Origin of the sequence: Pseudoalteromonas agarivorans, from assembly GCF_024518735.1 — a bacterium.
In the GTDB taxonomy this organism is placed as follows: domain Bacteria; phylum Pseudomonadota; class Gammaproteobacteria; order Enterobacterales; family Alteromonadaceae; genus Pseudoalteromonas; species Pseudoalteromonas atlantica.
In genome coordinates this window covers 461,372-506,805 of record NZ_JANIGJ010000002.1, presented here as the reverse complement: position 1 = coordinate 506,805, position 45,434 = coordinate 461,372, and the positions used below count along the sequence as shown (strand labels likewise).

Genomic DNA, 45,434 nt, shown 5'->3' with positions numbered 1-45,434 from the left:
ATTTGCTTGGTAACCATAGCGTTTTGGACCCACCTGACCCCATGCCGAACTCAGTAGTGAAACGAAACAGCGCCGATGATAGTGTAGCATTTGCTATGTGAAAGTAGGACATTGCCAGGCTCCAAATTTAGTCGAAGGACTTAAAGCTTAATAAATAAAATAAGAAAATTGAAAAGAATTTTCTTGGTAACCATAGCGTTTTGGACCCACCTGACCCCATGCCGAACTCAGTAGTGAAACGAAACAGCGCCGATGATAGTGTAGCATTTGCTATGTGAAAGTAGGACATTGCCAGGATTCAAATACGAGAAAGCCCGACTCGAAAGAGCCGGGCTTTTTTACGTCTGAAGAAAAGTTAAATACGTACAATTAATACACACTAATCTACTTCTAGAATGTAGGTCGGGCGAGAGTAGCGACTCCCGACGCAATGATAATATTCCATTTGCTATGTGACTCTCCACCGCTGTGGGCACTACGACATTACCAGGATTTAAATTAAAGAAACCCGTTACAGCGATGTAACGAGTTTTTTGCTGTGTGGGGTTTAATAAAAAGCCAAGATCTCATGCTAACTCAGTCTCTGTAATGCCCGCCCTTGTAAATCCTTTGAGCCACAACATTCATACCCCTATATAACGCTAAGTTCCTGAGGCAAAGTCACGGCTCACATCGTGCTCAGTGTAATCAGTTTTTTATAGCCCCGCAAAATGATAAGACTTATTGCGGATTGGTATTACTTTGATATAGTAAATATCACTTTGAAAATAAACATTAAGTTCATGCTTATCTGCTATTTTATTCATGTAACATAGCTAGGCGTGCAGAAGTTGTGCGTGTTAAAATCAAATTTTTATAAATGCCAAAATAGAGGTGTCAATTGCCCACTGCTGACTACCAAACTGTACTAGATGAAATAGCACACGAAGTGCGCCCTTTGTTATCACAAGGTAAAGTTGCGGATTATATACCTGCACTTGCTGAGGTTTCTAGCGAGCAGTTTTCTATTGCTATTTATACCACTGATGGCGAAACCATTTGTGCGGGGGATTGCTCAAAACGTTTTACTATTCAGTCAGTTTCTAAAGTAATGACACTCACAATGGCGCTACAGCGCTATGGCGATGAACTATGGCATCGGGTAGGCAAAGAGCCCTCAGGAACCGCGTTTAATTCTCTTACGCAGTTAGAGTTCGAAAAAGGCGTACCACGTAACCCTTTCATTAATGCTGGCGCGATTGTGACGTGCGATGCTTTGTACAGTCGATTATCAGCACCTCGCCACTCAATGCTTGAAACGTTTAGGCTACTTGCAGGTAATAGTGCAATAGTGATTGATAAAAAAGTGGCCAATTCTGAGTACGAGTTTAGGCATAGAAATGCGGCAATGGCGCATTTAATGAAGTCGTTTGGTAATTTTGAGAATGACGTCGATGATGTACTTTGGTCTTACTTCAATTTTTGTGCGATTGAGCTTAACTGTATTGAGTTAGCTAGAGCGTATAACTTTTTAGCGAATAAAGGGGTTGATTACAGCTCGGGTAAGCGCGTTTTGAGTAGTCGCCAGAATAAACAATTAAATTCGATTTTATTCACCAGCGGCTTATATGATGCGGCAGGAGACTTTGGCTACAGAGTGGGAATGCCGGGTAAATCGGGTGTGTCTGGCACTATATTAGCGGTATTACCGGGTAAGTTTACAGTGGCAGTATATTCACCAGGGCTTAATGAATTTGGTAACTCGGTGGCGGGGATAGCAGCATTAGAGCTGCTATCTAAAAAGCTCGATATTTCGATTTTCTAAAATACCGCAATAGGGAGCACGCACAGCTCCCTATTTATTGATCCCAGTACACTTGCTCTAGGCAGTCTTCACGCTCTGGTAACCCACGTGATAAACGTGGAGAGTGCTGTACTAATACCTCGTAACTTGCGCGGTTAGCGTACTTACTAATTTGTGCAAGAGAAGAGTAGGTAATGGCCTTTTGTTCGTGTTTTGCTGAGTTAGCGACATTTAACTTATGATAAACGTTTGCTGATAAATCGTGTAACACGGCAGCCAACGCACAATCGCCAGCACCATTGGTATTTTTGATTGAATCAGGCCCACCCATGAATGGCGCCGTATGGCTATACGCTTTTATCGGGTTTTCGCAATCGGATTTTTTCATTGCACGAGAAAACTCATAGCGATTAAAATCGGCAATGGCACCTGGTAATAGTGGGTACTCGGTTGCACGTTTAAAGCTCTCATCAACGTAACCGGCCATAAATAAGCCTTTTTCGCCAGCGGTACAAATAACTAAGTCTACCCAGTCAAGTGCTTTGTCTGCGGCTAATAGCGGGTCTTCAAAGCCTGTAATTGCTAGCCCTTCTTCTTCGTTCATGGCAAGTATATCGACATGCTCGTTTACAAAGTTAGCCCACCAGGTTGGATCTTGCTCAATTAAAAACTTAGTGCCGAGTGTTAAAACTACCGGTACACCTGCATCGTTAGCGTATTTAACTGCTTGCATGGTTGCTTCAGTCATTGTCTCATCACCCTGTGTACGCATTAGGTAGGCGCTGATCACAAGTGCTGATGACTGCTCAATTAAGTCTTTATCGATAGACTCAGGCTTTAAGTGATTCATTAAACCGGCGCTAATTGCGAATGTACGCTCGCCTGTTTCATCAATTAAGGTAAAACAACGGCCAATAGGGCCATCTACTGGTTGTAAATAGTCTAAATCAACGCGGCTTGATGTGTTACATAAAAAGCGATAAGCATAGCTGCCAATTTTTATGTTTTCACTCATAACACCGAGCAATACTGAACGGTCATCTGCTAGTACAGAGTAGTTATGCATTGTGTTACCAATGGTGCCACCGGCAAATTCGTAATCAACCATGTCGTTTAGTTTTAAACGGTCGTAAAGTGCGTTAGTAATATCGCTATCAATAACTTGCGACATTCCTCGGCGAAGTTGAAACTCGTCTAAAAAAGCCTGATCGACTTTGGCTTCAATATCAACAACGATCTGATCGATACCCGTAATGTAACTACGTTGTAATCGCTCAGTTGCGTTTAGCTGATTAGTAAGTGGATCTTTAGCTTCCACTGGAAAATAATGTTTATGTCTGCGGCGTCCAGGAAATTTCATTTGCTACCTGTGTTGTGAGCTAAATAAAAAAAGCGTGAGATTATAGCGTAAATCACACTCTATGAGCCACGATAAACCACATTATTTTGTTTTATTTTTGCAATAATTTAATCAATTACGCATTTTAAACAGGCAAGTTGATATAATACCAAAAGAAAATTTATTTAAAGTAAGCACTATGAACGATCTAAAAAGCGATGAGTATTGGATGGAGCAGGCATTAGTTTTTGCCAATAAGGCGCAGCAATTGGGCGAAATTCCGGTAGGAGCTGTCCTTGTAAAAGGTAACACGCTTATTGCAGCGGGTTATAATCGTTCAATTACTGATAACGACCCCTCTGCGCACGCTGAAATGATTGCAGTGCGTGAAGGAGGGAGAGCTTTAAATAATTACCGTTTAATTGATTGCACTTTGTACGTTACGTTAGAGCCATGCTCTATGTGTGCCGGGCTGTTAGTGCATAGCAGAATAAAGCGCCTTGTTTACGGTGCGCCAGATGCTAAAACAGGCTCGGCTGGATCTATTATGAACTTATTGCAAGAGCCGAGGCTGAACCATCAGGTAGAGGTATTAGGTGGGGTGCTTGGGCAAACCTGTGGTAGTACTATTTCGGCGTTTTTTAAACAACGCCGAGAACAAATTAAAGCGGCTAAAAAAGCAGCTCGTCAAATTAGTGACTAGTTAGCCTTATCTGAATCTACTTCTATCATTTGCTGCATCGCAAACATGCGACGACGCCAAATAATTTTTTTATGTAAGTTACGTAGCATAATACGACGTCTGGTGGCTGTTGAATGAATAATATTGCGTTTTAGTTTTTGCGTGCGTCTACGTTTTAGCATGTGTTCTCCTAATGCGTGAGAGTGAGAAAGGCACAAGATATATATTAAAAATCAGGTAAATATACTATAAACACACATTAGTGATCATTTCATGACAAGTAAACAGATTTTTAATTTAGTTACTAGAGTGGTTAAGCCTGAAGGGGAAATTAGCGCCTGCTAAGATGAGAAAATAAGCGTTTAGTGCCCACATATTAATGTTTCACAGGCCTGAGCAGCCCATTTTATAACGTAAATATAAACGCTTTACTGAGACTGCTGCGTGTTATTTTCACCTTGCTTACTTTTTTCTTCAGGTGAGAGCGAAGGGGTAGGTTCGGTTTTATCGTTGTTTATAGGCTCTTTGCTTGGTTGAGCTGCTTTTTCAACTTTAGGTGCTTCAGGTTCTGATTCAGGTTTTGGCTCTGGCGCTAGGGCATTATTTTCATCAAGCCATACAAGTGCATCGTAATACCTGCGAATGTTATCAACATATTTTACCGCAACATCGCCACGCGCATAGCCGTAACGGGTTTTACGGTAATAACGTTTTTTGATTAAAAGTGGTAAGCGCTTTTTAACATCGGCCCATTTATCAGGGCTCGCCCCTTGTTGTTCGGTAATAATGCGCGCGTCGTTAACGTGCCCCCAACCTACATTATAGGCTGCCAGAGCAAGCCAAGTTCTATCGGGCTGCGGGATTCTATCTGGGATGCGTTTAACGAGCTTAGCTAAGTATTTAGCTCCGCCACGGATGTTTTGCTCTGGCTCTAACCTATTTGTTACGCCCACTTGTTTAGCGGTACTGCGTGTCAGCATCATAATGCCTCTCACACCTGTAGGCGATTTAGCGCGAGGGTTCCACATAGATTCTTGGTAGCTAAGCGCAGCAAGTAAGCGCCAGTCAAGGCTACCTGCATATTGCTCAAACCAAGGCCTGTAAGTGGGGAGTGTTTCTTTTATAGCTTCTATGTATGCAAGCGTATTAACGTAGTTAAACTGGCGTACGTGCCCAAAGTACTTTTCTTCGAGCACATACAGCTGGTTACTTTGTTTTACGTCACCAAAAAAGGGCACTAGCAGTGCATAAAGCGAATCATCTTTTGATTTATTAAGGATCCAAGCTATGGGGTCATTCCGGGTAACTGAAAAGCCAATACTTAAATTTGGGTGGTAACGTCTAAACAGTGAAAGCGTGTGTGAGTCGGCGAGGGTGTAATCTATTTCGCCATCGATAACGGCTTGTAAAAGCTCCTCTTCATCCAGTTCTTCGGTTTCTTGCCAAGTTAAATCTGGGTTACTCTTTTTTATTTTTTGTAAGGTTAAAGAGTGGCTACTTTTGGCTATAACGGTAAAGTTTCCATCAAGGTCGTCAAATTCACGTGGGCGAACTCGACCTTGCTTATAAACCAACTTTTGGCTAATTGTTCTGTAAGTGGGGCCATAGCGATATTGCTGTGCACGCACTTTGTTGTAGGTAAGTCCTGAGGCTATTAAGTCTAAATCGCCGCTTTCAAGGCGCTCAAACATATCGGATAAATTAAAAAACGGTACTATTTCTAGTTCAACACCTAGGTAGTCGGCAAAAGCTTGAGATAGCTCGTATTCAAAACCTTGCTCGCCTTGCACGGCTTGGTAGTAGTTGCTGGCACTGGCAAGGGTACCTACACGTATTTTATTTTGTGCTTTAATTTGGGCAAGTTGAGTTTGTTGCTCCTGCATATTACACGCACACAACAGCATAACTAAAGTGATGATAATTATTAGCTTTTCTTTCAACATTAACCGCCCCATAAAGCTCATACCCCGTTATACCAAAACTTCACTATGGCGTCACTTAGCGTTTAGCTTTTATTGGTAATTTTGCTGCTGTTTATATAAATAAAAAGTTAATTTTCTGAAAAGCGCAATTTGGAGTTAAAACTCGGTGCTACATAGACTATAATGCCCGCCTAAAATATCGTTCAATCCCTAACCCCGGATGAAATTATCTATGTTGATCCTTCGTGGTGCACCAGCACTTTCAGAGTTCAGAGTTAATAAAATTTTAGCGCGTTGCAAACTATCGCAACTTCCAGTCACCAATGTATATGCCGAGTATGCACATTTTGCCGATTTAACCTCGCCTTTGAGTGTTGATGAGCAAACTAAGCTTGAAAAACTACTTACTTACGGTCCAACTATTGCCGAGCATACCCCAGCTGGCACACTTATTTTAGTTACCCCTCGCCCTGGCACCATTTCACCATGGGCATCTAAAGCAACCGACATAGCGCATAACTGTGGCCTTAAACAGGTTCACCGTGTTGAGCGTGGTATTGCTTATTACGTAGAAGGTGAACTAAGTGCAGAGCAGCTTGCTCAAGTAACGGCGTTATTACACGACCGTATGACTGAGGCAACGCATAGCGAACTTGCTTCTGCAGCGCAGTTATTCCGCAATGATTCGCCTCGCGAAATGTCATCAGTTGACATTTTAGGTGGCGGGCGCGAAGCATTGGCTGCGGCAAACGTTGAACAAGGTTTTGCGCTTGCTGATGACGAGATAGACTACTTAGTAGAAAACTTTAAAAAGTTAGGCCGTAACCCTAACGACATAGAGTTATTTATGTTTGCGCAAGCAAACTCTGAGCATTGTCGTCATAAAATATTTAATGCTGATTGGACAATTGATGGTATTGAGCAGCCTAAATCGCTGTTTAAAATGATCAAAAATACATTTGAGCACAATCCTGAAAATGTGCTGTCGGCGTACAAAGATAACGCAGCAGTAATGAAGGGCTCAAAAGCGGGTCGTTTCTTCCCGAATGCGCAAGGTGAATATACGTATCATCAAGAAGACATAGAAATTTTAATGAAGGTAGAAACCCATAACCACCCAACAGCTATAGCACCATTTTCTGGTGCGGCTACAGGCTCAGGTGGTGAAATTCGCGATGAAGGCGCAACAGGCCGCGGCTCTAAGCCAAAAGCGGGTTTAGTTGGTTTTACTGTTTCTAACTTACGTATTCCGGGTTACGAGCAACCGTGGGAAAGCGACTTTGGTAAACCTAATCGTATCGTAAATGCGCTTGATATTATGATGGACGGCCCTTTAGGTGGCGCGGCATTTAATAATGAGTTTGGACGTCCTAACTTATTAGGTTACTTCCGTACCTACGAAGAAAAAGTAACAAGTCACAATGGTGAAGAGGTGCGTGGTTACCACAAGCCTATTATGCTTGCCGGTGGTTTAGGTAATATTCGTGCTGATCATGTTCAAAAAGGGGATATTCCAGTCGGTGCAAAACTTATTGCACTAGGTGGCCCTGCGATGAACATTGGTTTAGGCGGCGGTGCAGCATCAAGCATGGCATCGGGCCAGTCAAACGAAGATTTAGATTTTGCTTCTGTACAGCGTGAAAACCCAGAAATGGAACGCCGTTGCCAAGAAGTGATCGATAAGTGTTGGCAACTAGGGGATGAAAACCCAATTGCGTTTATACACGATGTAGGCGCCGGTGGTTTATCTAATGCGTTTCCTGAGCTTGTAGATGATGGTGGCCGTGGTGGTAAATTCCAACTACGTGATATTCCTAACGATGAGCCGGGCATGGCCCCACACGAAATTTGGTGTAACGAATCGCAAGAACGTTATGTACTGGCTGTTGCTGTTGAAGACTTTGATCGCTTTGAAGCCATTTGTAAGCGCGAACGTGCGCAGTACGCAGTAATAGGTGAAGCCACAGAAGAGCGCCACTTAACTGTTGCCGACAGCCACTTTGATAACAGCCCTGTTGATTTGCCGCTTGATGTATTATTAGGTAAAGCACCTAAAATGCATCGCGATGTAACTTCAAAGCAAGTTACCGGTAAGGCAATTGATGCAGAGTCGATTGATATAGTCGAGGCTGCTCAGCGTTTACTGCGCTTACCTACCATTGCAGAAAAAACATTCTTAATTACCATTGGCGATCGCTCGGTTACCGGTTTAGTAGCACGGGATCAAATGGTGGGTCCTTGGCAAGTACCTGTGGCTAACTGTGCAGTTACCGCAGCAACGTACGACACTTACCACGGTGAAGCTATGTCACTGGGTGAGCGCACGCCGGCAGCACTATTAAATTATGGTGCATCGGCGCGTTTAGCCGTGGCAGAGTCACTAACCAATATTGCCTGTGCCAACATTGGAAGCCTAGAGAACATTAAGCTCTCGGCTAACTGGATGGCTGCAGCCGGCCACCCTGGTGAAGATGCCGGCCTTTACGAAGCTGTAAAAGCGGTGGGCGAAGAGCTTTGTCCTGCGCTTGGTTTAACTATCCCTGTAGGTAAAGATTCTATGTCGATGAAAACGACATGGAAAAACGAGGATGATAGTGCTGAGCAATCAGTTACTTCTCCGTTATCACTTATTATTACTGCCTTTGGTCGTGTTGACGACGTGCGTAAAACAGTGACTCCGCAGTTACGTACTGATAAAGGCGATACATCACTTATTTTAGTTGACTTAGGCGCGGGTAAAAACCGACTGGGCGCATCAAGCCTTGCACAGGTTTACAAGCAGCTTGGTGATGTTACTCCAGATGTTGACAACCCTGAGCTACTTAAAGGCTTTTACAATGCCATGCAAGCACTTGTCGCTGATAGCAAGCTACTTGCCTATCATGACCGTTCAGACGGTGGTTTATTTACTACTGTAACTGAAATGGCATTTGCTGGGCACACCGGTGTGACTGTTGATTTAGCTGGGTTAACCGGAACAGACCTAGAAGCACTTTATAACGAAGAGCTAGGCGCGGTAATTCAAGTTGCTAACAGCGATTTAGATGCCGTAAATGCTGTATTTGAACAACACGGTGTTGCTGCAATTAGCCACGTGATTGGCTCGCTTAATAGCGACGATAGCATTGTATTTAAGCGCGGTGAGCAAACTGTACTTAATCATACTCGTACTGAATTACGTACTATTTGGGCCGAAACAACGTACCAAATGCAAGCACGTCGTGATAACCCTGATTGTGCTAAGCAAGAGTTTGATGCCAAGTTTGATGCAAAAGATCCAGGCTTAAACGTAAAACTTAACTTTGACTTAAACGAAGATATAGCCGCACCGTACATTGCAACGGGCGCTAAGCCGCAAATGGCTATTTTACGTGAGCAAGGCGTTAACTCGCATTTAGAAATGGCTGCTGCGTTTAACCGTGCTGGTTTTGCCGCTGTTGATGTACACATGAGCGATATCCTCGAAGGGCGTTTAACCCTTGAGCAATTTAAAGGCTTAGTGGCATGTGGTGGTTTCTCTTATGGTGACGTATTAGGCGCTGGTGAAGGCTGGGCTAAGTCTATATTGTTTAACGATATGGCACGCGATCAGTTCCAAAACTTCTTCCACCGTGAAGACACCTTTAGCTTAGGTGTGTGTAATGGTTGTCAAATGTTATCAACATTGAAAGAGTTAATTCCGGGTACTGAGCATTGGCCACGTTTTGTAACAAATAAGTCAGAGCGTTTTGAAGCACGCTTTAGCTTAGTTGAAATACAAGAAAACCCGTCTGTATTCTTTAATGGAATGGCGGGATCGCGTATGCCAATTGCTGTATCTCATGGTGAAGGCCATGCAGAATTTGCAAACGATGCTGCCACTAAAGCTGCGCTTGAAAGCGGCACTGTTGCGGTTAAATTTGTAGATAACTATGGTAACCCGACAACGCAATATCCGGCTAACCCGAATGGTTCACCAGAGGGTATTACCGGTATTACCTCTACTGATGGCCGTGCCACTGTAATGATGCCGCACCCTGAGCGTGTATTCCGCGCTGTTGCTAACTCGTGGCACCCAGATGAGTGGAAAGAGGATAGTCCGTGGATGCGTATGTTCCGCAACGCACGTAAAAATGTAGGTTAAAAACGACATATACAAGTTAGATTCATAATCTAGCTGTAAAATAAAAAAGGCTGCACTGTGCAGCCTTTTTTGATTGCGTAGATTTAAAATTACGATAGTTTGTAAAGTATAAATAAAAGCTTATAAGGACAGTATGTTAAAGCGCGTTGGTTTAATTATGGGTGCTGTATTGCTAAGTATAGTTTTGCTTGGCTATGTATTTCGTTTGCCACTATTACAATGGGCTGTAGCGCCTGAGCTTGAAAAAGCGGGTGTTACCTTAAGCTGCTTAGATTTTTCGCTTACGAGTAAGTTAAATGTGCACGTACAAAAAGCCTGTTTAAGTTACCAAAATCAAGAGCTTGCTCTTACAGGTATTACTGCTAATACCAAGCATGTTAAAGTTAAACACGCAGTACTTAATGTAAATCCATTCCCTCAAAGTAGTAAAACAAGCACTGCTGCCACAATTTTAGATTTAGCACTTCCTGAAAAAAGGCCAACAATTACAGTTGAGCATTTAACTATACACAGTGCGCTTTTAAAGCGCCCGCTAATGCTAAATATCACCGAGCCCACGCTTAACCAGTTTGTAGTCAATGGTGATTTAAACGCAAGCGCAACGCTTTACAATAATAAGGTACAAGGGCAGCTTAAAGTTAATGATGGATTATTGAAGCAACTACTTAAAACAGATAATGAGTTATTAAGTGGACTTAGCTTTAATGCAGCGCAGGCATTTAGCTTTAACGGGGTAGAGGCAAGCCTTACAGGTGATTTACAAGCCCAGTATGACTATAAAATACAAAGCTGCGATATAACAAACAGCTCCAAAGGTGTGCTAAGTGCTACCTATAATTTAAATAGTCAAAACCTTGAGCTTGACCCAAGCAAGCTTAAAAACAATGTAAAACTTAGTAATAACTGCCAATCTCTTATTCCTGAAAGTGCCTACAAGTCATTTGCTGTAAAGCAGCTACCACTTAATTGGCAATGGGCTTTAGCTAAACCAATTAGTTTTGCGCAAAACAACCTAACCTTACCGTTAATAACGCTCAAAAGTGCAGAGCAAGCCAAGCAAAATATAGATATAACGTTTACAGATACGTTTATAAATACTGCAGCACCGTTACAAAGCGCACGCACACAGCTAAAAGCACAGCTACATACAGATGAAATAGACGCTATAACGCTAAGTACGCAGCTTAAAAACGCTCAATTAAGCGGTAATTACGATATTGCGCTTACCGCTTTGCCTGAATTTTTACCGGCTGAGGCTAATAATATTAAAGCCAAGGGGGACTTTACAGTCACTCAACTTATTGACTTTAAACCCGTAGGGAACGCACGTATTGAGTTAAGCTTTGATAGCGCAGCTGCTTATGGCAGCGCTCTTAACGGCTACACAGGTAACCTTGAAGCAAGTATGAATGAAAAGCTCGATGCAAAAGTAACGCTTAAAAGTAAGCTTAAAAGCGTGCAATACAACGAGTATAAACTCACCGGTATTAATAACACCCTTAATGCAAGAGCAAACTTAGGTGTGGGTGAGTTATTTGCTCACTTAAATGCAAACACCCAAATAAATACACTCATTAGTCCAAATATCGATTTAAATACAATAAACGTAACGTCAACTGGGCTGCAAAGTCGCGCGCTTAAAGCGTCTCATCATGTATTTGTAAATGGTGTTGAGCTGGTGGCCAATCACCATGTTTCAAAGGTAGCGCATCCGTTTGAAGTGATTATACCGCAGCAAAGTGTGCTTTCGTTAAATTCAATCGTTAGCCAATTTGAACCGTTAGCTCAGCTAACCCAAGGAAAATTGGGTGGGCGTATAAATGGTGATGTGAATTTACAAAAAGCAAATTTTACTTTAACGATGACTGATACCAGTGCACTGTATAACGACTACTTAGCTAATCAATTTAGTATGCAGCTAGGTGGGCAGTACGATTCAGGGCAGCTTAATGTTGCCCCTACTACCTTTAATCTTAATGAATTACGTGCAGGCGCTGTAGTTAAAAGTATCACTGGTAATATTAAAGTGGTTAATAATAGCGCGCAGGCCTTTGATGTTGAAGGCGATATTTTTGGTGGTAAATTTTCTTTAGATAAATACACGCTTTTAAAGCAGCAGCAAACAGCTAATGTTACGTTTGAAAATGTTGATGCCAGTAAATTAATAACGCTTGACGATAAGTCGGGTATTACCCTAACAGGTAGGCTAAAAGGGTCGTTGCCGTTTTATTTTGATGACACAGGGGTTGAGGTAAAAAATGGCAGCCTAACCAATCAAGGCCAAGGGAAGCTTATTATTAGTAATAACGAAGCGTTTGACGCTGTTATGCGCCAGCAACAAGAGTTACAACCTGTGCTTGGGTTGCTCAAAAACCTTGATATACAAAAACTTAATAGTACAGTAGCGCTTAAAAGTGATGGCTGGTTAAACTTAGGTGTTAACTTACAAGGCTTTAATGAGCCAGAGCAGCAACAAGTTAACTTTAATTATAATCACGAAGAAAACGTGTTTACGTTGCTAAGAGCGCTTAGACTGAGCGACGAAATAACGCAAAAAGTTGAGCAGCAATACTCTAAAAAAGGAAACTAATGATGAAAAATTTGTTGAGCATTAAGGCCGTTATTGCACTTGCTGCTATTAGCGCTTTAAGCGCATGTACCCACAGAGTAGAGGTGGCAGCGAAAGAGCCGATAACGATCAATCTAAATGTAAAAGTAGATCACGAAATTCGAGTAAAAGTAGATAAAGAACTCGATAACTTATTCAGTGACGACAGTGAATTATTTTAGGAGCTAAATGATGACTATAAAAAATAAATTAAGTATTGCTACTTTAGTAAGTGCGGTATGTTTGTCGTTTTCGGCGTGGGCTATTAGTTTAGATGATGCTAAAAACCAAGGCTTAGTGGGTGAAGATAGCTCTGGTTACTTAGGGCTTGTGGTACAAAACAGCGAGGCAAAAGCCGTGGTTGAAGAAATTAACGCTAAACGTAAAGCACAGTATTTAAAGCTGGCTAAAAAGAACGATTTATCGCTGGCACAAGTAGAGGCACTCGCAGCAGCTAAAACAATCGAAAAGACCAAAAGTGGCCACTATATTGAAGTGAATGGTAACTGGGTTAAAAAGTAATACAAGCAGCTAAACATATTACTTAAAAACCGAGCGTTTAGGCGCTCGGTTTTTTTATACTTGCTAAAAGTTGCTGCCAAAAGTCGAATCCTTTGCGCCTTGCAAGCTTTATGTTGTGCTCTGGTATAGATTCAGGCTCGTTATAGTTATCAAGCGCTTCGCTCATACTCAGTTCGCGAATTAAATGCAGTGTAGGGTAGGGGGCTCGGTTAGTGTAATTTGCCGCATCATCTTCATCGCTGTCGGCAAACACGTAATCGGGATGAAAATTAGCAATTTGGTATTTACCTTCAAACCCTTGGGCTACCAGTAAGGCATTGGCTAAATCGACTAAATCTAAAAAGTCTTCAAAATCGCTAAAGCCGTTATCAAACAGTATTAATGTGGTTTCGCGCTCTGGGTTTTGATCAAGCTGCACACACTGCTCTAGCATGTCCATTACAGCGTCATCAATTTTTGTTGCAGGGCTAAGCACATAATGAATACAGTTATTTTCTACTTCTTTACGGGCAAATGGGCAAAAGTTATATTTTACAATAACAGATGACACCCACTCGCGGGTTTGGGCGATTGCTTGATGAGTCATGCTTTTGGCTCTAAATACTGATTTATAATGGTTAATGTTTTTTCAATGGCGCCTTGGTTTTTAACTACACATTGCTGCGCTTTAATACCCAAGCTTTGGCACGCTTTGGTGTTTTGGCTTAAATTAATTAATTGTTTAGCAAGCTCGTCGGTATTTTCAACAACGACAGCCCCTTTAAGTTTAATTAGCTCAGGGTAGATATGATCAAAATTATACGTGTGTGGGCCTGTAATAACACCAACCGAAAAAGCAGCAGCTTCTAGTGGGTTGTGCCCACCTCGGCGAATTAAACTGCCGCCTATGTAACTTACATTCGCTGCGCCATATAAACACTGTAGTTCGCCCAGTGTATCAGCTAATAGTACTTGCTCGTTTTGATAGTTATTGTTGCTGCGACGACTAAAGCTAAGTGGGCTTTGAGTTAGCGTATCGGCTACTTTATCAAATTGCTCAGGGTGACGCGGTGCTATAACTAAAAGTGCATTAGGGTATTTTTTTAATAGCTGCTGATGGGCGTTTAATATCATTTCGTGTTCAAGCGGGTGAGTAGAGCCTGCCACCCATACAAAACGTTCTTTGGTTTTATACTCGGCTTTAAGATTTGCAACTTTAGTTAGTTGCTCATTGCTTGGCGTAATGTCGAACTTTATTGAGCCTGTAACATGGCTTTTTGAAAGGGGTAAACCAAGTTCAATAAAGCGCTTAGCATCACTTTTATTATGACTTGCAAGCACTGAAATTGAGCGCATAATTATATGCGTTAACCCTGCCACCTTTTGATACCCCTGTTGCGATTTTTCGCTTAGGCGAGCATTAAGCACTAATACCGGAATAGTCTTTTTATGGCTTATTGCCATTAAATTAGGCCACAGCTCAGTTTCTAAAATACACAGTGCTTGTGGATTTACGCGCTTTAAAAATCGAGCGCTCGAACCTGCAAAGTCTATAGGTAAATAACAACACGCCACGGTATTTTTAAATTGTTCACTAATTTGCGCACGCCCGGTAGGAGTATTGCAGGTAATAAGTATATTAAGCTGCGGGTGTTGTTTTTGCAGTGCTTTAATCAGTGGCGCTGCAGCAAGGACCTCACCTACAGAAGCGCAGTGGAACACAACCGGTTTAGCGCTATTATTAAATAAGTGTTTGCTAATAAAACCAAAGCGCTCTTTAAAGTGCGCGCGGTAGCCTTTATTTTTTTTACCTCTTAGTACATACAAGTAATATACAATCAGTGGGCTAATTAAAATTAAAGCGAGTGAGTAAAAAATGCGTGCCATACTGAACTTTTATTAAGGTAAGTGGCGCTAGTTTAACGCGAAAGTGATAATTTCTGAACATGTGAAGCACTAAATTATAATTCAGTTCAGCTATATTCCCATAAAATACACACAACTAAATAAAACTATGGAATAATGGATTTAATTTTTTCCTGCCATTTCAGTTCCTAGAGGAATTTTTCATGTCAATTATCGATTCTGTGGCAACAAGCTACGTTGAAAGTTTAAACCGTCATCAAGCCTTATTTGAAACGATGGAGGCTTATCATCAAGAGTCTATGCAATTATTAGAAGCGTGCCACAGTGCATTGCAAGCTGGTGGTAAGGTTATTTGGTTTGGCAACGGCGGCAGTGCTGCCGATGCACAGCACTTAGCTGCCGAATTTGTTGTGCGTTATAAGTTAGAGCGTGGCCCACTTGCCTCAATGGCGCTGACCACAGATACCTCAATATTAACTGCGCACAGTAACGACTACCACTTTGATACGGTTTTTGAACGCCAAGTTCAGGCTTTATGTAAACCAGAAGATTTAGTGATTGGTTTAACAACCTCAGGTACCAGCGCCAATATTAATTTAGCACTGGAAGCGGCTAACAAAATTGGCGCGTTTACGGTTGCCTTAACTGGACGCGAGGGCGGTAAAGTAAAAGACATTGCTAAATTGCCCATTATTATAAAAAATGATGAAACGGCCCGTATACAAGAGGCACATATGTTTATTGGCCATTGGTTATGTGAAGCTATCGATATGGTTGTTGCGGAGCAGCAGTAATGGATTTATCGCTATTAAAAAACTTATCTAAAGCGCGTATTTTAGTTGTGGGCGATGTTATGCTAGACCGATACTGGTATGGCGATACAGGGCGTATTTCGCCAGAGGCTCCAGTACCCGTTGTTAAAGTAAGCAAGTTTGAAGATAAAGCGGGTGGCGCTGCAAATGTTGCAAAAAACATTGCGCGACTTGATGCCAAAGTGGGCTTACTTGGTTTAATTGGTGAAGATGAAAGCGGGCAAATCTTAGAAACTATTTTAAAAGGTGAAAAAATACATTCACAGCTTGTTAGTGTATGCGATTTGCCCACTATTTCTAAAATGCGTGTAATTAGCCGCCATCAACAACTTGTGCGCCTAGATTTAGAAGAAACCTTTAGCGAGCAGCATAGCCAGTTGTTATTAAACCGTTTAGAGCTGGTGCTTGATGATTACGACTTTGTGGTATTTTCTGATTACAGCAAAGGCTCGCTGAGCTTAATTAAAGAAATGGTTAGCGTTGCTAAAGCGGCGGGTAAAACCGTGCTTATAGATCCTAAATCGCCCGACTTACACTTATACGAAGGCGCAGACTACATTACCCCTAATTTACATGAATTTAATTTGGCTGGGGGTAAAACAGGCTCTGAAGAAATATTAGCACAAAGCGCGCGTGAGCTAATTAGTAAAAATGGTATTAAAGCCATGCTACTTACACGCTCAGAGCAAGGTATGTCATTAATTAACGCTGATGAAAAACACGACTTTGCAGCGCAGCAGCTAGAAGTAAGCGATGTAACTGGCGCAGGCGATACTGTTATAGCCACGCTTGCGGTGATGCTCGGGGCAGGTATGGAGCCTAAAGATGCGGTAGAAATTGCTAATTTAGCCGCAGGCATTGTAGTAAGTAAATTGGGTGCGGCAACGGTTTCACCAGAAGAGCTTAGCCAAAAGCTTGGCCAATACTTGCACATCAATGGTGAGCACTACCAAACTCCGTTTGACGATGTATTGCAACACATTGAGTTTGCTAAGCAAAATGGCGAAACGATAGTGTTTACCAATGGCTGTTTTGATATTTTACACGCAGGCCACGTACGCTATTTAGCCCAAGCCAAAGCACGTGGAGATAGGCTCGTTGTTGGTTTAAATAATGATGATTCAATTACGCGTTTAAAAGGCCCTGAGCGCCCTATAAATCCACTTGATGAGCGCGCAATGGTATTAAGTGCACTCGCCTCTGTAGATTGGGTAATTCCCTTTGGCAGCGCTGACGAAAACGACACACCGGCTAAATTAATCGAGCAAATAAGCCCCGATATTTTAGTTAAAGGTGGTGATTACACTGTAGAGCAAATAGCTGGCGCCGATCATGTGCTACGCCATGGTGGCAAAGTAGAAGTGCTGACATTTTTAGATGGTTGTTCAACCTCTAAAGTGATTAGCAAAATAAAGCAGTAACATTTACTGATTAAATAAAAAAGGGTTAAAACGCAGTTTTCAACCCTTTTTTGTTATAAATAGCTGGCTTTAAAATGCTATTTTTAAATATACGGTCTAAAAATTATATTCGTACTTAGCAAACGCTGATGTGTCGTTTTCTGCGCCATCGTTGTTTGATGCAAAAGCGCCGAGCGTTAAGCGCCCACCCATAGCCAGCTGCCTGTAGCGTAGCTCAACTTGTTTTGAGTTATAACCGGTTTTGGTAATTGTATTACCTAAATCGGGGTTACTAGGGTAACGGTCGCGATTATCGCTGTTGTAATCCACACTACGTAGTTTTACTTGCCAGTCATCACCATTTGAAAGCTGACCTAAAAGTGTTAATACCACTGACTGCGCATCGTTATCAAAAGTTGAGCCAATAGTGCGGCCGTGGTAACGATAGCCCGATTTATAATCGGAGTGTTCGTAGTAGCAGTTTTCACTGGTTGATTCGGCCGAGCACGATACACCTGTATCTATGTATTCAACGTTAACGAGCACATTTTGATTGTAAATGCGCTGCGTAGTTTGTACGCCAAATAAGTACGCTCTGTCGGCAGGTTTGAATTGCGAGCTGGCATCTTCGCCAATTGTACTTGCGTAGATTGCATAGGGGTGACTAAATAAAGTATCAGACCAACGCACATCTATGCCAGCAAGCTGATTACCAATTTTAGACTCTAGTGAGCTATCACAATTTTCATTGCCATCAATACAATTAGTTTGCCCAGTAATAACATCAATAAAATCACCTGCTGAGCTTGGTTGGCCTTCACCGGCCCACTGCGCAGACCAACTTAAAGCAATTTCAAGCTGTTGCATCGGGCGAAAGTTAACACGGCTGCTCCAAAGCAGCGCATCAGGAATAACACGGGTCGATTCTAACTTTGCCATTTGCGCGGTAAAGCTCCATTGCCCAAGCCAACTTAACCAAGGCGTTTCAAACGCTGTGCTTTGCTCACGGGTTACACTTAGTGCCGGCAGTGGCTTTGCATTACCCGACATAATTAAACTGTTATCAACACCTGGGCCCCAAAACTGCTCTACGGCACCGGCTCTAAAAATCCAATTGCCCAAGCGGTAGGCTAAGTAGCTATCGTCAAATGAGGTATCGTTACAATCTTCAAGTGCTTGTTCGTTAGTGGCTATATCATCGGTTGTTTTGCCATCAACTAAGCATTGCTTACCATCGTTACGGTAATTAATGGCTACCTTCGCCGCAAAGTTATCGCCAAGGTAGGCGTAGGCCGCAGAAAGCTCAGATTCTTGTGTGTTGGTTGCCCCAAAGCTGGTGGCTATAATTGGGTCTGATGCGGCAAACGCTGAGAGTTGCACACTGTGCGAGCTACTGTTTTCTGACTTATAACGATGTTTTACACGAAGCAGTGCATCTTGCAGGCTGGGAGATAAAAGTTCAAGCTTGCTCGATTCTAGCTCGCCAATAAAGCTTTTCCACATTAGCGGATAGGTGGTTACAGGCGCTAAAATAACACCGGCATCAGCCAGTTGTTGAATGTCAGCTCGTAGACCGTAATCGTCTGGCTTTACCCAGGGCTCTGCTGTTACTGATGCGCTCATAGCGCAAAAAAGAGAAGAAAGTAGAAAGATTCTGTTTCGCAAAGTTCAGATCCTTGTGATTAAGATTGCGGCTAAGTTTACCAATCTAACATGGCTATTGCAGTAAATAATCTATATTAGGGCGTTAAATTTGTGTATAAAAATGTAACCTAGCTATCGTAAAAACAATGGGATTGATATACTGCTGCGCAAATAGGAAATAGAGAATGCAATGAGCAACAAACGACTTTTATTTATACCCGTATCATCGCCACAAGGAATAGGTGAATACATGCGCTCGTTGTTGCTAGCCCAAAGCCTTGAAAGTGAATGTCTAGGTTCACTGACCATCCATTTTGTTTTAAATAAACACACGAACTACGCTAAAAGCTGTCCATATGATACCACCTTGCTTGAGCGCTCTGCGACTAAAGAGCGCGATAAAGTGTGTGAAGTTATAGCCGATTTTAAACCTGACATTGTAATATTCGATTGTGCAGGGCGCGCTGCTCACATGAAAGCTGCAAAAAAAGTGGGTGCCAAAGTGGTGTTTATTTCTCAGCATGCGAAAAAGCGAGCGAAAGGTTTAAAACTTAATCGTATCAACCTAATTGATAGCCATTGGGTGGTACAGCCCGATTACTGCATTGAACCTCTGAGCTGGGCTGAAAAAGCTAAAATAGATATGTTTTCTTTGGCTATGCCTAAAAATGTGGGCCCTTACATAGCATTTTCATCAGCGTGCGATACCAAACAGGTATTAAAAAAGTATCAGCTTGATGAACAAGGCTACTTTATTGTGAGTGCAGGCTCTGGCGGTCATGTGCTAGATAATCAAAACTGTGCAGATGTATTTTTTGCTGCCGCAGAGCAAATTTCATTGCAAACAGGGTTAAAGGCGGTGGTGGTATTTGGCCCTAATTATAATAAAGCGTTGCCAGTATCAAATACGGTTATAAATTTGGATACGTTAGAAAATAGTGAGTTTTTGTCGCTTATGGAGCAAGCTAAATTTGCGTTGTTAAGTGCTGGCGACACCCTATTGCAGGCGATTGCTGTTAAAACGCCTGCTGTGGCATGTGCTATTTCAAAAGATCAAACACAGCGCCTAGCAAGTTGCGCCACAACTGGCGTGGTAATTAAAGCAAACTTTGAGATTGAAGACATAATAAATAAAGCCAGCGCTTTACTAATAGAGCCGCATTTTAACCAGCTACTAGAAAAATACTCTTTGCTTGAAAGCGCGCATAGCTATGAAGAAATAACGCAAGGGGTTAAAAACATGCTGATGGTTGCCGATAGATGAATATAGTGATTGTAATAGACTCGTTAGCGGGTGGCGGCGCCGAAAAAGTGATGCTAACCCTTGCTCAGCAGCTAGTAAAAACGCATAGCGTTACTATTTTATCGTTGGCTAATAAATATGAGTACACGATCCCTGCGAACATAAAGGTTGAAAGTTTATTCAGTGATAAAGCCACTAAAGTGGATCGTTTTTGGAAAATAAACAAAAGTGTAGCAAAACTAGAGGCGTGGTTTAACAACAAACAAAAACAAACTGGCCCCATAGATTTAGTGCTTAGCAATTTAGATAGAAGCAATAACTTATTGGCTAAAAGCCAGATTAAAAATGTTCACTTTGTTATGCATAACTCTGTTAATGCAGAGCTAGCGAGGCAAAAAAAGCTAGGCCCGTTTTCTTATCGCTATCTTAAAAAGTCAAAGCAAAACTTAAATGGAAAATCCTTGGTGTGCGTGTCTAAAGGGGTAGAGCAAGAAATTACCCAAGGGCGTTTAATTAGCCCAAGCGCCATCACAACTATTTATAATCCCTTTAATTTAGTGGATATAAAGCGCCTCTCAAATGAGGTTAATACGCAAATTCCACAATCACCGTATGTTATTCATGTAGGGCGGTTAGCTAAACAAAAGCGCCACGATATTTTATTTGCGGCATTTGCAAAGCTTGATAAAAAATACAAATTAGTCCTTTTATGCAATAAGCCTAGCAAAGCATTTAAGCTTGCAAAAGCGTATGGTATTGAGGGACAACTTATAGTGCCAGGGTTTGAAAAAAATCCGTATAACTGGATTAAGCAGGCTGAGGCATTAGTATTAAGCTCTGATTTTGAAGGGCTCCCTACAGTGTTAATTGAAGCATTAGCTGTTGGCACGCCTGTAGTAAGTACTAACTGTACGTTTGGACCGAGCGAAATTTTAACAAACGACTTGGCTAAATATTTAGCGCCTGTAGGGCATAGCGATGAGCTAGCGGCTAAAATTGAGCTGGTTTTAAACACTAGGCCTAATGTAGATAATGCCGACATTTTACAAAAGGTAACGGCCGAACAAGTTGCTAAGCAATACTTAGCTTTGTGTGGTTAATTGCCCTTTATAAATAGCCAATAAAGTTTGCCAGTCATTACTTTGCCAATAAAAAGCGTTGTTACGTCCTTGCTCTTTTAAAAATGAGCGCTCTAAACGTGCCATATTACTTTGTTGCCATTGCTTGTTAGGTGGTTTTATTTCGCCGCGATCAAAGTCGATAATATAAACCTCGCCCGTTTCATTAAATAAAATATTATTTATATTCAAATCAGCGTGGTACACACCTTTTGAGTGAAATAGCGCAACAGTATTGGCAATGCGCTTGAGCTCATCTTCTGTTAGTGGACGTTCAATTAAAATATCAAGCAGGCTTTTAGCCCCTTTTACAGCCTCTGTAATTATATCGCCACGATAAATTAAGCCGGCGGTTGTTACCTTGGCGGCAATGGGTTTTGGCACATTTAAGCCAAGCTCAATAAGCCTTATCATTAAGCTGAACTCTTTATACACACGGGTGTTTTTAAGCCCAGGGTAGAGGTACTGATCGCTTAACAACTTGCCAACTAAACCGCCGCGCCAGTAGTGCCTAAGTACAGCGGTTAAATTATCGTGTTTAAAAAACCAGGCTGTGGCGCGGCCTTTTTTAGCACCGACTATTTTATTTTGCTGTTGCCAATAATCTGCATCAAACCAGTTTAAATCAACCTCGTTAAAATAATCTGGGTGGCTTAAAATAGTGTGCTTACCTTGCGTTAGTGTTTTAAACATAGCTCGTTAAAATAATTCAATAATGCGTGTATATTAACGTGTTTTATAGCGCAGCATAAGTGCTTGCATTAGTGCGAGTATAATTTAAGATCGCAGTCTATTATTTAAAGCCAAAGTGGACGCGTGACTCAAGTGCCTAATTACTCCTCAATTTGTATTTTAAGACTCTCTGCCATTGGTGATGTGTGTCATGCCGTTAGTGCTGTACAAGCCATTCAAAAAGCACACCCCAATGCAAAAATAACGTGGGTAATGGGTAAAATAGAAGCCATGTTACTTGCCGATTTACCTGGGGTTGAGCTGGTGGTTTTTGATAAAAAACAAGGTAAGGATGCACTTAAAAAGTTAGCACATTCTTTTAAAGGGCAGCAGTTTGATGTGCTACTTAATATGCAAGTCGCATTAAGAGCTGGCTTTGTTGCACGTTGTATTCCGGCTAAAGTAAAAATAGGCTTTGATTGGGCACGTTCAAAAGAATTACATAGCTTGTTTATAAATAAACGAATAGCCCCACAAAAAGAAGCGCATGTGCTAGAGGGATTTAAAGGCTTTGCGGGTGCCATTGGGGTTAAAGACTATTCACCTACCTGGGATATGCCTTATACCTTAGCGGATGAGAACAAAGCAGATGCATTATTAGGGCCTGCGTATTTGGCAAATAAGTTATTAGTAATATCGCCAGCGGCCAGTAAAGCACAGCGAAACTGGTTGCCTGAGCGCTACGCTGCCCTTGCTGATTACGCGCATGAGCAAGGCTTTAACGTGGTACTAACGGGCGGCCCAACTGAGCTTGAGATTAATTTAGCTAATCAAATTATAAAACACAGTCACTGCACTATTTTGAATTTAGTCGGTAAAACAAAACTTAAAGAGCTGTTATGTGTGCTTAAGCGCGCTAATTTAGTTTTAGCCCCCGATACCGGCCCTGCACATATGGCGGTAACGGTAGGTACGCCGGTTATTGGTTTATATGCGCATTCTAATCCTGCACGTACAGGCCCTTATTTATATCAAGACTACGTAGTTGAGGTGTATCATCAAAACCTGCTAAAGCAAACGGGTAAAACAGCTCAACAATTGCCTTGGGGTACGCGCGTTAAGGGAGATGACCTTATGAGCCAAATAACCGTAGACAGTGTTAAAACTATGTTTGATCATGTGGTACAAAAAGAGTCTATAAAATGAGTGTAACAGAAAAAAACAAAGCGCTTTTTTTAGACCGAGATGGCGTGGTAAATATTGATCATGGCTATGTGTATCAAAGTGAAAAATTTGAATTTATAGACGGTGTGTTTAGTACCTGTAAAGCATTTTATGATGCAGGTTATAAAATTATCATAGTGACTAATCAATCGGGAATAGGGCGAGGTTACTACACTGAAGATGACTTTTTAACTGTAACTCAGTGGATGAAAACACAATTTAGTAAGCACAATATTAAAATTACAGATGTGTATTTTTGCCCGCACCATCCCAAAAAAGCGATGGCGCAATATTTAAAACAGTGCCAGTGCAGAAAGCCAGCTCCAGGTATGCTGTTACAAGCTATGCAAGAGCATAATATTAACCCTTCGAGCAGTGTTATGGTGGGTGATAAACTTAGCGATATGCAAGCGGCACAAAAAGCGTCTATTAGCACGCGAGTGTTAGTTCGCTCTGGTCAACAATTTGACGAAACCGCTAAACAATACGCCGATTTAGTGATTGACTCTATTAACGATTTACCAGCACACTACTTGGTATAAAGTGCGTTTATATTTTCGCAACTAAAGTGTTAAGTATTGCTGCCATTACCTGTATTAGCGACGAGCTGCAAACAGTGCATTTTACTTGTTAAACTTTTACAATACACCCCAACATAAACAGTGGCTTTAATGTTGTTGTTTACCCGTTCATTTAATTGGAGACTACAGATGAGAGCATCTGCTTTTTTTAGCCAACTACAAGAGCAAATTGAAGACGTTAAAGCGCAAGGTTTGTATAAAAGTGAGCGTATTATTACCTCGCAGCAACAAGCTCAAATAGAAGTTGCATCTGGCGATAAAGTTATTAATTTTTGTGCTAACAATTACTTAGGCTTAGCAAATAGCCCTGAGCTAATTAAAGCAGCGCAAGGTGGTTTAGATGACCATGGCTTTGGTGTTGCTTCAGTACGTTTTATTTGTGGCACGCAGGATATTCATAAAACACTTGAGCAAAAAATTAGTGCGTTTTTAGAAACCGAAGATACAATTTTATACTCGTCTTGTTTTGATGCTAACACGGGCCTATTTGAAACTATTTTAGGCGCTGAAGATGCTATTATTTCTGACTCTCTAAATCATGCATCAATTATTGATGGCGTACGCTTATGTAAAGCTAAGCGTTTTCGTTATGCTAATAACGATATGGAGGATCTTGAAAAGCAACTTATTGCAGCTGATGAAGCGGGCGCTAAAACAAAGTTAATTGCCACCGATGGCGTGTTTTCGATGGATGGCGTAATTTGTAACCTTGAAGCTGTGTGTGACCTTGCTGATAAGTATGATGCATTAGTGATGGTTGATGACTCACATGCGGTAGGCTTTGTTGGTGAAAACGGTAAAGGCACGCCTGAGTACTGTAATGTGCTTGACCGTGTAGATATTATTACCGGCACGCTAGGTAAAGCGCTGGGCGGTGCATCAGGCGGTTATACCTCAGGTAAAAAAGAAATTGTTGAATGGCTGCGTCAGCGTTCACGCCCTTATTTATTCTCAAATTCATTAGCCCCTTCAATTGTAACTGCGTCAATTAAAGTACTCGAAATGCTTGAAAATGGTGGTGAGTTACGCGCTAAACTTTGGTCAAATGCTAAATATTTCCGTGAGCAAATGGAAGCCGCTGGCTTTACGTGTGCGGGTAAAGATCATGCCATTATTCCTGTAATGCTTGGCGATGCTAAAGTTGCTTCATTAATGGCAGACAAACTACTCGCTGAAGGCATTTATGTAACCGGCTTTTCGTTCCCTGTTGTGCCAAAAGGCCAAGCGCGTATTCGTACACAAATTTCTGCTGCGCACAGTATTGAACAACTAGACACCGCAATTGCTGCCTTTACCCGTATTGGTAAAGAAATGGGCGTTATTTAATTTTTTATAAACCGAAGTATTGCTTCGGTTTTTTAGTTGAGTGTTAACTATGAAAGCTTTATCAAAATTAAAAGCCGAAACCGGCATCTGGATGACCGACGTACCCAAGCCTGAAGTAGGGCATAACGATCTACTCATTAAAATTCGTAAAACTGCGATTTGTGGTACCGACGTTCATATTTATAAATGGGATGAGTGGTCACAAAAAACCATTCCGACCCCTATGGTTGTAGGCCATGAGTACGTGGGTGAAGTGGTTGATATGGGCCAAGAAGTACGTGGCTTTGCAGTAGGTGATCGCGTATCTGGCGAGGGGCATATTACGTGTGGGCATTGTCGTAACTGTCGTGCTGGTCGTGTGCATTTGTGCCGAAATACAACGGGTGTAGGCGTTAACCGCGAAGGCGCATTTGCTGAATATTTAGTTATTCCGGCCTTTAATGCGTTTAAAATTCCTGACAATATTTCTGACGAGCTTGCGTCTATTTTTGACCCGTTTGGTAATGCTGTGCACACCGCTTTATCGTTTGATTTAGTGGGCGAAGATGTGCTTATTACAGGGGCTGGGCCAATTGGTATTATGGCGGCGGCCGTTGCTAAGCATGTGGGTGCTCGCCATGTTGTGATTACCGATGTTAACGAATACCGTTTAGAGCTTGCGCGTAAAATGGGCGCTACACGTGCCGTAAACGTTGCGAATGATAAGCTTGAAGATGTAATGAATGAGCTAGGTATGACTGAAGGCTTTGATATTGGCCTCGAAATGTCAGGTGTGCCAAGCGCCTTTAATTCTATGTTAAATAACATGAACCATGGTGGCAAAATTGCCATGTTGGGTATTCCGCCATCAGATATGGCCGTAGATTGGAATAAAGTTATATTTAAAGGCTTAGTGATCAAAGGTATATATGGTCGCGAGATGTTCGAAACGTGGTACAAAATGGCAAGCTTGATTCAATCAGGCCTTAATTTAGACCCTATCATTACGCATCAATATTCGGTAGATGACTTCCAAGCTGGCTTTGATATGATGATTTCAGGTCAATCTGGTAAAGTAATTTTAAACTGGGAATAGTTTAAAGTTTGCATACAGAGGCGGCTTAAGCCGCCTTTTTATTATATTTTTAAAAGAGATTTCAATGGCATTTAAACATATATCTATAGCACAAACGCACGAACTGCTTGATAAAGAAGATGTAGTGATTGCAGATATACGCGATCCTAACTCGTACCAAGCAGGGCATATTCCTGGCTCCGAAGCGCTTTCAAATGCCAATATAGCTCAGTTTATGATGGAAAAAGAGTTCGATCAGCCCATTATTATTGTTTGCTACCACGGCATGAGCTCACAAGGTGCGGCTAGTTATTTAGTAGAGCAGGGCTTTGAAGATGTATATAGCATGGATGGTGGCTTTACGGCCTGGGAAGCGGCTTACAGCGAGAAAGTGGAACGATGATTGAGCTAGGTAGTTTAAATAATCCTCGTGCCGCACAGGGCTTTATAGATTATTTAAAAAGCCAAGGCTTAGAAGGGCAACTGCGCAGTGCTGATGGCAGTAATGTTATTATTTGTGTTGCGGGCGAGCACTTTCATCAAGTGCAACCTTTGTGGGCTGAATTTGTACAAAACCCCAATCATAAGCGTTATCAACAAGCCTCTTGGGATGTGGGCAGTACACAATCTGGCTTAACGTATCAAGGACAGTCGCTTAATTTAGTGGCGCGCTTTAAAGCACTAAGCTGGCTAAATAAAACCGTAAGTATTGTAAGCGTTGCTATTTACTTTGCATTTTTATTGGGTGGCTTTGAGCAAATATACACTGCTTTGCAGTTTAACCCGAGCCAACCACTGAACTGGTTAACGCCGGCACTTGTTCATTTTAGCGCAATGCACATTGTATTTAACCTAATTTGGTGGATGTCGTTAGGTGATAATATTGAAAAGCAATGCGGCAAGCTGAGTTTAGTTGGGTTATTTGTGGTTACTGCACTTATTAGTAACTGGGCTCAGTTTTTAATTGTGGGGCCTAACTTTGGTGGCTTAAGTGGCGTTGTGTATGGTTTATTGGGTTTTTGTTGGATTCACAGCTATTTAAATCCTAAGCAACCGGCGCTAGTCAGCACTGCCATTATTGGCTTTATGTTAATTTGGCTGGTACTCGGTTTTGCTGATGTGTTGTTTGTTGGTATGGCTAATTGGGCGCATTTAGGTGGGCTTTTAAGCGGCATGGCTTATGCCGTAACCGCTAATTTATTTAATGCTAAAAAAGCGTAAGCTTAGTGGTATAAATACTTAGTAAATAATACTTCACGAATAATCTCTTGGCCTGTTTCTTCTTTTAACAGGCTTTTTAATTTTTCGGCACACTTTGCTCTAATTTCTTCACGCCCAGTAAGCGACTTTATTTTTTCTTCAGGTTCTTTAGATAGTATTTCTACTAACGCATCGCGTAAAAGCGGGGTATGGTGCTCTACAATAGCAATATCTGCATTATTGCTAAGCATTAAATCTATAGTCACGCGTACATAGCCCATTTTTTTACTTGAGGCGCCTATGTAATTGGTAATAATGTCAGGCTCAAAACCAAAATAGCCCACTGTCGATTCCGCTTTTGCCGAAAAGCTAAAACAGTTTAGGATCAGTGCTAAAAAACCTGCGTATACTATTTTTTTCATCTTTAGTGTGTTTCCATTTTCTTAATACAAATAGTTTATACTTAATAGCGCCTAATAAACAGCTCCTGCAATTATTTATCGGCAGTAAAACATCACTTTTTCAAATGCTTTGGCAATGTTATCATCGTCTCGGTTTTTATTTTATTGAGCTATTGTGATTACATTTCCGCTTTCTATATCTGCCAATTGGCAATGTGCTTCTTTGGTAAATAACTTATCTGCGTTAGAGCAAGAGTGGCTATTTGAGCCACATTCATTAACCGCTAAATTAAAAAGTAATGCACAAAGTTTTAGTGTAAAAGTGCTTAATGAGCAAACTTTTACCCTAAGCGATGCACAGCAACAACTACTTGGCTCAAATACAAATAAAGCACTTAATCGCGAGGTGCTTTTATTGTGTGATAATACGCCCATGGTGTATGCCCAAAGTTGGCTGCCCAGTACACAAACGCAAACAACACTGCATAATATGGGCGCGCGCCCTTTAGGTGATGTTATTTTTCAGCACCCTGAACTTACCCGAAGTAATATTGAGGTAGGGCGCTTTGACTCAGAACATGCGCTGCAGTCACTTGTTAAAGAGTTGAATTTAACTACGCACCCTTTATTAGGTCGTCGTAGTGTGTTTTCTATTAATGATTATCACTTTTTAGTGTGCGAAGTATTTTTACCCGGAGCCTATTTGTATTCATGAAATTAGCCCCTTTGCAATTACAGCATAGCCCTTTTTATATTCAGCTCATGCGCATTGACAAACCTATCGGTACATTACTATTACTGTGGCCTACTTATTGGGCTCTATGGCTTGCAAACGCTGGTATGCCAAGCCTAGTTAACTTTATTGTATTTACCTTAGGCGTAATTGTTATGCGCAGTGCTGGCTGCGTTATTAATGATTTTGCAGATAGAAAAATAGACGGCTCAGTTAAGCGTACAGCAGGGCGGCCTTTGGCCACCGGACAAGTAAGTGCAGGTGAAGCACTGAGTTTATTTATATTACTGATAGCCATTGCTTTTGTATTGGTATTGCTACTTAGCATCAACACTATTTTATTGTCATTTGGGGCGTTGGCACTGGCATTTTGCTACCCGTTTATGAAACGCTATACACATCTTCCGCAGGTAGTCTTAGGCGCTGCATTTGGTTGGGCGATACCTATGGCATATATGGCATCAATTGACTCATTACCGCTGCAGGCATGGCTGTTATTTGTTGCAAATATTTGTTGGACGGTAGCGTACGACACTATGTATGCCATGGTCGACAGAGATGACGATTTAAAAATAGGGGTTAAATCTACTGCTATTTTATTTGGTAAATACGACCGCCATATTATATTTTTATTAAACGCTAATTTTATAGCGTTGTTGGCGCTTATTGGCTTAATTAACCAGCTAGGCTTAGCGTTTGTTGCAGGTTTATGTACTGCCGCTGGGTTACTTATTTATCAACAAGTGCTTATACATAAACGTGCGCGTGATGCATGTTTTAAAGCGTTTTTAAATAATCACTATGTTGGATTAGCTATTTTTGTTGGCTTGTTCTTGTCATTTGTATTTGCGCGTTAATTTCATCTCAACGTTATAAATTTAACCTCAACATAGCCACTAGTTGTTGTGGTTATGTTGGTTTTATCGTGGCGGGTCAATTACTCCACTTATTGAGGCGTTCTTTCTAAACCAGCCAGCAATAGAGTAGCGCTCATTAATGGCTGGTAATACCTCGTGTGCAAAACGCTCGCTTTCAAACATAACGAGTGTCCCCGCGGTGGGTTTAATTATTATCTCTACTTGCTTACTTTTTGGCTTGTAAATAACAAGCTCGCCGCCTTGCTCGGGCGTATTTAAATAAAGGATTGTTGTAAATACGCGGTTAGATCGCCCTTTAAATGCATCATAATGCTTTTTATAAAAGTCGCCTTGGGTGTATTTAGCGTAGTGGCACTCATAATCAAATAAGCCCATAAAAAAATGCCGATTAAGTGTGGTTTTTATACTTTCCATTGTTGCTTGATAAGTTAGCTGTGCTTGTGAGCTGCCATCAAACCAATAGGTTTTATCTTTACGAATGGTTTTATCTATTTGTAAGTCATTTAAACGGCCAATACCTGCAGCGCTAAAATGCGGGTTAATACGGTGGCAATCGGTGATTAAACTCTCTACTAGCTCGCTAATAAGTGCGTTAGGAATAACAACATAACCATGGGTTTCTATTGCATCTAAATAAACATCAGAACTAAAAAGTGCGTTCATTTATGTCTGTTGATTAAAAAAGGTGCGACAGTATAGCCTAAAAAAATTTAATAGCTAGTGGTTTGTGCTCCGCTACTTAAGCAAATAAAAACCTAACGCGTAAGCATAAAAACTAAAAGGGCTTTTTAGGTTAAGCAGCTGTGCTGCAGGTTTTGGTAACAAGAAGAGTAAATCAGTAAGGGCTATCTAAATTGGTTGCCCTTAAAAGGTTTAAGGGCAATGAGGTATGCTTTTTTATATTGGCTTAATTAATAGTCGTAGATGCTTTTTTGATAAGAGATAATAAATGGTCAATGTGTTCGCCAACTGCTGCTTGTTGGCTTGTTTGTATAACAAGTTGTTCGTGACTTAAGTCTTTATTTGTTTTTAGCTGTACAAGCTCTGTGTGCTCTGCAAGAGTGCTCGCGTGTTCAATACTAGCAATAGCAAAGTGATCTGATTTAACCAACCCTGACATTACTTGCTCAATGCTGCCTACCTTAATGCTAGCCGATTTATTGAGCATATCGATGGCTTCGTTAAGCATGCTTTGTACTTGTTTAGACTGAGAAAAACAGCCGTACATAGGGTAGCTATCTAAATCGTGTTTGCTGATATCGCTTTTATTTGCTAACGGATGGTGTTTAGAAACAAATAATACCAGTTGGTCTGGCAGGTGTATGTCGCTGCCGATGCTGTTAATTGCCTGCGAATAAACACTGATATCAATTTCGCCCTCCTGCAGTTTGCGTGCAAGTTCGTGCTGCTCTTGCAATTGCATTTCTATTTTAACATGGGGGTATTGTGCTAAAAATTGCCCGCATGAGATAGGCACTACACTGCTGGCTTTGTTGGTATAGCCAATGATTAACTTTTCGTCAGTATTGCCGTTAACCGATTGAGAAATTCGTTTTTTTGTATGCTCAAGTTCGGCAAGGGTGTTTTTGGCGTAATCAAGAAATAGCTCGCCTTCGGGTGTTAACTTTACTGAACGTGTTGAGCGTTTCACCAGTTCGTACCCCATTTCGTCTTCTAGGGTTTGAATGCTGCGCGTTAGCGCTGATGTGCTAATTTGAGTTTGTTCGGCTGCTTGTCTGAAGTGGCGTAACACACCAAGCGCTACAAATTGTTCTAACTGTTCAAATCTCACTTTATAGTCCCTTTTTATAAGTAAGTCGCGTGTGCCGCGAACATCAATAATATTAGATTCGAGCTTTCAAAAAGCGAAGCCTAATATGTAACTGTGTTTGCAAATTTATGACATATTTGCCTCAGCATATCCCTCTTTTAGTATTATTTAAAGAGAAGACGCGTTTAAAAGTATTACCAATTAGGCTTATTTATAGTGATTTATTACTCTATTTAAAACTAAGCTATGTTAGCAAGTAAGGCTAAATACAATGACTTAGGCGCTTTGATGCTTTTAAAAGTAATACTTTAGACATAATTTAGCATTAATTAATAAAAAAGTATGCCAGAAAAAAGGCTATAGGAAAATCCTACGTAGTGATTTGTAATGAAGTGAGGCATAAACGCTTATGGTTTTAGGTTATGCCATCGCTTTATTCTTGTTTAAGAATTTAGAAAAGTAAGCCGCTAAGGCTTACTACTTTTGTTAGTAAAGTTTTTAGTAATGCGGTTACTTAGGGGTTTGTCTTCAATACTTTGTAGCTCTATTTCTATGGCATCGCACGAAATATGAATTTCAAATAACGATGTTAATAACGAAAGGCTTAAGCACGCTAAACTCACCCCAAACAAAATAATGCCTGTGGTGTTAAATTCTATAAATAAGGCAAACATTGATAGCGTACACAATAAAAAAGACGCCACACCATACACTTGCATGGTGCGTATTAGTTTAATGCGCTTTCTTAAGTTTGTTATTTGAGCCACAACAACGGGGCGAATAGACTCACCTTCTCGTGAATTTAATTCTCGGATTAATTGCGCTAGTACTAAAAAGCGGTTTGTGTAAGCAAGCAGCAACAGTGAGATTGCTGGAAAAAGTAAACCTGGGGTAGTAAGTGTCATTGTTTTATCCTAAAAAGTTACCTGCTATACACTTTAGTAGAGTATCGTAGGATATTGTAAACACAAAATAATTGAGGTGATAATTGCAAAATATTAATACTCATAGTACTCAGCAAGCTTTTCAGTGGGTAACGCTCTACAAAGCAGATAACACATTAGAGGCAAATATAATCAAAGGGCTGTTATTAAGCGCGGGAATTGAGTGCCAAATTCAAGGTGAAATGCTTCAAGGCGCCTTAGGCGAAATCCCCTTTGAACAAACCCAAGTAAGTGTGCAGGTTTATTCGATAAAAGAGCGCCACGCGCGCGAAATATTGGTAAACTACCAACAAGTAAAACAATCAGCTCCAGATTGGGTATGCCCTAACTGTAATGAGCATAATGGATCAACATTTGATTTTTGTTGGTCATGTGAGACGTTAAGAAATGACAAAAGCGAATAACTTTCAACGTATTAGAGAGCTAAACTACTTACAAAAAGCGGTGTTAGCAAGTGCTTTAATTGAGCGTATGTTACCTAATTATGGTTTATTTAGTGAAGCCACCGGTTTTGGTGATGAAGCCTTATTACGCAGTGCGTTAAATGTTTGCTGGGAAAAAATATTACTACCAAAAAGTAAAATAGATCTCGAAAAACAAGTAGAAAAAATTGAGCCAAATGTACCTGAACTTGCCGACTTTGATATGTTTGGCACTTACCCCGCAATAGACGCTGCAACCTCGCTTTTGAGCCTAATGCACGGCTTGATGGGGCAAGACGAGCAAGAATTTATAAGCGTTAGTAAAATATCGCAAGCAACGGTGGCGCGTTTTATTGAATACCAAATGACGGTTGAAGGTGAAGTAGCCGACAATAAAGCTGTACGAGAACACCCATTAATGCAATACGAAATTGAAATTTTGAGTGAGCTAATCGACTTTGTAGAAAATATGGGCCGCGTGACTTCAGAAAACGTTAAGGCACTTAAAAAGCAGGCCGTTGTAGATGGGCAAACCAATATTGGTTTAGCGTTATAGTTGTAATTATTAACTGTGGTTAATTGCTCTCTAGCAATTTTAGCGTTTATTACGTTGAACTTAGTAAAAACCTTAGCTAGAGAATGATAAAATTAAATAGTTTTAAATATGTGTGTAAATCTCTTAACCACAGTGCAGGTTAAGCAGTAAATAAAGGCAGGAGAAGTAAAGTGCGAATTTTAGGCATTGAGTCATCGTGTGATGAAACCGGTATTGCAATTTACGATGATGAAAAAGGCTTATTGGCTCACCAGTTATACAGCCAAGTAAAAGTACATGCAGATTATGGCGGTGTTGTACCTGAGCTTGCATCGCGCGATCACGTTCGTAAAACCCTGCCACTTATTGACGCTGCTTTTGCTCAAGCCGGTTGTGGCCCTGAAGATTTAGATGGCATTGCATACACCGCAGGCCCTGGATTAGTGGGAGCGTTATTGGTAGGCACCTCTATTGGCCGCTCTTTAGCCTATGGTTGGGATATTCCAGCTGTTGCCGTGCATCATATGGAAGGGCATTTACTTGCTCCTATGCTTGAAGAAAACGTGCCTGAGTTTCCCTTTATTGCTTTGCTAGTGTCGGGCGGCCATACCATGATGGTAAAAGTAGCCGGTATAGGCCAGTACGAAGTATTGGGTGAATCTGTTGATGATGCCGCAGGTGAAGCATTTGATAAAACAGCTAAACTGCTAGGGCTTGATTACCCAGGCGGCCCTCGACTAGCTAAAATGGCTGAGCAAGGCGTTGCAAAACGGTTTGTTTTTCCACGCCCTATGACGGATAAGCCAGGCCTTGATTTTAGCTTTAGTGGCTTAAAAACAGCGGCTTCTATAGCGATTCGCGAAAATGATGATGACGCACAAACCAAAGCAGATATCGCCCATGCGTTTCAAACAGCAGTGATTGATACATTGGTTATTAAGTGTAAGCGTGCTCTTAAACAAACCGGGATAAAACGTTTAGTGATTGCCGGCGGAGTAAGTGCAAATACACAGCTGCGCTTACAGCTTGAGCGTGTTATGCAAGGTATGAAAGGACAGGTTTACTATCCACGTACTGAGTTTTGTACTGATAATGGCGCAATGATTGCCTACGCTGGTATGCAGCGCTTAAAAGCAGGCCAATTTGCCACACTCGACATGAAAACCAAACCGCGTTGGCCAATAGACAGCTTAGAAGCCATTTAGCATCAATAATTATTGATTTTTTTCATTAGTGGGTGCTTTTTTAGCGCCCACTTTTGGTTCTTCACCTTTAAAAAGGCGAATAATATTGGTGCGATGACGAAATATAATTAGCACGGTAATAAAGGTTACCGGTAGGGTGTAAAGCGGTTTAATCAACCACGTATACAGTGGAGCAAGCGACACCGTGACCAAAGCGCCTAATGAAGAAAAGCGCGTAATAGCAACCACAATAATCCAAGTGCTTATTAATAGCCCCGCCAACGATAAACCAATCGGCAATAAAGAGCCAAACGCAGTGGCTACCGCCTTTCCGCCTTTAAAGCTAAAAAATAGTGGGTACATATGCCCTAAGCACGCGGCAACGGCGACCAAACCAAGTGCTAAAGGCGTTAGGTCTAAAAAATAAGCCCCCCATACGGGGATGGTGCCTTTTAAAATATCAAACACTAATACTAAGCACGCAGGAAAGGCTCCACCTAAACGATACACATTGGTGGCACCTGGGTTATTTGAACCGCTGCTGCGAGGGTCTGGCAGTTTGAATAGCCGAGACACTAAAATAGCCGATGAAATCGACCCTAATAAGTAGGCTAAAACAAACAGTAAAATGGCTAACACAAAGTCCCTTATTTTTTAATTGCTATACCCATCGATAGCACTTTTACGCTATTATTGGCGGCACAATTTATCGTGAAAATTATTAACTGCTGTATTTAGCAGTTAATCTAGCTATTTGGCTATTGTAGAAGTAATTTTTACATATTTAAACACTGCTTAAAGCATATACAGTATTAATTTTATCAATGCATTGTATGCTTAGAGAGTGTTTATAGTTATTTGGAGTATCAATGGATAAGGTTTTTATATCTCAACTACACGTCGACACAATTATTGGAGTGTACGACTTTGAAAAAGAAAGTAAACAAAGCCTTTATTTTGATATTGAAATGCTCAGCGATATAAAGCCTGCAGCAGCAAATGATGACATTAATTTAGCACTCGATTATGCAAAAGTAAGCGAGCGAGTGATTGAGCACACTACGGCTAAGCCGGTTGAGTTACTTGAAACCTTAGTAGAGCAACTAGCAACTATTATATTAACCGAATTTAATACACAACAAGTAACAATTAGAGTGAGCAAACCGGCCGCTGTAGCGCAAGCAAACACCGTAGGTGTAGAAATAACACGCACACAGGCTATGAGCTAAATGGCGCAAATTTATATCAGCTTAGGCTCAAATATAAATAAAGCGCATTATATTCGCTGTGCGCTTGATGCACTTGAGCAACACTTTACAGATATTGTGCATTCATCTGTTTTTGAAAGCGAGGCAGTAGGGTTTAAAGGTAATAACTTTTATAACTCTGTGGTGGCTGCTACCACATCAATGCCGCTTGAGCGTGTATGTAAGTTATTAAAACAAATAGAGCGAGATAACGGGCGTAAAGCGGATGATAAAAAATTTAGCCCCCGTACATTAGATTTAGATCTGCTCTTTTACGATGACGTTATTTGCGACTCGCCAGCACAATTACCTCGCGATGAAATTACCAAAAACGCTTTTGTACTTCAGCCTCTTTGTGAAGTCGCCCCTAATTTTTATCACCCCGTTGCTAAGCAAACCATTGCTGCGCTATGGAGTGCGTATAACAACCCTCAACAAAAACTATGGAAGGTGGAGTTTTCTAACCCATGAGTATTTTAGAAATAATTATTTTAGCCCTGATACAAGGATTTACTGAGTTTTTACCCATTTCGAGCTCAGCTCACTTAATTTTACCTTCGCAAATTTTGGGATGGGAAGACCAAGGCCTTGCTTTTGATGTGGCTGTGCATGTTGGTACGTTAATAGCGGTTGTTATTTATTTTCGTAAAGAAGTGGCTGATATTCTTAGCGCCTGGTTTAAATCGTTTGGCGCCCAAGGCACCAACGACGACAGTAAACTTGGCTGGTGGATTATATTGGGCACTGTACCTGCTGCGTTATTAGGCTTATTGCTAAAAGACGTTGTTGAGCTGTACCTACGTAGTGCGTGGGTTATAGCAGCTACGACTATTATTTTTGGTTTATTACTTTGGTACGCCGATGCCAAAGGTAAGCAAATGAAAACAATTTATCAGCTTAACTGGAAAACCGCGCTGCTTATTGGCTTTGCTCAAGCGGTGGCTATGATCCCTGGTACCTCTCGCTCTGGCATTACCATGACAGCGGGTTTATTGCTGGGCATGAATAAACAAAGCGCAGCGCGTTTTTCGTTTTTACTCGCTATACCTATTATTTCTATGATGGGCCTTTACTACACAATAGAGTTGGCTTTAGGCGATCATGTGGTTGATTGGAGCACATTAATTTTAGGTGTAGTCCTTTCGTTTTTATCGGCGTACGCCTGTATTTTCATGTTTTTAAAAGTGATAGAACGAATGGGCATGCTGCCGTTTGTAATTTACAGACTTTTACTTGGCGTAGGCTTAATTGTATTTTTAACGCTGTAATTAGCTTATTACCAGCAAGCCCTCTTACTTAGGTAAGAGGGCTTTTTTATTTTATTAACGCTGTTTTAGCATCAGTGAATTGACGAGACGTGCATAGTCACGAAGCCTAAAATTTGGCATTATAGCGCCATTAAACTTCACAGACGTGCGAAGTACGAAAGGATTTAAAAAGTTATGCATATTCATATATTAGGCATTTGCGGCACCTTTATGGGCGGTATAGCGGCCATTGCTAAATCGCTTGGCCATAAAGTGACGGGCTCTGATCAAAATGTTTACCCGCCAATGAGCACTCAACTTGAGCAGCTGGGCATTGAGCTAACCCAAGGTTACGACGTAAAACAGTTAGAGCCAAAGCCAGACATGGTGGTTATTGGTAATGCCATGAGCCGAGGTAACCCCTGTGTAGAATATGTGTTAGATAAGGGCTTGCCGTATACATCGGGGCCAGAGTGGCTTAAACATAACCTATTGCAAAATGCTTGGGTGCTTGCGGTGGCAGGCACACATGGCAAAACCACCACAGCAAGTATGCTGGCGTGGATTTTAGAGTATGCAGGTTTAAAACCCGGGTTTTTAATTGGTGGCATAGTTCAAAACTTTGGTGTGTCAGCGAAAGTGGGCGAAACCCCGTTTTTTGTAATAGAAGCGGATGAATACGATACCGCTTTTTTTGATAAGCGCAGTAAATTTGTGCATTACTTACCACGTACACTCATTTTAAATAACCTTGAGTTTGACCACGCCGATATTTTTGACGATTTAAACGCAATAAAAAAACAATTTCATCACTTAATGCGTACATTACCTCATACTGGCAAGGTAATTTGGCCAAAAGACGATTTAGCACTTGATGATGTTATTAAGCAAGGGCTCTGGAGCGAAAGTGAAACCCTAAATGGTGATTGGCATTATGACTTGTTAAGCGCTGATGGCAGCCAATTTAATGTGCTTTTAAACAATGAGCTTCAAGGTACGGTTAATTGGCAAGCAATAGGCGAGCATAATGTTAAAAATGCCATTATGGCTATCGCGGCAGCGCGCCACGTAGGTATAGCCGTTGAGCATAGCATTGCAGCGCTTGAAGAGTTTATTAGCCCTAAACGGCGTATGGAGCTTAAAGCCGACATAAATAACATTAAAGTGTACGACGATTTTGCGCACCACCCAACAGCAATAAAAACCACGCTTGCGGGGTTACGTGCAAAAGTGGGTGATGAAAAAATTATTGCTATTTTAGAGCCTCGCTCAAACACCATGAAGATGGGTGTACACCAACATACGCTACTTGCTTCGTTAAGTGATGCCGATGACGTGCTTTTATTTGAGCCCGATAACCTAAATTGGTCTCTTAAAGCGCAAGCCGATAATGCCGGTATGCAGTGTTTTAATAGTACGCAAATGATTATTGGCACTGTGCTTGAAAATATCATGCCAAATCAGCACATATTAATTATGAGCAATGGCGGTTTTAATGGCTTACATCAACACTTAGTTGATGGTTTAGCTAAAAAATACAGCGGAGAATAATGTGCAGTTTAAAGATAAAATTACACTGGCGTTTAGTGGTGCTTCAGGCGCGCCTTACGGTTTAAGATTGCTTGAAGTATTACTCGCGCAGCAATTTCAAGTGTATGTACTTATATCAAGTGCTGCGCGCGTGGTGCTTGATACAGAGTCAAACATTAAACTCTCAGCTAATGAAGATAAAGCAACCGAGCAGTTAAGTGCTTTATTTAATGCCAAGCCAGAGCAGTTAAAAGTATTTGGTAAAGATAACTGGTTTAGCCCTGTAGCTTCAGGCTCTGCGGCCCCTAAAAAAATGGTAGTATGCCCGTGCAGTGCAGGGTCTGTATCTGCTATTGCGCTCGGAGCATCAGATAACCTACTCGAGCGTGCAGCCGATGTAGTTATTAAAGAGCGAGGGCAGTTAATTTTAGTGCCACGCGAAACTCCCTTTAGCGAAATTCACCTTGAGAATATGTTAAAGCTTGCGCGTTTAGGGGTCACTATTATGCCCGCTGCGCCTGGTTTTTATCACAAGCCACAACGTATTGAAGACTTAGTTGATTTTATGGTGGCGCGAATTTTAGATCATTTAAACATTGAACATAACCTAACTAAACGTTGGGGTTATGGTGAGGGTAAATAATGAATAAGCAAAATGTTGCTTTAAATATAGAAGGCCTGACCAAGGTTTATAAAAACGGTGTAGAGGCCGTGAAAGGTGTTGATTTAAAAGTTTTTGAAGGCGACTTTTTTGCCTTACTTGGCCCAAATGGCGCCGGTAAGTCGACCTCTATTGGTGTTATATCGTCCTTGGTAAATAAAACACAAGGTAAGGTGGAAGTGTTTGGTCACAACATCGATACCGACCTTGAAGCTGCTAAAGCGCATTTAGGCCTTGTGCCACAAGAGTTTAACTTTAGTCAGTTTGAAACGCTTGGCCAAATATTGGTAAATCAAGCAGGCTACTACGGTGTTACCCGCGCAGAAGCGCATAAGCGTGCCGATAAATATTTAACTCAGCTTGGCTTATTAGAAAAAAAAGACAAGCAAGCACGTACGCTTTCCGGGGGTATGAAACGCCGTTTAATGATTGCCCGTGCATTAATGCATGAGCCAAAGCTACTAATATTAGATGAACCCACAGCAGGGGTTGATATAGAGCTGCGCCGCTCAATGTGGGACTTTTTACGCCAAATTAATGAGCAAGGCGTAACGATAATTTTAACCACGCATTACCTTGAAGAAGCTGAGCTGTTATGTAAAAACATCGCCATTATTGATACTGGTCGTATTGTTGAAAACACCACTATAAAAGCATTACTAGCTAAGCTTGATAAAGAAACCTTTGTGCTCGATTTAAAACAGCCAGCACAGCCTGTCACCCTTGAGGGATACTCGTTTAGCATGCCTGATGAGCACACCATAGAAGTTGAAGTGGCTAAATCTCAAGGGTTAAATGCAGTTTTCAGCGCGCTAACCCAGCAAGGTAACACTGTTTTAAGTATGCGTAATAAAGCAAACAGATTAGAAGAGTTATTTGTAGGATTACTAGAGCAAGGGCGGGGCGAATAAATGTTTAAATATGGCGTAGCCTTAAAGAGTTTATGGATTAAAGAGTGTATTCGTTTTTTACGTATTTGGGTGCAAACCTTAGTACCGCCGGCGATTACGATGAGTTTATACTTTGTTATTTTTGGTAATTTAATTGGCTCACGTATTGGTGATATGGGTGGTTTTAGCTACATGGAATTTATTGTTCCGGGGCTAATAATGATGTCGGTTATTACCAACTCATATTCTAATGTTGCTTCTAGTTTTTATTCAACCAAGTTTCAAAAAAGTATTGAAGAGCTATTGGTTGCGCCTGTGCCTAATTACATAATTGTACTTGGTTATATGGGCGGCGGTATGACCCGCGGCATGATGGTGGGCTTTATTGTTACCTGTGTATCGCTGTTGTTTGTTGATATTCAAATACACAATATATTTGTAATTATGGCAACGGTAATTTTAACCTCAGCGGTGTTTGCACTAGGTGGTTTAATTAACGCTATTTACGCCAATAGTTTTGACGATATTAGTATTATCCCAACCTTTATTTTAACGCCACTAACATACTTAGGCGGCGTATTTTATTCAATTACGCTACTGCCAGAGTTTTGGCAAAATGTATCGCAAATAAACCCAATTATTTATATGGTTAATGCGTTTCGTTATGGCTTTTTAGGCGTGTCGGATGTTGATTTAAGTGTCGCGCTTGGCGTTATATTAGTATTTATTACGGTGCTATTTACTTTAGCGCTAACGTTAATTAAAAAAGGTGTGGGGCTTAGACATTAATGAGCGATGCAAATTCACGCAGTATTGTATCTAATCAGGCGGGTATACACGAAAAGCTTGATGAAATCGTTAACAAGCATTTAAACGCAGAGTTTAAAAAGCCTATTGCTGAGCACACTCAACAAGCGTTTGATGAAGTCAATGAGCAGGTTCAAGCTTTTAATGGACCGCTTATTATAGACTCATGTTGTGGAGTAGGAGAGAGCTCGGCTAATTTAGCTAAGCGCCACCCAGATGCATTAATTATTGGTATTGATAAATCGTCACACCGCTTAGATAAGCACGATGTTGAATATAAACAAACAGACAGCGGCCAGTACATTTTGGTCCAAGCTGACTTAAATGACTTTTGGCGTTTAGCTGTGGCTGCTAATTGGCAGCCTACTCATCATTATTTGCTTTATCCTAACCCATGGCCTAAATCTAAGCATATCCAGCGTAGGTGGCACGGCGCGGCTATTTTTCCGTTTATTGTTAAGCTAGGCGGTCGCTTAGAGGTGCGCAGTAACTGGGATATTTATGTAAAAGAGTTTGCCAGAGCGCTTGAACTAACGGGTCATCCGTGTGAGGTAACGCTGTATGAGTCAAACGAAGCAATTACTCCGTTTGAGCGTAAATACTGGGCCAGCGGCCAACAAAGCTATCGTTTAGTGATAGACCTTTAAACGGCCACTTCCTCTTGGCTTGATGAGTTAACATGTGGCGCTGGGTAAGCAAAGTAATTGCCTTGCATCAGTGCCACATCTACATTTTTAAGCGCATTTTCAATACTTACATTTTCTACCGACTCTGCCATGAGCGTTAAACCGAGTTGCTTTGCAGCATGAACTGTATGCTCAATAAATAAGGCTATATTTTCATCACTTACTGCTTGTTTTACTAATGCGCCATCGAGTTTTATACCGTTTACTTCAAGCTTTAGCGCATTCGAAATATTTGAATAACCACTACCATAACCAGTAATAATGACATTCACCCCTTTGGTTTTTACCATAGAAATAAACGTTTTAACCTCTAAAAAATTAGTAATAGCGTGTGACTCTAAAAGGCCAAGCGTTATGTTTTCTGGGTGCGGGTAGCGCTTAAGCTCGTTAGCAATGTATTCACTCAAACTAGGGTCGAGTATATCTTTATCGCTGATATTTAAGCTCCAGCATATATCTGTTTTTCTAAACCGCTCTATACACTGGCTAAATAGCGTGCGCGTTAATAGTCCGCCCATTCTTGAGCGGCTCACTACATTTAAAAATGAGTCGGGTTTTAAAATTTCGCCATTTTTAGTTACCATTCTGGCTAAGCATTCGTAATGTACTACTTCATTATTAGTGGTGTGAAACATAGCCTGAAAATAAGGCACTATGCGGTTGTTATCAAATGCTTCTTGAACCTCTTTGGCAAGGCTTACATTGTATTGATATTGGTTTTTTACATCGCTCATTACTTTTGAGTAGCTAACAACCTTACCGCGGCCATGTTTAGCCTGAAGCGTTGCAATGTGCGCGTTTTCAATCAGTAGTGATTTATTACCACTGGCGATACCTGCACAGTAAGTTATATAAATAAATGGGTTTGTTAATACCGGGCTGTTTGCGTTATACGACTCAACTAAATCGCTCAGTTCGCTGCTTTTAAAGCTTTTAGGGGTAAGCACGGCAATTTTATTGGTAGCAAGGCGATACACCTTACAGCTTTGCGGGCTGCGACTTTGATAATGACTGAGCAAGTTTTTCATTACGTTGTCGCCAACTTGAGTGCCATAAAAGCTATTAATATCTTCAATTTCGTTCACCCAAATAATGGCAAGCTGCATGTGGTGTGAATTACTCTTTTTGATAAAGTACTCAAGCGCAATATGATTGGCAAAGCCCGTACTGGCATCTGTTGCTAGGGTACGCTTTAACAAATATATATAAATAGCTGCAACCAGTACCGCAATAAAAAAGAAAAAACACGCCGTTATTATGGCTTTAGTGACGCTGTATTGAAGCTTTTTATTTAAATCATCTAAGGTTATGTCGGCACCCGTAATGTAGGTAGTACCATATTTATCTACAAAGGGAATAAAAACAGTTTTAAAATCACCCCATTGGTCGCTAGATTGCTCAAAAACAGGCTCGGTTGAATAAAACGCGCCCCTGTTAATGTCGGTGGCCTCTGGGTATAAATCAAGAAATTGCGTAACCCGCGCATTTTCTTGATCGTCTTTAGTGTAGCTGGATGAGGTAAAATAAACTTTGTTATCGCGCATGATCATCGAATAAACGTAAGCTATATCAATCGCTTGTGCAAGCTCTGAGAGTTGTTTGCTTTTAGTTTGGTAAACCGAAAAACCAATATCGTAACCTTGGCTAATTCTATCGTGGTAACTTTGCCCTAAAATATGTTTTACGCTGGTGGCGGCATTTAGAAGGCGCTCATCGACAGCGTGCATTATTTCGCTACGCGCTGAGCTATAGGTGTAATAAACATAGACTAATAAACTGACCAAAAACAATGTAAAGCCAGCTATAAACCACTTCCCTTTTAATTTCCCTGTGAGCATACTTGTCCCTTATTGTTACACATATTAAGTATACGCATAAATGCAATTTGCCCAAAACTAAAATGTGACTTTTTAATAAAATCCTATTATTGAAAATTTTTTACAATATTTGTCATCCGTTTAGTCGCTTTTATGGCTTAAAGGGAGACATTTTACTTATATTGCAGTAAAGTTAGCGCAATTTTTAAAAGAAGCACGCTGCTTATAATAGCGCCATAGTTTGGCATTTTTAACTGTTAAACGCGTGTTTTAGCTACACACACACTAGGTATAAAGATGGATCAAAAGCGTTGTGCCGTCGCCTCTAAAGAAAGCCTTAAGCGTATATTTACTGTACCTGAAGCGCCAGACTCAACTTTAAGCAAAATTGAGCTTGAAATTTCGAGTAATTTAGCAGGGTTTTTAAACGAAAATATAGCGGCAATTGAAAAACCATTACACGAAATTGAAAAAGATTTTCAGGCTGCGGTGATCCCAGAAAACCCAACGTTTGTATCTGCTTACGCCCAAGATATTATGGAGCAGCTAGTTGCCCATTCGGTACACACGGCTGCGCCTAGCTTTATTGGGCATATGACATCGGCTCTTCCGCATTTTTTACTACCGCTTTCAAAATTGATGGTAGGGCTTAATCAAAACCTAGTAAAAATAGAAACCTCAAAAGCATTTACGCCCCTAGAGCGCCAAGTGCTTGGCATGATGCATCATTTAGCTTACTCGCAAGATGAGTCGTTTTATTCTAAATGGATGCACAGTGCTAAAACATCACTCGGTGCTTTTTGTTCCGGTGGTACAGTTGCAAACATAACGGCACTGTGGATTGCGCGTAACCGCTTATTAAAACCCGACGGCAGCTTTAAAGGTATTGCCGCTCAAGGGCTCGTAGCCGGTATGCTGCATTATGGCTACAAAGGGCTGGCCGTTTTAGTGTCGGAGCGAGGACATTATTCTTTAGGTAAATCAATTGACTTACTAGGCATCGGCCGTGAAAATTTAATTGGTGTAAAAACCTGCGAAAATAACAAGGTTGATGTGAATGCCATGCGCGAAAAAGCTTTAGAGCTTGAATCGCAAGGCATAAAAGTTATGGCGATTGTTGGGGTTGCTGGCACAACCGAGACCGGTAATATCGACCCTCTTGATGATATGGCCGATTTAGCGCAGCAAATAAACTGCCATTTTCACGTTGATGCAGCGTGGGGTGGGGCAACGCTTTTATCGCAAACGCATCGCCCATTATTAAAAGGAATTGAGCGCGCAGATTCAATTACCATTGATGCACACAAACAAATGTATGTGCCAATGGGCGCAGGCTTGGTGTTATTTAAAGACCCAACTGCTACGGATGCAATAGAGCACCATGCAGAGTACATATTACGTAAAGGTTCAAAAGATTTAGGAAGCCATACACTCGAAGGCAGCCGCCCAGGTATGGCTATGTTAGTACATGCTTGCTTACGCGTTATTGGCCGCAAAGGCTACGAAATGCTTATTGATCGTAGTATCAAAAAAGCACATTACTTTGCTGATTTAATTAAAGCCGATGAAGACTTTGAGCTGATTTCAGAGCCTGAGCTGTGTTTGCTTACATACCGCTATGTGCCTAAACAAATTAAACAAGCCATAGCCCAAGCAGATGCCGCAACACGGTTAGAAATTTTCGCGTCGCTCAATCGCTTTACTGCCAGTATGCAAAAACGCCAACGTGAATCAGGGCGCTCGTTTGTATCGCGTACTCGCTTAACCCCTTCAAAGTACGATAATCAGCCGACGGTGGTATTTAGAGTGGTATTGGCTAATCCGCTCACATCGGGTGTTATATTAAAAGAGATTTTAGCTGAGCAAAAAGAGCTTGCTAAAACAGACCCTGTATTTAAAAAGTACTTAAGTAAGTATATGCAGTAACGCCTAGGTATAAACTAAAACAAAGGCGCCAATGGGCGCCTTTGTTATTTTTGCTGTGAGTTTTAATACAGTCTTCTTTTTAAGCGTTAAAGCAGTTTGCCCTAATAATGTCAGTTATAATTTTTTGCGATGGGTTTATTTTCTCCATTGCTAAAAATTCATCAGGTTGGTGGGCTTGATTAATTGAGCCTGGCCCCATGACTATTGTTTCACAGCCAAGTTGCTGAATAAACGGAGCTTCTGTGCAATAATTTACTGCAACGGCTTTTTCTCCTGCAATTTTTTCTGCCATTTTAACGAGTGCGCTATCAGTGCTGCCACTAAAAGCTGGAATGGGCTCGTGTAAATCAATTACGCTCACTGCGCTTGGGTATTGCGCGTTTATATCGCTGGTGGCATCAATAAGTAAAGCTTGTAAGTCTTTAATGCTTAACCCTGGGAGCGGGCGCATGTCTATATGCATTTCGCAGCAGCCACAAATTCGATTTGCGTTGTCGCCACCATGAATATTACCTAAATTTAAGGTAGGGTAAGGTATTTCAAAATGTTCAACTGAATATTTATTCTTTAACTGCTCTTTTAAGATCAGCAACTTTGTAATCACTTTATGCATGACTTCGATGGCGTTAAGACCACGTTCGGGATCGGAACTATGAC

Annotated in this window: 44 protein-coding genes and 2 rRNA genes (1 of these 46 cut by a window edge); 32 read left to right on the top strand and 14 right to left on the bottom strand. The window is 41.2% G+C overall.

The genetic code is table 11. The annotated features are described in order from the left end of the window. Window positions 1–5 precede the first annotated feature (5 nt). From rrf (NQT65_RS06685) to glsB, 3 genes are all read left to right on the top strand, one after another. Window positions 6–120, top strand: a 5S ribosomal RNA gene (gene rrf, locus NQT65_RS06685). A 62-nt stretch (window positions 121–182) separates the two neighbouring features. After that, window positions 183–297, top strand: a 5S ribosomal RNA gene (gene rrf / locus NQT65_RS06680). A gap of 583 nt (window positions 298–880) precedes the next feature. Next, complete coding sequence (gene glsB, locus NQT65_RS06675) at window positions 881–1,804, top strand: glutaminase B (protein ID WP_004588579.1); 924 nt, start codon at window positions 881–883, stop codon at window positions 1,802–1,804. Between the two features lie 34 nt (window positions 1,805–1,838). Here glsB and NQT65_RS06670 read toward each other — a convergent pair whose 3' ends face one another. Continuing rightward, window positions 1,839–3,143: an inosine/guanosine kinase gene (locus NQT65_RS06670; protein ID WP_256850766.1), complete on the bottom strand. Its 1,305-nt coding sequence runs from the start codon at window positions 3,141–3,143 to the stop codon at window positions 1,839–1,841. Window positions 3,144–3,321: 178 nt separating this feature from the next. On the opposite strand from NQT65_RS06670, the gene tadA reads away from it, so the two are divergent. After that, window positions 3,322–3,825 (top strand): tRNA adenosine(34) deaminase TadA, encoded by a 504-nt coding sequence (gene tadA, locus NQT65_RS06665; RefSeq protein WP_256850765.1) that lies wholly within the window; start codon window positions 3,322–3,324, stop codon window positions 3,823–3,825. Here tadA and NQT65_RS06660 read toward each other — a convergent pair. Both NQT65_RS06660 and mltF read right to left on the bottom strand, forming a co-directional pair. Beyond that, on the bottom strand, window positions 3,822–3,986 hold the full coding sequence (locus NQT65_RS06660) for a hypothetical protein (protein WP_004588576.1): 165 nt from the start codon (window positions 3,984–3,986) through the stop codon (window positions 3,822–3,824). The genes tadA and NQT65_RS06660 overlap by 4 nt on opposite strands. 246 nt (window positions 3,987–4,232) lie before the next feature. Beyond that, the gene (gene mltF / locus NQT65_RS06655; RefSeq protein WP_256850764.1) at window positions 4,233–5,747 is read right to left on the bottom strand and encodes a membrane-bound lytic murein transglycosylase MltF; all 1,515 of its coding nucleotides are present in this window, start codon (window positions 5,745–5,747) and stop codon (window positions 4,233–4,235) included. 211 nt (window positions 5,748–5,958) lie between these two features. Here mltF and purL point away from each other — a divergent pair, with 211 nt between their 5' ends. The 4 genes from purL to NQT65_RS06635 all read left to right on the top strand — a co-directional run bounded on the left by purL (window position 5,959) and on the right by NQT65_RS06635 (window position 12,979). Beyond that, window positions 5,959–9,849 carry a phosphoribosylformylglycinamidine synthase gene (gene purL / locus NQT65_RS06650; protein ID WP_256850763.1) on the top strand — a complete coding sequence of 1,297 codons (3,891 nt, stop codon included), beginning with the start codon at window positions 5,959–5,961 and terminating at the stop codon, window positions 9,847–9,849. Between the two features lie 133 nt (window positions 9,850–9,982). After that, window positions 9,983–12,439: an intermembrane phospholipid transport YdbH family protein gene (locus NQT65_RS06645; protein ID WP_256850762.1), complete on the top strand. Its 2,457-nt coding sequence runs from the start codon at window positions 9,983–9,985 to the stop codon at window positions 12,437–12,439. 2 nt (window positions 12,440–12,441) lie between these two features. Next, window positions 12,442–12,639: a YnbE family lipoprotein gene (locus NQT65_RS06640; RefSeq protein WP_004588572.1), complete on the top strand. Its 198-nt coding sequence runs from the start codon at window positions 12,442–12,444 to the stop codon at window positions 12,637–12,639. 10 nt (window positions 12,640–12,649) lie between these two features. Then, on the top strand, window positions 12,650–12,979 hold the full coding sequence (locus NQT65_RS06635) for a YdbL family probable chaperone protein (protein WP_004588571.1): 330 nt from the start codon (window positions 12,650–12,652) through the stop codon (window positions 12,977–12,979). Between the two features lie 37 nt (window positions 12,980–13,016). On the opposite strand, the gene NQT65_RS06630 is transcribed toward NQT65_RS06635, so the two are convergent. Both NQT65_RS06630 and waaA read right to left on the bottom strand, forming a co-directional pair. After that, on the bottom strand, window positions 13,017–13,565 hold the full coding sequence (locus tag NQT65_RS06630) for a DUF1415 domain-containing protein (RefSeq protein ID WP_256850761.1): 549 nt from the start codon (window positions 13,563–13,565) through the stop codon (window positions 13,017–13,019). After that, the gene (waaA, locus tag NQT65_RS06625; protein ID WP_256850760.1) at window positions 13,562–14,845 is read right to left on the bottom strand and encodes a lipid IV(A) 3-deoxy-D-manno-octulosonic acid transferase; all 1,284 of its coding nucleotides are present in this window, start codon (window positions 14,843–14,845) and stop codon (window positions 13,562–13,564) included. Before waaA ends, NQT65_RS06630 begins: the two co-directional genes overlap by 4 nt. A gap of 182 nt (window positions 14,846–15,027) precedes the next feature. Between waaA and NQT65_RS06620 the strand changes: the two genes are divergently transcribed. Together NQT65_RS06620 and hldE are read left to right on the top strand one after the other, a co-directional pair. Further along, entirely contained in the window at window positions 15,028–15,618 is a 591-nt protein-coding gene (locus NQT65_RS06620; protein ID WP_004588568.1) for a D-sedoheptulose-7-phosphate isomerase, read from the top strand. After that, window positions 15,618–17,057: a bifunctional D-glycero-beta-D-manno-heptose-7-phosphate kinase/D-glycero-beta-D-manno-heptose 1-phosphate adenylyltransferase HldE gene (gene hldE / locus NQT65_RS06615; protein WP_096740045.1), complete on the top strand. Its 1,440-nt coding sequence runs from the start codon at window positions 15,618–15,620 to the stop codon at window positions 17,055–17,057. The genes NQT65_RS06620 and hldE overlap by 1 nt, the downstream gene beginning before the upstream one ends. 96 nt (window positions 17,058–17,153) lie before the next feature. Here the strand turns inward: hldE and NQT65_RS06610 are convergent, their stop codons facing one another. After that, entirely contained in the window at window positions 17,154–18,659 is a 1,506-nt protein-coding gene (locus NQT65_RS06610; protein ID WP_256850759.1) for a capsule assembly Wzi family protein, read from the bottom strand. A gap of 211 nt (window positions 18,660–18,870) precedes the next feature. Between NQT65_RS06610 and NQT65_RS06605 the strand changes: the two genes are divergently transcribed. Together NQT65_RS06605 and NQT65_RS06600 are read left to right on the top strand one after the other, a co-directional pair. Then, a complete protein-coding gene (locus NQT65_RS06605) occupies window positions 18,871–19,944 on the top strand; it encodes a glycosyltransferase family 1 protein (protein WP_256850758.1) in 1,074 nt (357 codons plus the stop codon). Beyond that, entirely contained in the window at window positions 19,941–21,023 is a 1,083-nt protein-coding gene (locus NQT65_RS06600) for a glycosyltransferase (protein ID WP_256850757.1), read from the top strand. Before NQT65_RS06605 ends, NQT65_RS06600 begins: the two co-directional genes overlap by 4 nt. On the opposite strand, the gene NQT65_RS06595 is transcribed toward NQT65_RS06600, so the two are convergent. Then, the gene (locus NQT65_RS06595; RefSeq protein WP_256850756.1) at window positions 21,006–21,734 is read right to left on the bottom strand and encodes a 3-deoxy-D-manno-octulosonic acid kinase; all 729 of its coding nucleotides are present in this window, start codon (window positions 21,732–21,734) and stop codon (window positions 21,006–21,008) included. The genes NQT65_RS06600 and NQT65_RS06595 overlap by 18 nt on opposite strands. A 123-nt stretch (window positions 21,735–21,857) precedes the next feature. Here NQT65_RS06595 and NQT65_RS06590 point away from each other — a divergent pair, with 123 nt between their 5' ends. From NQT65_RS06590 to glpG, 6 genes are all read left to right on the top strand, one after another. Next, window positions 21,858–22,919, top strand: coding sequence for a glycosyltransferase family 9 protein (locus NQT65_RS06590; RefSeq protein WP_256850755.1), 1,062 nt, complete (start codon window positions 21,858–21,860; stop codon window positions 22,917–22,919). Beyond that, entirely contained in the window at window positions 22,916–23,479 is a 564-nt protein-coding gene (gene gmhB, locus NQT65_RS06585; protein ID WP_256850754.1) for a D-glycero-beta-D-manno-heptose 1,7-bisphosphate 7-phosphatase, read from the top strand. The genes NQT65_RS06590 and gmhB overlap by 4 nt, the downstream gene beginning before the upstream one ends. A gap of 168 nt (window positions 23,480–23,647) precedes the next feature. Further along, window positions 23,648–24,844, top strand: coding sequence for a glycine C-acetyltransferase (locus tag NQT65_RS06580; protein ID WP_024034359.1), 1,197 nt, complete (start codon window positions 23,648–23,650; stop codon window positions 24,842–24,844). Between the two features lie 49 nt (window positions 24,845–24,893). After that, window positions 24,894–25,919: an L-threonine 3-dehydrogenase gene (gene tdh / locus NQT65_RS06575; RefSeq protein ID WP_004588559.1), complete on the top strand. Its 1,026-nt coding sequence runs from the start codon at window positions 24,894–24,896 to the stop codon at window positions 25,917–25,919. 64 nt (window positions 25,920–25,983) lie between these two features. After that, window positions 25,984–26,301 (top strand): thiosulfate sulfurtransferase GlpE, encoded by a 318-nt coding sequence (gene glpE / locus NQT65_RS06570; protein WP_004588558.1) that lies wholly within the window; start codon window positions 25,984–25,986, stop codon window positions 26,299–26,301. Beyond that, complete coding sequence (gene glpG, locus NQT65_RS06565; protein WP_138684389.1) at window positions 26,298–27,119, top strand: rhomboid family intramembrane serine protease GlpG; 822 nt, start codon at window positions 26,298–26,300, stop codon at window positions 27,117–27,119. Before glpE ends, glpG begins: the two co-directional genes overlap by 4 nt. A gap of 2 nt (window positions 27,120–27,121) precedes the next feature. Here glpG and NQT65_RS06560 read toward each other — a convergent pair whose 3' ends face one another. Beyond that, the gene (locus NQT65_RS06560; RefSeq protein ID WP_024034357.1) at window positions 27,122–27,520 is read right to left on the bottom strand and encodes a flagellar basal body-associated protein FliL; all 399 of its coding nucleotides are present in this window, start codon (window positions 27,518–27,520) and stop codon (window positions 27,122–27,124) included. A 154-nt stretch (window positions 27,521–27,674) separates the two neighbouring features. Here NQT65_RS06560 and NQT65_RS06555 point away from each other — a divergent pair, with 154 nt between their 5' ends. Continuing rightward, window positions 27,675–28,214 carry a chorismate--pyruvate lyase family protein gene (locus tag NQT65_RS06555; RefSeq protein WP_029773569.1) on the top strand — a complete coding sequence of 180 codons (540 nt, stop codon included), beginning with the start codon at window positions 27,675–27,677 and terminating at the stop codon, window positions 28,212–28,214. Continuing rightward, complete coding sequence (gene ubiA, locus NQT65_RS06550; RefSeq protein ID WP_096740039.1) at window positions 28,211–29,089, top strand: 4-hydroxybenzoate octaprenyltransferase; 879 nt, start codon at window positions 28,211–28,213, stop codon at window positions 29,087–29,089. The genes NQT65_RS06555 and ubiA overlap by 4 nt, the downstream gene beginning before the upstream one ends. A gap of 63 nt (window positions 29,090–29,152) precedes the next feature. Here ubiA and NQT65_RS06545 read toward each other — a convergent pair whose 3' ends face one another. From NQT65_RS06545 to NQT65_RS06535, 3 genes are all read right to left on the bottom strand, one after another. After that, on the bottom strand, window positions 29,153–29,773 hold the full coding sequence (locus NQT65_RS06545; protein WP_256850753.1) for a 2OG-Fe(II) oxygenase: 621 nt from the start codon (window positions 29,771–29,773) through the stop codon (window positions 29,153–29,155). A gap of 244 nt (window positions 29,774–30,017) precedes the next feature. Further along, window positions 30,018–30,902 carry a LysR family transcriptional regulator gene (locus NQT65_RS06540; RefSeq protein ID WP_256850752.1) on the bottom strand — a complete coding sequence of 295 codons (885 nt, stop codon included), beginning with the start codon at window positions 30,900–30,902 and terminating at the stop codon, window positions 30,018–30,020. A 446-nt stretch (window positions 30,903–31,348) separates the two neighbouring features. Then, the gene (locus NQT65_RS06535) at window positions 31,349–31,786 is read right to left on the bottom strand and encodes a DUF2721 domain-containing protein (protein ID WP_029773572.1); all 438 of its coding nucleotides are present in this window, start codon (window positions 31,784–31,786) and stop codon (window positions 31,349–31,351) included. A gap of 83 nt (window positions 31,787–31,869) precedes the next feature. On the opposite strand from NQT65_RS06535, the gene NQT65_RS06530 reads away from it, so the two are divergent. The 3 genes from NQT65_RS06530 (at window position 31,870) to tsaD (ending at window position 33,987) form a co-directional block, all read left to right on the top strand. Further along, complete coding sequence (locus NQT65_RS06530; protein ID WP_024034351.1) at window positions 31,870–32,229, top strand: putative signal transducing protein; 360 nt, start codon at window positions 31,870–31,872, stop codon at window positions 32,227–32,229. Further along, window positions 32,213–32,803: a YjaG family protein gene (locus NQT65_RS06525; RefSeq protein WP_256850751.1), complete on the top strand. Its 591-nt coding sequence runs from the start codon at window positions 32,213–32,215 to the stop codon at window positions 32,801–32,803. The genes NQT65_RS06530 and NQT65_RS06525 overlap by 17 nt, the downstream gene beginning before the upstream one ends. A gap of 170 nt (window positions 32,804–32,973) precedes the next feature. Continuing rightward, entirely contained in the window at window positions 32,974–33,987 is a 1,014-nt protein-coding gene (gene tsaD, locus NQT65_RS06520; RefSeq protein WP_054983164.1) for a tRNA (adenosine(37)-N6)-threonylcarbamoyltransferase complex transferase subunit TsaD, read from the top strand. A 9-nt stretch (window positions 33,988–33,996) separates the two neighbouring features. Here tsaD and plsY read toward each other — a convergent pair whose 3' ends face one another. Next, window positions 33,997–34,605: a glycerol-3-phosphate 1-O-acyltransferase PlsY gene (gene plsY / locus NQT65_RS06515; RefSeq protein WP_024034349.1), complete on the bottom strand. Its 609-nt coding sequence runs from the start codon at window positions 34,603–34,605 to the stop codon at window positions 33,997–33,999. A gap of 230 nt (window positions 34,606–34,835) precedes the next feature. Between plsY and folB the strand changes: the two genes are divergently transcribed. The 8 genes from folB to trmB all read left to right on the top strand — a co-directional run bounded on the left by folB (window position 34,836) and on the right by trmB (window position 40,995). Continuing rightward, window positions 34,836–35,195 (top strand): dihydroneopterin aldolase, encoded by a 360-nt coding sequence (gene folB / locus NQT65_RS06510; RefSeq protein WP_256850750.1) that lies wholly within the window; start codon window positions 34,836–34,838, stop codon window positions 35,193–35,195. After that, entirely contained in the window at window positions 35,196–35,684 is a 489-nt protein-coding gene (folK, locus tag NQT65_RS06505) for a 2-amino-4-hydroxy-6-hydroxymethyldihydropteridine diphosphokinase (RefSeq protein ID WP_055252923.1), read from the top strand. Next, complete coding sequence (locus tag NQT65_RS06500) at window positions 35,681–36,481, top strand: undecaprenyl-diphosphate phosphatase (RefSeq protein WP_256850749.1); 801 nt, start codon at window positions 35,681–35,683, stop codon at window positions 36,479–36,481. Before folK ends, NQT65_RS06500 begins: the two co-directional genes overlap by 4 nt. Before the next feature lie 174 nt (window positions 36,482–36,655). Beyond that, window positions 36,656–38,011, top strand: a complete 1,356-nt coding sequence (gene mpl, locus NQT65_RS06495) for a UDP-N-acetylmuramate:L-alanyl-gamma-D-glutamyl-meso-diaminopimelate ligase (protein WP_256850748.1) — start codon at window positions 36,656–36,658, stop codon at window positions 38,009–38,011. 1 nt (window position 38,012) lies between these two features. Further along, on the top strand, window positions 38,013–38,633 hold the full coding sequence (locus NQT65_RS06490) for a flavin prenyltransferase UbiX (RefSeq protein WP_004588542.1): 621 nt from the start codon (window positions 38,013–38,015) through the stop codon (window positions 38,631–38,633). Continuing rightward, a complete protein-coding gene (locus tag NQT65_RS06485) occupies window positions 38,633–39,562 on the top strand; it encodes an ABC transporter ATP-binding protein (RefSeq protein ID WP_256850747.1) in 930 nt (309 codons plus the stop codon). The genes NQT65_RS06490 and NQT65_RS06485 overlap by 1 nt, the downstream gene beginning before the upstream one ends. Next, window positions 39,563–40,330 (top strand): ABC transporter permease, encoded by a 768-nt coding sequence (locus NQT65_RS06480; protein ID WP_058548677.1) that lies wholly within the window; start codon window positions 39,563–39,565, stop codon window positions 40,328–40,330. After that, on the top strand, window positions 40,330–40,995 hold the full coding sequence (gene trmB, locus NQT65_RS06475; RefSeq protein WP_256850746.1) for a tRNA (guanine(46)-N(7))-methyltransferase TrmB: 666 nt from the start codon (window positions 40,330–40,332) through the stop codon (window positions 40,993–40,995). Before NQT65_RS06480 ends, trmB begins: the two co-directional genes overlap by 1 nt. Here the strand turns inward: trmB and NQT65_RS06470 are convergent. Continuing rightward, on the bottom strand, window positions 40,992–42,872 hold the full coding sequence (locus NQT65_RS06470) for a bifunctional diguanylate cyclase/phosphodiesterase (protein ID WP_420875620.1): 1,881 nt from the start codon (window positions 42,870–42,872) through the stop codon (window positions 40,992–40,994). The two genes, trmB and NQT65_RS06470, sit on opposite strands and share 4 nt — an antisense overlap. Before the next feature lie 276 nt (window positions 42,873–43,148). Here NQT65_RS06470 and panP point away from each other — a divergent pair, with 276 nt between their 5' ends. Further along, window positions 43,149–44,777 carry a pyridoxal-dependent aspartate 1-decarboxylase PanP gene (gene panP / locus NQT65_RS06465; RefSeq protein WP_004588537.1) on the top strand — a complete coding sequence of 543 codons (1,629 nt, stop codon included), beginning with the start codon at window positions 43,149–43,151 and terminating at the stop codon, window positions 44,775–44,777. A 79-nt stretch (window positions 44,778–44,856) separates the two neighbouring features. Here the strand turns inward: panP and argE are convergent, their stop codons facing one another. Next, a protein-coding gene (gene argE / locus NQT65_RS06460) for an acetylornithine deacetylase (protein ID WP_256850745.1) crosses the window boundary here: on the bottom strand, window positions 44,857–45,434 show its 3' portion. It continues 574 nt past the right edge of the window; only the last 578 of its 1,152 coding nucleotides appear in the window; its start codon lies beyond the right edge, outside the window; it ends in the stop codon at window positions 44,857–44,859.

What these genes read in the sequence shown, in the direction of transcription:
- NQT65_RS06605 (WP_256850758.1), top strand. Translation starts at nt 18,871, where the DNA reads ATGAGCAACAAACGACTTTTATTTATACCCGTATCATCGCCACAAGGA.
- gmhB (WP_256850754.1), top strand. Translation starts at nt 22,916, where the DNA reads ATGAGTGTAACAGAAAAAAACAAAGCGCTTTTTTTAGACCGAGATGGC.
- glpG (WP_138684389.1), top strand. Translation starts at nt 26,298, where the DNA reads ATGATTGAGCTAGGTAGTTTAAATAATCCTCGTGCCGCACAGGGCTTT.
- tadA (WP_256850765.1), top strand. Translation starts at nt 3,322, where the DNA reads ATGAACGATCTAAAAAGCGATGAGTATTGGATGGAGCAGGCATTAGTT.
- NQT65_RS06485 (WP_256850747.1), top strand. Translation starts at nt 38,633, where the DNA reads ATGAATAAGCAAAATGTTGCTTTAAATATAGAAGGCCTGACCAAGGTT.
- waaA (WP_256850760.1), bottom strand. Translation starts at nt 14,845, where the DNA reads ATGGCACGCATTTTTTACTCACTCGCTTTAATTTTAATTAGCCCACTG.
- purL (WP_256850763.1), top strand. Translation starts at nt 5,959, where the DNA reads ATGTTGATCCTTCGTGGTGCACCAGCACTTTCAGAGTTCAGAGTTAAT.
- NQT65_RS06560 (WP_024034357.1), bottom strand. Translation starts at nt 27,520, where the DNA reads ATGAAAAAAATAGTATACGCAGGTTTTTTAGCACTGATCCTAAACTGT.
- NQT65_RS06670 (WP_256850766.1), bottom strand. Translation starts at nt 3,143, where the DNA reads ATGAAATTTCCTGGACGCCGCAGACATAAACATTATTTTCCAGTGGAA.
- NQT65_RS06535 (WP_029773572.1), bottom strand. Translation starts at nt 31,786, where the DNA reads ATGACACTTACTACCCCAGGTTTACTTTTTCCAGCAATCTCACTGTTG.
- mltF (WP_256850764.1), bottom strand. Translation starts at nt 5,747, where the DNA reads ATGTTGAAAGAAAAGCTAATAATTATCATCACTTTAGTTATGCTGTTG.
- mpl (WP_256850748.1), top strand. Translation starts at nt 36,656, where the DNA reads ATGCATATTCATATATTAGGCATTTGCGGCACCTTTATGGGCGGTATA.
- hldE (WP_096740045.1), top strand. Translation starts at nt 15,618, where the DNA reads ATGGATTTATCGCTATTAAAAAACTTATCTAAAGCGCGTATTTTAGTT.
- NQT65_RS06500 (WP_256850749.1), top strand. Translation starts at nt 35,681, where the DNA reads ATGAGTATTTTAGAAATAATTATTTTAGCCCTGATACAAGGATTTACT.
- NQT65_RS06640 (WP_004588572.1), top strand. Translation starts at nt 12,442, where the DNA reads ATGAAAAATTTGTTGAGCATTAAGGCCGTTATTGCACTTGCTGCTATT.
- folK (WP_055252923.1), top strand. Translation starts at nt 35,196, where the DNA reads ATGGCGCAAATTTATATCAGCTTAGGCTCAAATATAAATAAAGCGCAT.
- trmB (WP_256850746.1), top strand. Translation starts at nt 40,330, where the DNA reads ATGAGCGATGCAAATTCACGCAGTATTGTATCTAATCAGGCGGGTATA.
- NQT65_RS06635 (WP_004588571.1), top strand. Translation starts at nt 12,650, where the DNA reads ATGACTATAAAAAATAAATTAAGTATTGCTACTTTAGTAAGTGCGGTA.
- NQT65_RS06610 (WP_256850759.1), bottom strand. Translation starts at nt 18,659, where the DNA reads ATGAGCGCATCAGTAACAGCAGAGCCCTGGGTAAAGCCAGACGATTAC.
- NQT65_RS06620 (WP_004588568.1), top strand. Translation starts at nt 15,028, where the DNA reads ATGTCAATTATCGATTCTGTGGCAACAAGCTACGTTGAAAGTTTAAAC.
- NQT65_RS06645 (WP_256850762.1), top strand. Translation starts at nt 9,983, where the DNA reads ATGTTAAAGCGCGTTGGTTTAATTATGGGTGCTGTATTGCTAAGTATA.
- NQT65_RS06470 (WP_420875620.1), bottom strand. Translation starts at nt 42,872, where the DNA reads ATGCTCACAGGGAAATTAAAAGGGAAGTGGTTTATAGCTGGCTTTACA.
- NQT65_RS06480 (WP_058548677.1), top strand. Translation starts at nt 39,563, where the DNA reads ATGTTTAAATATGGCGTAGCCTTAAAGAGTTTATGGATTAAAGAGTGT.
- NQT65_RS06545 (WP_256850753.1), bottom strand. Translation starts at nt 29,773, where the DNA reads ATGAACGCACTTTTTAGTTCTGATGTTTATTTAGATGCAATAGAAACC.
- ubiA (WP_096740039.1), top strand. Translation starts at nt 28,211, where the DNA reads ATGAAATTAGCCCCTTTGCAATTACAGCATAGCCCTTTTTATATTCAG.
- glpE (WP_004588558.1), top strand. Translation starts at nt 25,984, where the DNA reads ATGGCATTTAAACATATATCTATAGCACAAACGCACGAACTGCTTGAT.
- NQT65_RS06660 (WP_004588576.1), bottom strand. Translation starts at nt 3,986, where the DNA reads ATGCTAAAACGTAGACGCACGCAAAAACTAAAACGCAATATTATTCAT.
- folB (WP_256850750.1), top strand. Translation starts at nt 34,836, where the DNA reads ATGGATAAGGTTTTTATATCTCAACTACACGTCGACACAATTATTGGA.
- NQT65_RS06580 (WP_024034359.1), top strand. Translation starts at nt 23,648, where the DNA reads ATGAGAGCATCTGCTTTTTTTAGCCAACTACAAGAGCAAATTGAAGAC.
- NQT65_RS06600 (WP_256850757.1), top strand. Translation starts at nt 19,941, where the DNA reads ATGAATATAGTGATTGTAATAGACTCGTTAGCGGGTGGCGGCGCCGAA.
- NQT65_RS06630 (WP_256850761.1), bottom strand. Translation starts at nt 13,565, where the DNA reads ATGACTCATCAAGCAATCGCCCAAACCCGCGAGTGGGTGTCATCTGTT.
- tdh (WP_004588559.1), top strand. Translation starts at nt 24,894, where the DNA reads ATGAAAGCTTTATCAAAATTAAAAGCCGAAACCGGCATCTGGATGACC.
- panP (WP_004588537.1), top strand. Translation starts at nt 43,149, where the DNA reads ATGGATCAAAAGCGTTGTGCCGTCGCCTCTAAAGAAAGCCTTAAGCGT.
- NQT65_RS06525 (WP_256850751.1), top strand. Translation starts at nt 32,213, where the DNA reads ATGACAAAAGCGAATAACTTTCAACGTATTAGAGAGCTAAACTACTTA.
- NQT65_RS06595 (WP_256850756.1), bottom strand. Translation starts at nt 21,734, where the DNA reads ATGTTTAAAACACTAACGCAAGGTAAGCACACTATTTTAAGCCACCCA.